Source organism: Microbacterium sp. Se5.02b, from assembly GCF_019464375.1.
Lineage (GTDB): Bacteria > Actinomycetota > Actinomycetes > Actinomycetales > Microbacteriaceae > Microbacterium.
This window is the reverse complement of sequence record NZ_CP080491.1, coordinates 281,224-336,708: the sequence shown is the minus strand read 5'-3', so window position 1 is coordinate 336,708 and position 55,485 is coordinate 281,224. Positions and strand designations below refer to the sequence as shown.

General features: G+C 66.7%; 55 protein-coding genes and 2 pseudogenes (2 of these 57 cut by a window edge). 23 read left to right on the top strand and 34 right to left on the bottom strand.

Features of this window, described 5'->3' with window-relative positions; genetic code table 11:
* Positions 1-924, bottom strand: partial view of a thioredoxin-disulfide reductase gene (trxB, locus tag K1X59_RS01705; RefSeq protein WP_183151626.1) — the 5' portion only. The gene continues 54 nt to the left of window position 1, outside the view; 924 of the gene's 978 nt are visible here — the first part of the coding sequence; it begins with the start codon at positions 922-924; its stop codon lies off the left edge, out of view.
* 126 nt (positions 925-1,050) lie between these two features.
* Between trxB and K1X59_RS01700 the strand changes: the two genes are divergently transcribed.
* Positions 1,051-1,452 carry a low molecular weight phosphatase family protein gene (locus K1X59_RS01700; protein WP_183151625.1) on the top strand — a complete coding sequence of 134 codons (402 nt, stop codon included), beginning with the start codon at positions 1,051-1,053 and terminating at the stop codon, positions 1,450-1,452.
* Positions 1,453-1,503: 51 nt separating this feature from the next.
* Here the strand turns inward: K1X59_RS01700 and K1X59_RS01695 are convergent, their stop codons facing one another.
* Positions 1,504-2,805 carry an NAD(P)-binding domain-containing protein gene (locus tag K1X59_RS01695; protein ID WP_220173863.1) on the bottom strand — a complete coding sequence of 434 codons (1,302 nt, stop codon included), beginning with the start codon at positions 2,803-2,805 and terminating at the stop codon, positions 1,504-1,506.
* Between the two features lie 83 nt (positions 2,806-2,888).
* Here K1X59_RS01695 and K1X59_RS01690 point away from each other — a divergent pair, with 83 nt between their 5' ends.
* From K1X59_RS01690 to K1X59_RS01660, 7 genes are all read left to right on the top strand, one after another.
* On the top strand, positions 2,889-3,230 hold the full coding sequence (locus K1X59_RS01690) for an ArsR/SmtB family transcription factor (RefSeq protein WP_396652561.1): 342 nt from the start codon (positions 2,889-2,891) through the stop codon (positions 3,228-3,230).
* Complete coding sequence (locus tag K1X59_RS01685; RefSeq protein ID WP_244632318.1) at positions 3,227-4,402, top strand: MFS transporter; 1,176 nt, start codon at positions 3,227-3,229, stop codon at positions 4,400-4,402. Before K1X59_RS01690 ends, K1X59_RS01685 begins: the two co-directional genes overlap by 4 nt.
* A 146-nt stretch (positions 4,403-4,548) precedes the next feature.
* On the top strand, positions 4,549-5,526 hold the full coding sequence (locus K1X59_RS01680; RefSeq protein WP_183151623.1) for a PstS family phosphate ABC transporter substrate-binding protein: 978 nt from the start codon (positions 4,549-4,551) through the stop codon (positions 5,524-5,526).
* Positions 5,527-5,549: 23 nt separating this feature from the next.
* Positions 5,550-6,506, top strand: coding sequence for a phosphate ABC transporter permease subunit PstC (gene pstC / locus K1X59_RS01675; protein ID WP_183151622.1), 957 nt, complete (start codon positions 5,550-5,552; stop codon positions 6,504-6,506).
* On the top strand, positions 6,506-7,420 hold the full coding sequence (pstA, locus tag K1X59_RS01670) for a phosphate ABC transporter permease PstA (RefSeq protein ID WP_183151621.1): 915 nt from the start codon (positions 6,506-6,508) through the stop codon (positions 7,418-7,420). The genes pstC and pstA overlap by 1 nt, the downstream gene beginning before the upstream one ends.
* A 4-nt stretch (positions 7,421-7,424) precedes the next feature.
* Entirely contained in the window at positions 7,425-8,303 is an 879-nt protein-coding gene (gene pstB, locus K1X59_RS01665) for a phosphate ABC transporter ATP-binding protein PstB (RefSeq protein ID WP_345941141.1), read from the top strand.
* A 206-nt stretch (positions 8,304-8,509) separates the two neighbouring features.
* On the top strand, positions 8,510-8,986 hold the full coding sequence (locus K1X59_RS01660; RefSeq protein WP_183151620.1) for a winged helix-turn-helix domain-containing protein: 477 nt from the start codon (positions 8,510-8,512) through the stop codon (positions 8,984-8,986).
* On the opposite strand, the gene K1X59_RS01655 is transcribed toward K1X59_RS01660, so the two are convergent.
* The 3 genes from K1X59_RS01655 to K1X59_RS01645 all read right to left on the bottom strand — a co-directional run bounded on the left by K1X59_RS01655 (position 8,968) and on the right by K1X59_RS01645 (position 13,047).
* A complete protein-coding gene (locus tag K1X59_RS01655; RefSeq protein ID WP_183151619.1) occupies positions 8,968-9,924 on the bottom strand; it encodes a low molecular weight phosphatase family protein in 957 nt (318 codons plus the stop codon). The genes K1X59_RS01660 and K1X59_RS01655 overlap by 19 nt on opposite strands.
* Positions 9,921-10,238 carry a helix-turn-helix transcriptional regulator gene (locus tag K1X59_RS01650; RefSeq protein WP_183151618.1) on the bottom strand — a complete coding sequence of 106 codons (318 nt, stop codon included), beginning with the start codon at positions 10,236-10,238 and terminating at the stop codon, positions 9,921-9,923. Before K1X59_RS01650 ends, K1X59_RS01655 begins: the two co-directional genes overlap by 4 nt.
* A gap of 76 nt (positions 10,239-10,314) precedes the next feature.
* Positions 10,315-13,047 carry an NACHT domain-containing NTPase gene (locus tag K1X59_RS01645; protein ID WP_183151617.1) on the bottom strand — a complete coding sequence of 911 codons (2,733 nt, stop codon included), beginning with the start codon at positions 13,045-13,047 and terminating at the stop codon, positions 10,315-10,317.
* A gap of 280 nt (positions 13,048-13,327) precedes the next feature.
* Between K1X59_RS01645 and K1X59_RS01640 the strand changes: the two genes are divergently transcribed.
* Positions 13,328-13,978 carry a hypothetical protein gene (locus K1X59_RS01640; protein ID WP_183151616.1) on the top strand — a complete coding sequence of 217 codons (651 nt, stop codon included), beginning with the start codon at positions 13,328-13,330 and terminating at the stop codon, positions 13,976-13,978.
* Between the two features lie 51 nt (positions 13,979-14,029).
* On the opposite strand, the gene K1X59_RS01635 is transcribed toward K1X59_RS01640, so the two are convergent.
* Positions 14,030-17,731 (bottom strand): hypothetical protein, encoded by a 3,702-nt coding sequence (locus K1X59_RS01635; RefSeq protein ID WP_183151615.1) that lies wholly within the window; start codon positions 17,729-17,731, stop codon positions 14,030-14,032.
* 317 nt (positions 17,732-18,048) lie between these two features.
* On the opposite strand from K1X59_RS01635, the gene K1X59_RS01630 reads away from it, so the two are divergent.
* The gene (locus tag K1X59_RS01630) at positions 18,049-18,822 is read left to right on the top strand and encodes a hypothetical protein (protein ID WP_183151614.1); all 774 of its coding nucleotides are present in this window, start codon (positions 18,049-18,051) and stop codon (positions 18,820-18,822) included.
* The gene (locus tag K1X59_RS01625) at positions 18,738-19,457 is read left to right on the top strand and encodes an RES domain-containing protein (protein ID WP_244632317.1); all 720 of its coding nucleotides are present in this window, start codon (positions 18,738-18,740) and stop codon (positions 19,455-19,457) included. The genes K1X59_RS01630 and K1X59_RS01625 overlap by 85 nt, the downstream gene beginning before the upstream one ends.
* Before the next feature lie 220 nt (positions 19,458-19,677).
* On the opposite strand, the gene K1X59_RS01620 is transcribed toward K1X59_RS01625, so the two are convergent.
* Complete coding sequence (locus K1X59_RS01620; protein ID WP_183151612.1) at positions 19,678-20,268, bottom strand: TetR/AcrR family transcriptional regulator; 591 nt, start codon at positions 20,266-20,268, stop codon at positions 19,678-19,680.
* Positions 20,269-20,368: 100 nt separating this feature from the next.
* Here K1X59_RS01620 and K1X59_RS01615 point away from each other — a divergent pair, with 100 nt between their 5' ends.
* Positions 20,369-21,166 carry an NAD(P)H-dependent oxidoreductase gene (locus K1X59_RS01615; RefSeq protein WP_183151611.1) on the top strand — a complete coding sequence of 266 codons (798 nt, stop codon included), beginning with the start codon at positions 20,369-20,371 and terminating at the stop codon, positions 21,164-21,166.
* 49 nt (positions 21,167-21,215) lie between these two features.
* On the opposite strand, the gene K1X59_RS01610 is transcribed toward K1X59_RS01615, so the two are convergent.
* From K1X59_RS01610 to K1X59_RS01585, 6 genes are all read right to left on the bottom strand, one after another.
* A complete protein-coding gene (locus K1X59_RS01610) occupies positions 21,216-22,031 on the bottom strand; it encodes an IclR family transcriptional regulator (protein ID WP_183151610.1) in 816 nt (271 codons plus the stop codon).
* A gap of 52 nt (positions 22,032-22,083) precedes the next feature.
* Positions 22,084-23,244: an alanine--glyoxylate aminotransferase family protein gene (locus tag K1X59_RS01605; RefSeq protein ID WP_183151609.1), complete on the bottom strand. Its 1,161-nt coding sequence runs from the start codon at positions 23,242-23,244 to the stop codon at positions 22,084-22,086.
* Positions 23,245-23,276: 32 nt separating this feature from the next.
* Positions 23,277-24,212, bottom strand: coding sequence for an ABC transporter permease (locus tag K1X59_RS01600; protein WP_183151608.1), 936 nt, complete (start codon positions 24,210-24,212; stop codon positions 23,277-23,279).
* The gene (locus tag K1X59_RS01595) at positions 24,209-25,363 is read right to left on the bottom strand and encodes an ABC transporter permease (RefSeq protein WP_183151607.1); all 1,155 of its coding nucleotides are present in this window, start codon (positions 25,361-25,363) and stop codon (positions 24,209-24,211) included. The genes K1X59_RS01600 and K1X59_RS01595 overlap by 4 nt, the downstream gene beginning before the upstream one ends.
* On the bottom strand, positions 25,360-26,955 hold the full coding sequence (locus tag K1X59_RS01590) for an ABC transporter ATP-binding protein (RefSeq protein ID WP_183151606.1): 1,596 nt from the start codon (positions 26,953-26,955) through the stop codon (positions 25,360-25,362). The genes K1X59_RS01595 and K1X59_RS01590 overlap by 4 nt, the downstream gene beginning before the upstream one ends.
* Positions 26,956-27,037: 82 nt before the next feature.
* On the bottom strand, positions 27,038-28,129 hold the full coding sequence (locus tag K1X59_RS01585) for a BMP family protein (RefSeq protein ID WP_183151605.1): 1,092 nt from the start codon (positions 28,127-28,129) through the stop codon (positions 27,038-27,040).
* 179 nt (positions 28,130-28,308) lie between these two features.
* Here K1X59_RS01585 and K1X59_RS01580 point away from each other — a divergent pair, with 179 nt between their 5' ends.
* The 4 genes from K1X59_RS01580 (at position 28,309) to K1X59_RS01565 (ending at position 31,942) form a co-directional block, all read left to right on the top strand.
* The gene (locus K1X59_RS01580) at positions 28,309-28,704 is read left to right on the top strand and encodes a hypothetical protein (protein WP_183151604.1); all 396 of its coding nucleotides are present in this window, start codon (positions 28,309-28,311) and stop codon (positions 28,702-28,704) included.
* A 128-nt stretch (positions 28,705-28,832) separates the two neighbouring features.
* A complete protein-coding gene (locus K1X59_RS01575; protein WP_183151603.1) occupies positions 28,833-29,591 on the top strand; it encodes an N-acyl homoserine lactonase family protein in 759 nt (252 codons plus the stop codon).
* 67 nt (positions 29,592-29,658) lie between these two features.
* Entirely contained in the window at positions 29,659-30,393 is a 735-nt protein-coding gene (locus K1X59_RS01570; protein ID WP_183151602.1) for an SDR family NAD(P)-dependent oxidoreductase, read from the top strand.
* A gap of 4 nt (positions 30,394-30,397) precedes the next feature.
* Positions 30,398-31,942 carry a GMC family oxidoreductase gene (locus K1X59_RS01565; RefSeq protein ID WP_220173862.1) on the top strand — a complete coding sequence of 515 codons (1,545 nt, stop codon included), beginning with the start codon at positions 30,398-30,400 and terminating at the stop codon, positions 31,940-31,942.
* A 69-nt stretch (positions 31,943-32,011) separates the two neighbouring features.
* Here K1X59_RS01565 and K1X59_RS01560 read toward each other — a convergent pair whose 3' ends face one another.
* Genes K1X59_RS01560 through K1X59_RS01525 form a run of 8 tightly spaced genes read right to left on the bottom strand, consistent with a single transcriptional unit; the run spans position 32,012 to position 37,550 of the window.
* Positions 32,012-32,731, bottom strand: a complete 720-nt coding sequence (locus tag K1X59_RS01560; RefSeq protein WP_183151601.1) for an amidohydrolase family protein — start codon at positions 32,729-32,731, stop codon at positions 32,012-32,014.
* 10 nt (positions 32,732-32,741) lie between these two features.
* Positions 32,742-33,200 carry a YbhB/YbcL family Raf kinase inhibitor-like protein gene (locus tag K1X59_RS01555; RefSeq protein WP_183151600.1) on the bottom strand — a complete coding sequence of 153 codons (459 nt, stop codon included), beginning with the start codon at positions 33,198-33,200 and terminating at the stop codon, positions 32,742-32,744.
* Between the two features lie 13 nt (positions 33,201-33,213).
* Positions 33,214-33,453 (bottom strand): alpha/beta fold hydrolase, encoded by a 240-nt coding sequence (locus K1X59_RS01550; protein WP_220173861.1) that lies wholly within the window; start codon positions 33,451-33,453, stop codon positions 33,214-33,216.
* Complete coding sequence (locus tag K1X59_RS01545) at positions 33,450-34,052, bottom strand: alpha/beta fold hydrolase (protein ID WP_220173860.1); 603 nt, start codon at positions 34,050-34,052, stop codon at positions 33,450-33,452. The genes K1X59_RS01550 and K1X59_RS01545 overlap by 4 nt, the downstream gene beginning before the upstream one ends.
* A complete protein-coding gene (locus K1X59_RS01540; RefSeq protein WP_183151598.1) occupies positions 34,052-34,987 on the bottom strand; it encodes a 3-hydroxyacyl-CoA dehydrogenase NAD-binding domain-containing protein in 936 nt (311 codons plus the stop codon). Before K1X59_RS01540 ends, K1X59_RS01545 begins: the two co-directional genes overlap by 1 nt.
* A gap of 29 nt (positions 34,988-35,016) precedes the next feature.
* Positions 35,017-35,796 (bottom strand): class II aldolase/adducin family protein, encoded by a 780-nt coding sequence (locus tag K1X59_RS01535; RefSeq protein ID WP_183151597.1) that lies wholly within the window; start codon positions 35,794-35,796, stop codon positions 35,017-35,019.
* Between the two features lie 42 nt (positions 35,797-35,838).
* Positions 35,839-36,420 (bottom strand): amino acid synthesis family protein, encoded by a 582-nt coding sequence (locus tag K1X59_RS01530; protein WP_183151596.1) that lies wholly within the window; start codon positions 36,418-36,420, stop codon positions 35,839-35,841.
* A complete protein-coding gene (locus K1X59_RS01525) occupies positions 36,417-37,550 on the bottom strand; it encodes an NAD(P)/FAD-dependent oxidoreductase (RefSeq protein ID WP_183151595.1) in 1,134 nt (377 codons plus the stop codon). The genes K1X59_RS01530 and K1X59_RS01525 overlap by 4 nt, the downstream gene beginning before the upstream one ends.
* Before the next feature lie 307 nt (positions 37,551-37,857).
* Here K1X59_RS01525 and K1X59_RS01520 point away from each other — a divergent pair, with 307 nt between their 5' ends.
* On the top strand, positions 37,858-38,610 hold the full coding sequence (locus tag K1X59_RS01520; RefSeq protein WP_183151594.1) for an SDR family NAD(P)-dependent oxidoreductase: 753 nt from the start codon (positions 37,858-37,860) through the stop codon (positions 38,608-38,610).
* A 183-nt stretch (positions 38,611-38,793) separates the two neighbouring features.
* On the opposite strand, the gene K1X59_RS01515 is transcribed toward K1X59_RS01520, so the two are convergent.
* Positions 38,794-39,117: a hypothetical protein gene (locus tag K1X59_RS01515; RefSeq protein ID WP_183151593.1), complete on the bottom strand. Its 324-nt coding sequence runs from the start codon at positions 39,115-39,117 to the stop codon at positions 38,794-38,796.
* 69 nt (positions 39,118-39,186) lie between these two features.
* Complete coding sequence (locus tag K1X59_RS01510; protein ID WP_183151592.1) at positions 39,187-39,630, bottom strand: MarR family winged helix-turn-helix transcriptional regulator; 444 nt, start codon at positions 39,628-39,630, stop codon at positions 39,187-39,189.
* A 129-nt stretch (positions 39,631-39,759) separates the two neighbouring features.
* On the opposite strand from K1X59_RS01510, the gene K1X59_RS01505 reads away from it, so the two are divergent.
* Entirely contained in the window at positions 39,760-39,999 is a 240-nt protein-coding gene (locus K1X59_RS01505; protein ID WP_183151591.1) for a hypothetical protein, read from the top strand.
* On the top strand, positions 39,999-40,553 hold the full coding sequence (locus K1X59_RS01500; protein ID WP_183151590.1) for a MarR family winged helix-turn-helix transcriptional regulator: 555 nt from the start codon (positions 39,999-40,001) through the stop codon (positions 40,551-40,553). The genes K1X59_RS01505 and K1X59_RS01500 overlap by 1 nt, the downstream gene beginning before the upstream one ends.
* Before the next feature lie 10 nt (positions 40,554-40,563).
* On the opposite strand, the gene K1X59_RS01495 is transcribed toward K1X59_RS01500, so the two are convergent.
* The 3 genes from K1X59_RS01495 to K1X59_RS01485 all read right to left on the bottom strand — a co-directional run bounded on the left by K1X59_RS01495 (position 40,564) and on the right by K1X59_RS01485 (position 42,733).
* Positions 40,564-40,881 (bottom strand): metalloregulator ArsR/SmtB family transcription factor, encoded by a 318-nt coding sequence (locus K1X59_RS01495; protein ID WP_183151589.1) that lies wholly within the window; start codon positions 40,879-40,881, stop codon positions 40,564-40,566.
* Positions 40,878-41,360 (bottom strand): SRPBCC family protein, encoded by a 483-nt coding sequence (locus tag K1X59_RS01490; protein WP_183151588.1) that lies wholly within the window; start codon positions 41,358-41,360, stop codon positions 40,878-40,880. The genes K1X59_RS01495 and K1X59_RS01490 overlap by 4 nt, the downstream gene beginning before the upstream one ends.
* Positions 41,361-41,512: 152 nt before the next feature.
* Positions 41,513-42,733, bottom strand: a complete 1,221-nt coding sequence (locus K1X59_RS01485; protein WP_220173859.1) for an MFS transporter — start codon at positions 42,731-42,733, stop codon at positions 41,513-41,515.
* Positions 42,734-42,848: 115 nt separating this feature from the next.
* Between K1X59_RS01485 and K1X59_RS01480 the strand changes: the two are divergent.
* Positions 42,849-44,460 (top strand): annotated as a pseudogene (locus K1X59_RS01480) (SDR family oxidoreductase).
* A gap of 7 nt (positions 44,461-44,467) precedes the next feature.
* Here the strand turns inward: K1X59_RS01480 and K1X59_RS01475 are convergent.
* Genes K1X59_RS01475 through K1X59_RS01465 form a run of 3 tightly spaced genes read right to left on the bottom strand, consistent with a single transcriptional unit; the run spans position 44,468 to position 48,877 of the window.
* A complete protein-coding gene (locus K1X59_RS01475; RefSeq protein WP_183151587.1) occupies positions 44,468-46,456 on the bottom strand; it encodes a BCCT family transporter in 1,989 nt (662 codons plus the stop codon).
* A gap of 42 nt (positions 46,457-46,498) precedes the next feature.
* Entirely contained in the window at positions 46,499-48,199 is a 1,701-nt protein-coding gene (locus K1X59_RS01470; RefSeq protein ID WP_220173858.1) for an AarF/ABC1/UbiB kinase family protein, read from the bottom strand.
* 45 nt (positions 48,200-48,244) lie between these two features.
* Positions 48,245-48,877, bottom strand: a complete 633-nt coding sequence (locus K1X59_RS01465; protein ID WP_183151586.1) for a PadR family transcriptional regulator — start codon at positions 48,875-48,877, stop codon at positions 48,245-48,247.
* A gap of 129 nt (positions 48,878-49,006) precedes the next feature.
* Here K1X59_RS01465 and K1X59_RS01460 point away from each other — a divergent pair, with 129 nt between their 5' ends.
* From K1X59_RS01460 to K1X59_RS01450, 3 genes are all read left to right on the top strand, one after another.
* Positions 49,007-50,632: a glycosyltransferase gene (locus tag K1X59_RS01460; RefSeq protein ID WP_220173857.1), complete on the top strand. Its 1,626-nt coding sequence runs from the start codon at positions 49,007-49,009 to the stop codon at positions 50,630-50,632.
* A gap of 175 nt (positions 50,633-50,807) precedes the next feature.
* Positions 50,808-51,296, top strand: a complete 489-nt coding sequence (locus K1X59_RS01455; RefSeq protein ID WP_183151584.1) for a DUF2975 domain-containing protein — start codon at positions 50,808-50,810, stop codon at positions 51,294-51,296.
* A complete protein-coding gene (locus K1X59_RS01450) occupies positions 51,296-51,505 on the top strand; it encodes a helix-turn-helix transcriptional regulator (RefSeq protein WP_183151583.1) in 210 nt (69 codons plus the stop codon). Before K1X59_RS01455 ends, K1X59_RS01450 begins: the two co-directional genes overlap by 1 nt.
* A gap of 53 nt (positions 51,506-51,558) precedes the next feature.
* Here K1X59_RS01450 and K1X59_RS01445 read toward each other — a convergent pair whose 3' ends face one another.
* From K1X59_RS01445 to K1X59_RS01425, 5 genes and pseudogenes are all read right to left on the bottom strand, one after another.
* On the bottom strand, positions 51,559-52,887 hold the full coding sequence (locus K1X59_RS01445) for an HNH endonuclease signature motif containing protein (protein ID WP_244632316.1): 1,329 nt from the start codon (positions 52,885-52,887) through the stop codon (positions 51,559-51,561).
* 126 nt (positions 52,888-53,013) lie between these two features.
* Positions 53,014-53,897: pseudogene (gene panB, locus K1X59_RS01440) on the bottom strand (3-methyl-2-oxobutanoate hydroxymethyltransferase).
* Positions 53,894-54,286 carry an aspartate 1-decarboxylase gene (gene panD / locus K1X59_RS01435; protein WP_183151582.1) on the bottom strand — a complete coding sequence of 131 codons (393 nt, stop codon included), beginning with the start codon at positions 54,284-54,286 and terminating at the stop codon, positions 53,894-53,896. The pseudogene panB and the gene panD overlap by 4 nt, the downstream one beginning before the upstream one ends.
* The gene (panC, locus tag K1X59_RS01430; RefSeq protein WP_220173856.1) at positions 54,286-55,263 is read right to left on the bottom strand and encodes a pantoate--beta-alanine ligase; all 978 of its coding nucleotides are present in this window, start codon (positions 55,261-55,263) and stop codon (positions 54,286-54,288) included. Before panC ends, panD begins: the two co-directional genes overlap by 1 nt.
* A protein-coding gene (locus K1X59_RS01425) for a Rossmann-like and DUF2520 domain-containing protein (protein ID WP_183151581.1) crosses the window boundary here: on the bottom strand, positions 55,260-55,485 show its end. It continues 629 nt past the right edge of the window; the window shows 226 of its 855 coding nt (coding positions 630-855); its start codon lies beyond the right edge, outside the window; its stop codon occupies positions 55,260-55,262. Before K1X59_RS01425 ends, panC begins: the two co-directional genes overlap by 4 nt.

The window sequence follows — 55,485 nt, the reverse complement described above, 5'->3', positions numbered from 1 at the left end:
CGCGAGGTAGTGCTGGGCGTCTTGTGCTGCGGCGCATCCGGTGCCTGCGGCGGTGATCGCCTGACGGTAGGTGTGGTCGACCAGGTCGCCCGCGGCGAAGACTCCCGCGAGGTTCGTGCGGGTGGAGGGGTGCTCGACGAGCACATAGCCGTCAGCATCCGTGTCTACGAGGCCGGTGACGATCTCGGAGCGCGGGTCATGGCCGATGGCGACGAAGACTCCCGTGGCCGAGATCGTCCGCTCGGCACCTGTGACGGTATCGCGGAGCGTTACGGCTTCGACCTTCTCGGCGCCCACGAGGCCGGCGACCTCGCTGTTCCAGGCGACCTCGATCTTGGGATGGTCGAGCACGCGCTGCGCCATGATCTTCGAGGCCCGGAACTCGTCGCGGCGGTGCACGACGGTGACCTTCGACGCGAAGCGGGTGAGGAACAGTGCTTCTTCCATCGCGGAGTCTCCGCCGCCGACGACGACGATCTCCTGCTCACGGAAGAAGAAGCCGTCACAGGTGGCGCACCAGGAGACGCCGTGACCGGTGAGTCGATCCTCGTCCGGCAAGCCGAGTTTGCGATAGGCAGAGCCCATTGTGAGGATGACGGCACGGGCGAGGAAGGTCTCCCCTGCTCCGGTCTCGACCGTTTTGATGGTCCCGTCGAGGTCGACGCGGACGGCGTCGTCAAGGAGGATTCGGGCACCGAAGCGCTCAGCCTGAGCGCGCATCGACTCCATCAGGTCGGGCCCCTGCACGCCGTCGACGAAACCGGGGAAGTTCTCGACCTCGGTCGTGGTCATCAGCGCGCCGCCCGCCGTCACAGAACCGGCGAGGACCACAGGAGCAAGGCCTGCACGCGCGGCGTAGACCGCGGCGGTGTAGCCCGCAGGCCCGGACCCGATGATGACCAGCTCAACCTCTTGAATCGACATGTGTCTATATTGACATCTGTCGATACCGAATGCAACTGTTATTGCCGGAGTTCACTTGCTCTTCACCTGGCGAACAGATCATGCAGGTGGAGCATTCGAGACAGTCAAGAGATCAGAGGACCACAGATGACCCACCCCAAGACGGTTCTGTTCATATGCAAGCACAATGCGGGGCGCTCCCAACTGGGCGCTCATCTTCTCGGACACATCGGCGATGGGCGACTTGTCGCGACGAGTGCGGGAATCACTCCAGCCGAGACGATCAACCCGGCCGTCGCCGCATCGCTGCACGAGCTCGGAATCGACACGTCAGCGGCGAGGCCTCGGGCCGTGACAGTGGATGATCTCAACGCGTCCGATGTCGTGGTCTTGATGAAACCGGGCCTCCCGCTGCCGGGCGCGGTGCGCGGAGAGCTGGTCGAGTGGTCATTTCCGGATCCCTCGAACTGGGAGGCCGACGGCGTCCGCGAACTCCGCGACGCCATCGACGCGAAGGTGCGTGGTTTGGCGGCTCGGCTCGTCAGCTAAGTGCTGAGAGGTGGGGCTCGGTTCGGGAGCCCCACCCCTCATGAGTTGCAATCAGCCGACAGTGACAGGCCGCGCGCCGATCTGCAGGGTCTGGGGAGCTGCGCAGCAGCTACCTACATTGTCATCGAAGGCACCGGATCCACCGCACACACCAGTGTCAGGGAGAGAGAGTTCGTTGCGTGCGGCCGCCTCGTGGTCGCCAGCGAGGTGAGCTGCGACACTACGGACCTGCTCGAAGCCAGTCAACGCGAGGAACGTTGGGGCTCGCCCGTAGGACTTCACTCCGACGATGAAGAACCCTTGCTCCGGCTGCGCCAGTTCTCTCGCTCCCGTCGCCGACACCGACCCGCAGGAGTGGATGTTCGGGTCAATCTCGGAGGCAATGCCTGCGACCGCCTCGAGAGTGGGATCGAGGTCGATCCTGAGCTCTCGCAGCATCCCGGTGTCAGGGCGGAAGCCCGTGAGTGCGAATACGCGCCCGACATTCGTCACCTCGCGCCCATCTTCGGCGACGAGTGTCAGACCATCGCCTCCGTGCTGGAACTCGGCGACGCGGAAGCCTGTCACGAGGTCGACGACCCCCTCGTCGATCACCTTGCGGGCGCGGGAACCAAGCGCGGCACGCTCCGGCAGCTCGTCCCCGATTCCGCCGCCGAAGACGTTGGCGGCGCTCCCTCGGCGTAGCAGCCACGTCACGCGCGTTCCCGGCGACCGGCGGGCCAACTCACTCAGACGCAGCACGGCATGCGTGGCTGAGTGCCCCGCACCGACCACTACGACGTGCGAACCGGCGAGGTCCGACACATCGGAAGGGATGCGGTACGAAATCAGATCGGACGCGGCGGCTTCGCCGAGGGCCGGGAACCCATCCGCCCCAGCGGGATTCGGGAGGCCCCAGGTGCCGCTGGCATCGATGACCGCGCGGGCGAGGAGGCGGGATTCGTTGCCCGCGGCATCGACGGTGTGGACGACGAACGGCTGGCTCCGGCGGCCTGCGTCGACGACTTTGTCGCGGCCCTGGCGGGCGACTCCGGTGACGGTCGTCGCGTAGCGGATCCGGTCGCCCAGGACATCCGCGAGTGGCGTCAGGTAGTCGCTGACCCACTGCGCGCCGGTCGGATACCCCGAGGCGGGTGCGCTCCACCCCGTGGGCTCGAGCAGGCGGCGCGCCGCGGCGTCCGTAAGTTCTGGCCACGCCGAGAACAAGCGCACGTGTCCCCACTCGGAGACTGCAGCTGCAGGGCCGTGCCCGCGCTCGACGACGAGGACATTCTCGTCGCGCTCGACCAAATGCGCCGCTGCGGCGAGGCCCTGCGGCCCTGCTCCGATGACGACGACAGGAAGCTCAGACATCACATCTCCTCAAATCGAAAAACTTCAATATGAAGACTGTCGTCTATCTATCGAAGATTGTCAATACGTGCCAGACTAGTCCGGTGAGCTTGCCAACGACAATCGAATCGACCAGCTGCTGCGTCCCGCCAATCACCCCCTCCATGACCGTCGCGGATGCCGAGCGGGTTGCACGCGTGTTCAAGGCGCTTGGCGATCCAACGCGGGTGAGGCTGCTGTCTCTCATCGCCGCCGGGGCTGGCGGTGAGGCGTGCATTTGCGATCTGACCGAGCCCGTGGGGCTTTCGCAGGGCACGGTGTCGCACCACATGAAGCTCCTCGCCGACGCCGGCCTCGTCACGCGTGAACAGCGCGGCAAGTGGGCGTACTTCGCTCTCAACAGCGACGCGATGGATGCCGCTGCCGACTCTCTCCGCGCGGTGTGACCTCAGCGAGTGCCCCTCCGCCACACCTGGGCGGCCGGCTAGCCGCGCTGTCGGCGGGGCAGGTCATCAGTTGGGGAATCCTGTTCTATGCACTGATCGTCGCCTCTCCCGCGGTCGCGGATGACACCGGGTGGCCGGTGGCCCTGGTCACGCTGTCGTTCTCGTCGGGCCTGGTCGCCTCCGCCGTCGCCGGCGTATTCGTCGGAAAGTGGCTCGACGAGCGGGGGCCGCGCCTCATCATGACTGTTGGCAGCGTCGTCGGCCCGCTCGGCGTCGTGCTCGTCGCTCTCGCACCGAACCTTGCAGTCTTCACCGTGGGGTGGGTCATCGCGGGACTCGCACAATCGGCAGTGCTCTACCAAGCGGCGTTCACTGTCATCGCTCGCCGGTACGGCGCTCGACGCCGCGGGGCGATGACGATCTTGACCTTGGCCGGCGGGCTCGCATCGACGATCTTCGCCCCGATTGTCGCCGGACTCCTGGGGATAACCGACTGGCGGACCATGTTCCTGATACTCGCCGGCTTCCTGCTTCTCACCACCGCGCCGCTGCACTGGTTCAGCCTGGAGCGCACCTGGTCACCCGTTCGCCACGACGACGCCGCAGAGGTTCACACGGTGAGCACGGTCGTGCGCACCCGACGATTCTGGATGCTCGAGCTTTCCATGTTCGCCCTCGCCGCTGCGCTCTTCAGCGTGACCCTCGCGCTCATCCCGCTCTTCACCGAGAAGGGCATGAGCTATGAACTCGCCGCGTGGGCCCTCGGACTCCTCGGCGCCGGTCAGGTGATCGGGCGACTCCTCTACGTCGCCGTCCCGCACACTGCCCCACCATGGGTTCCCCTCACGGTGACCGCCGGCCTCAGCGTCATCTCTCTCACCTTGCTGTCCCTGATTCCCGGGCCTCCGTGGCTCCTGATCTCCATAGGTATCGCTGCGGGTGCCGTGCGAGGCGCTCAGACACTTGTCCAGGGTTCCGCCGTCGCGGATCGCTGGGGCACCCAGAACTACGGCGCCATCAACGGGATCTTCGCTGCTCCGATCACGCTCGTCGGGGCGTTCGGCCCGGCACTCGGTCCGCTTCTCGCAGTAGCCACCGGTTCGTACTCCGCCATGGCCCTCATCGCCGTCGGGCTCGCGGCGATCTCGCTCGCCTTCGCTCGGTTCTCCTAGGCGGTCAACCGAGCGATTGCCTGCGACCCGCGGGAGTTCTTCCGAGTCCGTTAACCTCACGTTCACATAGATGACCTTCTATCAATACGTCGAATAGATCACCATCTATTCGAGGCGGTCTATCGGCCGCCTGTCACGAGTCTGAGATGAAGGAAGCAATCGTGCGAAAGACCACAGCAAAGATCTTCGCCTCCACAGCATTGGTCATCGGCGTTCTTGCGCTGAGCGCCTGTGGTGGGCAGCCGAGCGCAGGCGAATCCGCCGGCTCCGGTGAAGGATCGGGCGGACTGACCGGTTCGGTGAACACCGATGGGTCGTCGACAGTCGCCCCTCTCACGGAAGCCGCAGCCGACTTGTTCCGCGATGAGGAGTCCGGAGTGAACGTCTCCGTCGCCACCTCGGGCACCGGTGGCGGCTTCAAGACCTTCTGCGCGGGCGAGACGGACATCTCCAACGCCTCCCGCGCCATCAAGGACGAAGAAGCCGCCGAGTGCGAGGCCGCCGGCATCGAGTACACCGAGATCATCGCGGCCAACGACGGCCTGTCCGTCGTCGTCAATCCCGAGAACGACTGGGCTGAAGACCTCACGGTCGAGCAGCTGAACAAGATCTGGGGTCCCGAGGCCGAGGGCGAGATCACGAACTGGAACCAGGTGGACTCGAGCTTCCCCGACCAGGCGATCACGCTGTTCGGTGCAGGCACCGACTCGGGAACGTTCGACTACTTCACCGACGCCATCAACGGTGAGGAGGGCGCGATTCGCACCGACTACAGCCCTTCGGAAGACGACAACATCACCATCCAGGGGGTCGCAGGTGACGTCGGTGCCATCGGGTTCCTCGGGCTCAGCTACGTCGAAGAGAACGAGGGCGTCATCAAGGCTGTCGCGGTCGACGGCGTCATGCCGAGCACCGAGACCGTCCAGGACGGCACCTACACTCCGCTCGGGCGCCCCCTGTTCATCTACGTGAACAACGCCTCGTACGTCGACAAGGAGCCGGTGAAGGCGTTCGTCGACTTCTACGTTGCCAACTCGCTCGACATCGCCGAGCGCGCCCTGTTCGTGCCGCTCACCGAGGAGCAGGTCACCACTGCCTCGGACGAGCTCGCGTCCCTCGGCTGAACCCGTCGCTCAGGACGCCACCCATGACCACCGTCACTGAGCGGCCCGGGGGCCCGGCTACCGGCCGGGCCCCCGCCCCCTCCTCCTCTTTCGCAGGCCGCCGCCGGCCCGGTGAGTTCCTCATCAAACTCTGCCTGCGCCTTGCCGCAGCCATCACGGTCATCACGACCGTGGGCATCGTCATCGCGCTCCTGGTCCCGTCCCTGAGCTTCTTCGCAGAGGTCTCACCGTTCGAGTTCCTCTTCGGGACACGCTGGGCCCCACGATTCGCGGACGCCTCCTTCGGCGTCCTCCCCCTGGTCACCGCCACCCTGTGGACCACGGTCATCGCGCTCCTCGTTGCCGTTCCTTTCGGCCTCGGTGCGGCGATCCTCCTCGCGGAGTATGCGAAACCGCGAGTGCGGAAGGTACTTAAGCCCCTGCTGGAGATCCTCGCGGGTATCCCGACTGTGGTCTACGGGTTCTTCGCGCTCCAGTTCGTTCAGGGCACCGTCCTCCGCGATTGGCTGCAGCTCCCCACCGGGGCGTTCAGCGTTCTCGCCGCCGGCCTCGTCATGGGAGTCATGATCATCCCGACCATCGCATCCATCGCCGAGGACGCGATGTCTGCTGTCCCCAGCGCGCTCCGTCAGGGAAGTGCCGCTCTTGGCGCAAACCGGATGCAGACCACTCTCCGCGTGGTCTTTCCGGCCGCGCTGTCTGGCATCGTCGCCGCCGTCGTTCTCGGAATCTCCCGAGCAGTCGGAGAAACGATGATTGTCGCAATCGCTGCGGGTAGTCAGGCGCAGCTCGTGAGCAATCCGCTGCAGCAGGGGCAGACGATGACCGGCTTCATCGCGAACGCCGCTCTCGGGGACTCCCGCGTCGGAAGCCTCGAGTACAACACTCTCTTCGCTGTCGGATTGCTGTTGTTCCTCATCACGCTGCTCATCAACTTCATCAGCATCCGCTTCGTTCGCCGATTCCGGGAGGCCTACTGATGTCCGCGCCCGCCATTCCCGAGTCCCGTGTGCTTAACGCGACCCGGCCGCTGAATACCGGCCGAAACGGCGAACTGCGTCCCACTGCGCTGATCTTCCTCGTACTTCTGTGGCTGTCGCTCTTCGTCGCGTTCGCTGTGCTCGTCACTCTGCTGATCACGATCTTCATCACCGGGCAGAACAAGCTCACCTGGAACCTGGTGACGAACTTCCCCTCCGCAGACCCGGAGGAAGCCGGAGCTCGTCCAGCCATCCTCGGATCGGTCTGGGCAATTGGTGCCACCGCCGTGATGACCCTCCCCCTCGGAATCGCCGCTGCCGTGCACCTCGAGGAGTTCGCCGACCGGAAGCGCTGGTTCAACCGGTTCGTCGAGCTCAACGTCCAGAACCTTGCCGCTGTCCCCTCAATCGTCTACGGTCTCCTCGCTCTCGCCTTCCTGTCGATGCTCGGAGTCACCAACAAGAACATCGTCATCGGTGGAGCATTCGCGCTGACGCTCCTCATCCTCCCGGTCATCATCATCGCCACCAGGGAGGCGCTGCGCGCCGTACCCCGGGAGATCCGCGACGGCTCGCTCGCGCTGGGGGCCACCCAATGGCAGACGACGTGGAGGCAGGTGCTTCCCGCGTCGGTCCCCGGTATCGCGACAGGCTCGATCCTCGCGCTGTCCCGAGCTCTCGGCGAAGCAGCCCCACTGCTCGTCCTCGGTGCACTCGTCTACATCACGTTCGATCCGAACGGTCTGCTCAGCGGCTACACCACGCTCCCCATCCAGATTTTCAACTGGACCGGGCGCCCGCAGGAGGGATTCCACGAGCTCGCCGGCGCCACAAGCCTCCTCCTGCTCGCCGTTCTCATCCTGATGAACGCCCTCGCCATCTTCATCCGCAACAAGTTCCAGAAACGGTGGTAAACCCATGAGCACCTCCACGAGCACCTCGACGAGCGCAGCGGCGCCGACGGCGGCACACACCCACTTCCAGGCCGCAGACTCACGGCGGGTTGCCGAAACCCCCAGCGGACTCATCCGTTGCGAAGACGTCAATGTGTACTACGGGGACTTCCGGGCCGTCACAGGCGTCAACCTCGAGTTCGGACGCAACGAGATCACCGCGCTCATCGGCCCCTCCGGTTGCGGCAAATCCACGCTCCTGCGCTCCCTGAACCGCATGAACGACCTCGTCGACGGTGCCCGCGTCGAAGGAAACGTCATCTTTCAAGAGGAAGACATCTACGCGAAGGGCGTCGACCCCATCGAGGTCCGACGACGCATCGGGATGGTCTTCCAAAAGCCGAACCCGTTCCCGAAGTCGATCTACGACAACATCGCCTACGGCCCTCGCGTCACAGGGATGAAGGTCGACAACATGGACGACCTCGTCGAGGAGGCACTCACACGCTCAGCACTCTGGGGCGAGGTGAAAGACAAGCTCAAGCAGTCCGCGTTCGGACTCTCCGGCGGCCAGCAGCAGCGCCTATGCATCGCGCGCACCATCGCGGTGCAGCCCGACGTGATCCTGATGGATGAGCCGTGCTCGGCCCTCGATCCCATCGCCACCTCGCGGATCGAAGACCTCATGCACGAGCTGCGCCAGGACTACACAATCATCATCGTCACCCACAACATGCAGCAGGCTGCACGAGTCGCCGACCGCACGGCATTCTTCACCGCCCTGGCCGACGAGACCACCGGAGACCGCACAGGAGTCCTGGTGGAATACGACCTCACCAAGAACATCTTCGAGCAGCCGCAGGACCAGCGCACGGAGGACTACATCAGCGGACGATTCGGATGACCTCCCTGTCTGGTGGTGATCCGCGGTTCGTTCTGCACGGGCGCAGTTCGGAGATCCTTCGTGGGAGCTTCGCCGAGTTCAGACATGCAGGCGTCCCGATAACGGTGCACGCTGAGATCGTCGATGCGCTGGCAGACTTGGCCCACGACTACGAGGCCTCGCTCGTCCTCGCCGGCGGGGAGTCGGTCGACCGGCTCGCGGCCATCGTGCAGATCGCCGAGCCGGTGTGCGGAGGACCGATCTTCTTCGGGGTGAGCGAAGACACGGAGACGTCGATGATCGAAGCTGCGATGCGAGCAGGAATGCGTGGCACCATCCGCCTCCCCATCACCCCCGACCGATTGCGTGAATTGGCGCGCCTCCACCCACGGACAGGCCCGCTTGACCGCACCCTCCGATTCGGGGAACTGACCCTCGACATCACGCACCGCAGCCTCCGCTGGCAGAAGCATGCGCTGTTGCTTCCCCCGCGCGAATTCGAACTTCTGCATCAGATCATGCGCGCGTACCCGGAGAGCGTGAGCATTGACACACTCGCCCTCGCGTTCGGCTCCGATCTCGAGGATCCGCACGCTTCTGTTCGCGTCGCCATGACAAAACTGCGGGCCCGGCTGGCGACTTTTGCCCCCGCACAAGCCCTCATCGAGACGGTGCGAGTGGCCGGCTACCGACTCGCGTCCTGAGGCTCCACTTTGAGCTCGACCAGGAGCTGAAGCACCCGGGCGCGAATGTCGTCTCTAACGCCACGAAGACCGTCTTCATCGAGTTCCAACGGATCCGGCAGATCCCACTCCATGTAACGGCGCCCAGGGAAGACGGGGCACGCATCCCCACACCCCATCGTGATGACGTAGTCGGCGGCACGCACCACTTCGTCGGTCAGCGGTTTCGGGAACTCGCCCCAGAGCTCCACGCCCACTTCCTCCAGTGCCGCGGCAACACGAGGGTGTGCGCCCTCCGCCGGTGAGGATCCAGCCGTGCGCACGTGCACCCGGCCGCCAGACAGATGGCGGAGTAAGGCTCCAGCCATCTGCGACCTCCCCGCATTCTGCACGCACACAAACAGGACCTCAGGAGTATCACGCAAAACCAAACCCTGACTCGTTGCCAGCGCATCCAGGCGGTCGGCCGCGTACCGGGCGGTCATAGTCAACAGGTGCTCGCGCACTCGCGTCCGCTGGCTCAGAAGGAGGTAACTCTGAGCGACATAACCCGCCACTGTCTCGCGGCTGAACGTCGAGCTGAATCGGTACGAGAGGTCGTCAACGATGGTGGACACAGCGCGCGGCAGAGCCGTGACGGAAGCCTCGGGGGTTGTCGGCTCAATCGACTCACTCGACAGCAATCTCCCGAACCGGACCCAGGCGTCGGCTGTCGGCACCCAGACATCGCCATCGCTACGGATGAGATCAACGAGCTCCAGCGAGTGAATTGCCTGCTCGACGACCGATAGATCGGCGTTCAGAACAACAGCTATCTCCGTGGCCTTGATTCCGGAGGCAAGCGCACTGAGAACCCGGAGCGTATCGGGGTTGCCGAGAACTGACACTTGACCGGCCCGTTCCCGGGCAGCCTGCTCCCCGAGGGGGCTCCCCACTCGGTGCGGCGGCTCCTCGTTCATCGGAGGAAGTCCTCGACGGCGCTACGGCGCGTCGGGTGCACGGAGAGCCAGCCGAGCTTGCCGTCCTGCTCGCGTGCCAGGAATCCGTCGTCCAACAGAATGCGGACGTGATGGGTCACTGTCGGCTGACGCAACCCCAACGCCTCCGCTAGTTGGCCAACTGTCGCTCGCTCGTCAGCCGAACCCAGAATGATGCTCAAGATCTGCAACCGAGTCGGATCAGCGACCGCCCTCAACGTCCGCGCCAGCTCCTCAGCAGCACCACGATTGAGCGCAGCTCCGACCCGAGGCTTCGGTGCGGGCTGAGCGGTCATGCGAGGATTCTAGTTGCCGAACCTTGCGAGCCCCTCAGACGTGCCGGTGCTCGAAACGTGCGGGACTGGGGCGTGACTACTTCGCAAACATGTCGCCGCGAAGCTTCGATGCGGCGTGCAAACGGAGGAGCTCTATGCTGAGAGCCGCGCTTGCCGGGCTGCTTTGAGACAAGCTCTTCGCGGCAACTGCGAGGGCGGGACGAGCGGCGTTTCGGTCGAGAGCGATCAGCATGTCGACCGAGACTCCGAGGGAACGTCCTCGCCAGACAGCACCAGGTGTCTGCAGTTGCTCCACAAGGAGTAGGACCTCCGCCGCCGGGCTGGAGGCCCGGGCTAGTGCATGTGCGAGGATCGCCGCGTCGGCGTGAATCGGTCCGGGTTCGGGCCTTATGTATTTCCGTCCCTCGGTCAACGTCGTTCGTGCCTGCTTAGCAAGATGAGACATACCCGCGCTATTGTCGCTCAATGCGCGGGTGGCGAGATTCGATTGATTCTCGCGGCTGAGCTCGTGCAGTGCCTCAAGAACGAGGGCTTGCTCGCGACCGCCTTGCTCCAAACCAGTGGCCAGAAGACTGGCAACGTTGGCCGGCATGCCATCGGCGAGATCTGCGAACTGGCTCACAGCAGCGCTGAGGAGTTTGCGTCGTGTCGCCGGGAACTCGATCCCGAAGTTGTCGAGGTAGAGGTCGCCGGCGAGGCTCGCGCCGAGGGCGGTAATCGGTGACTCGGCACATTGGGTGTCGTACTGAACGACGATGTCGATGAGGTCATCGATGAGGTGCTCGCGACGCTTCAGCAGACGGCCCGCCGCGAGCAGCCACGTGTTGCGCCAGTGACTCGATGGCACGAGTTCGCGTAGGTTCTGCAAGACAACCTGTTCGTCGCCATCGGTGATCGCGCGTGCCGCCATGTACTCCTGCAACGATCGAACTTCGAACTCGTACTTCGATGCCTTCGGAGAGACGAGCATGACCAGTCGCTCCGTCGAAAGCTTCAGAAGGGTCGTCGCGATCGACTCCGATTCGCTCTCCTCAAATCCAGCCGAGCTGAGCCGACGGCGAAGGATGCGGGAGATCTCGGACTTCGTGAGGATGGCATCCGAGTTCCCTGGTCTCTCAGTACGCGCCTGCAACTTGAGCCCAGCCTGCTCGTGAAGATGATCGATGTGCGGACGCAGCGACTTGAGCTCCGTGAACGCTTCACTTTTCGCCAGTTCCCGGTCGTAGACGACGCGATAGTACCGATCGAACAACTCGAATCGATCGGTCGGCAGATCGACTGCTTCTTCGGCGAGAGCAGTCATGATCGTCACCTGCAAGGGAGTTGTCATCAGTCGTTGCGTGACTCGTTCGTGGACCGCCGTGATGAGCCTTTGTGCAACCTGCTCGGCGAGGTCCGGATCGTCGACTGCCCGCAACGCGGTGAGTGCTTCCGAGTAGCTGATCGCTTCCGTTTCGGTGAGTTCCGACAGGGCGATCTGCGTGCAGGGAAACGCATCGTCGAACTCCCGTCGATATCCCTGTGGACGTGTTGTGGCGACGAAGAGCACGTCCGCCTTTTCAGAGCTGAGCTCGCTCACCAGCGCTGTGACCGCCTCGATTAGCCGGCTGCGGATCTTCGCGTCAGGCACCTCATCAAGGCCGTCGAGCACGAGGCATGACGGCCAGGTGCGAAACCAATCCAGCAGCGCACCTGGGTCTGACTTTTTCCCCCGAATCAGGATGGAGTCTGCGATGTAGGTCAGCAACGAAAACGTCGACGGGGAGGATGCGATCGCGGCCCCCGCCTTCGCCAGCTCGATCACAAACGGCCATCGACGTTTCTGCGGGTTCGGGATACCAGCCTTTCTGAGCCGTGAGTTGAGGCCATCGAAGGCGGATTGTGCTCTCTCGCCGTAAGCCCCGATATTCGTGTCGGCGAGGAAGGCGACACGATACGTGTGGGCGATCACCTGGGCGATCGTGCTCTTGCCCTGGCCTGGGCCCCCGACGATGACCACTCCACGGGGTCCCCGCCCGGCGACGGTCGACAAGGGGAGGTCACCGATCTGCACCGTCTCTGCCGCAGTCATCATCCGCCGCTGGCCCTCCCCGCCCGCGGTCGCCCCGGCAGTGAACGGCAGATCAATAGCGATGTCCGCGAGCCGCACCTTCGACGCATCGTTGTACCCCGCATCGCCCGTTCGAACCCATTGCCTGTTGATCAGCTCGGCAACTGCGTGCCCAGCAAGGCGATCTACCTCCAGCGCCGTCTTCTCGGGGAGCAGCTCGGCGACTTGCGCAAGAAAGTCTCCGGTAACGATCTGCTCCAAGTACCGCTGCCGAATAGAGGTATGGGTGTCGAGCAGTACGCGAATCTCGTCGTAGTCCCAGACGTACCAGCCACGCAGACCCAAGTCTTCTGCGTTGGCCGCGAGGAGCTCATCAAACTGATCACGACCGCCAACGCCTTTGGTCCCGGTCAGCACGACGTTCGTGGCGAACAACAGGTACTCCGGGGTCTTCTCACCGACTCTCCTTTTTACGAGCCAGCCACGCAACTCTGAGCGAACCTCATCAAGAAACCACCGCCAGTCAGCTGTCGTCGAGACCGGCTTTTCGTTGTACTTCATTTGAATGACGCCGTAACCGTCCCACTTCGCGCCCGCGCCAATCGGGAAGTCGACTCGGCCGTCGAAGGTTGCGTCGCGCTGTGCGTCGCGACCTGATCCAAACGGTCTGACGCCATTCCCCAGCTCAGCCTTCGCGAGCGCCTGGAGCATGTGCTCGAACTGCTGCCAGCCCATTCGGTTGAGGTTGTAGTGGCCCATAGAGTCCCTCCGGGTCAACGTCGACGCCTATGAGGCGCATTAGAGACATTCTGTACCAGTGCTGCTGCCTATCCGGCTGAACCGGCGAGCGAACGCGTTCGACCGTACGGGGTTCTCCCGGCGACGAGAAACGATCCCAATCCGATCACCAGCGCGCACATTTGAGCCGAGTAGGGCGAGGCCTGAGCTCCGCCCGCCTGCCATTGAACCGATCGGATCCTCGACGTCAATGCCCAGGGAAACCTCCCCTTCCGGTGAAGGCTCATCTACGCTGTCGCACATGGATGAAACCGATGGCCAGCCACGGCCCCGCCCTTGGCAAGCACAGCCATCCACCGATGTGATCGCGGCGTTCACTGACGCCGTCGCTCGATTGAACGCCGACGGGGACTTCATCGTTCGAGCGCTGACTGACCAGCTGCTCGCAGAGCGACCGATCGCGGACCAAGAAGAGCTGACGCCGCAGGAGATCAGCTATCTCACCCGGTCCAAGGCCTTCACGCCCGAGTCGTTCGAGAAGACATCGACTCGGGTTGCTCGCGGCGGTCTTCTGGCGAGCGAAGCGAGCACCCTTCTGACGGGCGTGCTTCAAACCATGTCCGCGTCCGCAGCCGCTGCCTTCTTGAGTATGGACGAGGACTCGCTCTTCGCCGCCGCCGATCGTGGCGAGTTGTACGCCGTCGATGTTGCCCACTCCAGACGGTTTCCGTCGTGGCAGTTCAGTCTCTCGTCGCCAGGAAAAATCCTGCCGCACCTGACCGAGATCATCGACATTGTGAAAGACAAAGGATGGGTGTCGGTATCGGCTCTCATGGCGACGCCCCAGTCGATCATGGTCACCGACGGGCAGCAGAGCCCTGTGGAATGGTTCAGGCGCGGCGGCGACGCGGAGACCCTGGCTCGGATCATCGAGGCCCAGAAGTGGCGATAGAGCTCCTGCTGGGGACGCGAATTCATGCGCGCCGCCGCTCTCGCATGTCGCCTACGGCGTTTGGCCTCGAGCTGCGAGAAACTCCGTCGCCGTCTCAACCCGATACCGCTCGTCGACGTAGTTTGCCGGAGTGAGATTTCGGGTTACGAAGAGCGTGCTCAGGCGAAACTGCTCGCCTTCAGGCGGGTCCCCGAGTCCGAGGCGCGTCGCAATGCTCGCGACGTGGAGCGCTAGTTCGCTCTCCTTGCGGGCTAGCTGCGTGGCGTAGCAGGGCTTGGTCCCGCGGTCTCCTACCTGGTCCCGGAAGAAGGCGCGCAGTTGGCGCGCCGTCTCGGCGAATCCGTGAACCGATGCGGGGTCTTTCGCCTCAATCAGCCACACGGTGCTATCGCCAGGGCGTCCGCACACGAGGTCAACTTCGGTTGTGAGAGTCGGCACCCCGAGTCGCGCTTGGTCGTTGGGTTTCACGCGGGCGACCGTGGTGTATCCGAGTTCCTCTAGCCGATCTTGAAGGAACCTTTCGAACCGAATGTTGCGGCGCGCACGGCGGCCCGCAAGCGCGTTGCTGACAGGCTGAGGAACGTCCCCCGCCCAGGGAAGAACTCCTTGGAGGAGGTGGCGGTAGTAGACCTGAAAGGACGTCAGTAGATACTGGGGGCTGACAATAAGTCGTCCGTCCGAGTCTTGCACCAGCGGTTGCACGAGGAGCCGGTGACGCCGTGTGCGCGTTTGCCAGGGCTTCCACTCCACGGCTTGTATCTGGACGGGCGTGCTGGTGAGCATCCGGATAGCGGCTTCGACACGCGTTCTCTGCGACTCATCCGCGCCCTGGCCCAGCGCATCACAGACCCATGCTGTTGCCTCGGCCACGGTGACGTGCGCGGTCGTCCTGCCCGGCTCGAAGGTCTCCCACTTTGCGAGTGCGGCGAGGGTGGAGAGCATGTCCTGCGACGTCGCTCCCCATGCCTGCTGGAACGCGCCCTCGACGTCGTCTCCTTCGTTCGCCTGTTGCAGCGAGTCGTCATCTTGAGTGCCATGCAGCCGAACGCTTGCAGCCGCGCGGCTCAGTTCGTCGTTTCGCAGGCCCCACGCCGATGCGTCGGGATGCGGATCTTCGTCGACGGCGAGCTCGTACATTGGGCTGAGGCTGATGACTGCGGGCGCGACTTGGTGATACATCCGCTCGCTCAGTGTGGTCGCGGTGAGGTACGCATCTGCGGCGGCAAGAAGACCGCTCCACGCCTGAGGAGTGATCGGCTTCGCTTCCGTCGGCTTGTCCAGGATGCGTAAGGCAGCTTCCACCACGATCTCGTTACATTGACGAAGCTGAAGTGTCTCCGCCGAGAGCTCGGCGGTGCGGGTGAGCGGGTCCCATTCGGTAGAGAAGTTCGCGGCGACTCGGGACAGATCGTCTTGCTGATGAATAGCGCTGTCCATCACTCTCGCCAGCTGCTCCATCCCCGTCAACACCACCTCGCTCACGTCGTGTCTCTTGATTCCTTCCATCAGAGTTTCGAGAGCAACCGGCGCAAGATGCTCGCGGATAAGTCGATTCGCGTCGTCCGCTCGGTACTCTCCCGGTTCGACGCCGGCACCGTGGAGTCGTCGCCCCAAAGCCGCAACCATGCGGCTCTCGTCAGAGGGTCGTAGACGCCACGGATCAGGCAGGTGATTGAGAGTGGTCCGCGCCTGCTTCATCTCCAAGATGAGAAAGGGCTTCGCTGTGCGCCACTGGTCGCGGAGCGCCGCCGCCGCTTCGACATCCACGCCTCCCGCGCGGAGCAGATCGAACACTGCGTCCCCTGTTAGGAGATTCGCCGCGTACGGATCTCCATTCGCCGAATCTGCGAATCCCTCGACATCGATGCGCCACAAAAAGTTGACTGGTTCATCGACGGCACGCGCGTGCGGGTCGAGATACGGCGTGACCACGCCGGATGATTCACCCGAGACCGCTTCCGATGTGTGGAGATAGAGGACGTATCCGGGCACATCGATCGCCTGGTGCGCGGAACGCCATCGATCACCAAGCGCAGCAAAGCCGTAGATCAGCCCGCCGCACAAGTCAAAGACGAACCGTCGGTAGTCGGCGGACAGGTCCTCCGAGCTCGCCCGTGCCACAGCGACGGGGGGTTCGGTAAGCGCGAGGGACCAACCGACGACATCCGGCGCGGTATTGACGCCGCGGTCGACGTCGTAGGTGGCGTCACCTTCGAGCGCCGCGACATTGGCGACCGGCCCCGGAGCAACCTCCGCTGCTCGCAGGTCACGAAGCGGAGGGAGCCCGACTCTGAGGAGCGACGCTTCGAGATCCGATAGCTCTACCGCGCGATCCCACTCGGCCTCGCCCGCGTGGGCTTCAAAGTAGATGGCGGTGGGTACCATGCCACCCTTGAAGAACGACTTGCCATTGGCCTTCCATGGCTCCCAGTAGTTGATCGCCTCCCACCCGAAACTCTCGGGGAAATCGGGAGCGCTCAGATCCCGCGCGAATGCGTAGAGATCATCGCGGGACGTGGCCGTTTCTGAGATCCAAGTCAGGTCTTCGAGCGCGAGGTTTGCTTCGCCGAAAGCTTGCGGCACAGCGATGTGACCGGCCGCGGCGAAAACCGTCAGCGGAATGACCTCCGCGCCCGGCCTGATGGTTCCTTGTCGTCCGCCCGCCATGCGCACCGACAGTGGACCGGCGTGCGACCTCATCTGTTTCGCCAGCTCCACTGAGCCGATGCGCGGCGGTGGGGTGGACCCCAGGTCGGGAACATAAATGACCGAGACAGCTATGCATGTGGATGGGTTCACCGGCACCAGCCACTGAACGTCGATCCCTCGAAGCGGGGAATCGACACTTTCGCTGCTGGGAGGGGATTCGATCAAGCTGTTGGAAAAGCGCCATAGGGCCCGGCGGATCTGGTTCAGACAAGAAACCCTGAGGGCTCGTCGCGCATGCCCGTCTCGATCGAGCGCGGATGCCAGTTCTTGTACGGCATGAGCCATGATCTCTGGGATGAAGAGTGGCGGCACCCATCGGAATCCGCCCGCTGAGTCAGCAAAGCGAAGGAACCTCCCGAACGGACTGGACGGACTCTCAGCATCGAATGCGGCCTCACTTGCGGAGATCGTCATCCATTCCAACGCTCGCTTGTCAGCCTCACCGAGTTCGATGTGGTCGAGAGGGCCCAGATTGAGGAAGGCCCGCGTCGCTTCGAACTCAACGTCCGGCAATGAAACCTCATCGTTGAGCTCGAGATCCGGGGCTGGCACCCACGCGTCCGCAAGGTGGCGGACGCAGTAGTCGCCGTACCTCATCGCCACGTTCACCACGTTCGCAATACCGAATCGAAATCGCCTGCGGAGCCGACCGTCTACCGCTTCCGCCATTCTGAGCGCACGCGTGAGGTCGGCTACCGGCCGTTCGGTGAGGCCAGGAACTGCACGCAGCGACTCCGAGCCGACTGCGAGGAAGGCTGTTCGGGTCGGGTCGGTCGGGATGAAGTCCTCACGCGCCGGGCCGATCCCATAGGTGGTAGCCGCTAGATCGGACAGTGCTTGGATCGACGGCAACGGGTGGTAATCGTCTGATGCCGGAGCGGCGGAGGCTCGTAGTGCTGCCGCGAAGCTGCTTCCCAAAGTCACCGATCGATGCCTGTTGCCCGGGGAAGTGGCGGCGGCGAATATCAACGTCCAGAGCTCGTCCGGCTCGTACGCTGAAAAGGCCTGTTCGAGTGCGTCTGGCTCCCGTTGCGTGGCGCTCACCGCGCGCGGTTGAGATCGAGGCCGCTTGTTTCTACGAGAATTTTTGCTCTTCCCCACGCAAGCATTCAAGCGTAGGCCAACGACATCCTCGCTGATTGCTGCGCGTTGAAGACGTTGCCCGCAGGGGAGGAAGGTGGCCAACGGGTGGGGTGCCGCCTTGAATGCGCGGACGATATGCCTCCTTCAGCGCCACCGCTCCCGCGCCAGGGAGCGCTTGACCGTCCGCACCTTGACACCTTCCTCGGATGCATACACGCAAAAGCGCGCGTAAGATAATGCGTGTACGCGCTAACCAGATGACGACGCGAGGAGGCCAGATGGCCGTGAAGAAAAGTCGCACCCGTGCCGCCTCGGCTCGCGTCGCCGGTCACGAGATCGCTGTGAGCCGCGGCACTGTGACAGGTCGATTCCTCGACGGGAAACCAAAGCTCGTCGGGGCGACCAAGGCCCCAGCAAAGACCGACGTACAAGCCGGTGTCGAGCGCCTTGCGCAGGTGGCGAAGACGTCAAACGTCGACGTGTCCGTGTTCAACGCACTCATCGACGAGCTCGCCGATGCGATGACCGACCGTCAATCGACCGAACTGGGCCTCACAGAGCAGGAAGCCAACTTCCTGATCGAGTCCGGCGATTTCACTCCGGAGGAGCTCGCCGAGGCAGCCGCATTCGTCACCAGCGGTGGGCTCGCCAAGCTCGAGCGCGAGACCCACGTGCGAGCCCTAACCAACACGTACACTGCATCCGAAGTCGCAGCGCTACTCGGCATCGATGCCTCCAGTGTGCGTCACCGCCAGAGCAAGAACACCCTGTACAGCTTCCGGGCCGGAAGGATCCGCCTCTACCCTCGATGGCAGTTCATTCCCGGCGCCAAAGTCTCGACGATCCCCCACCTCCCCCTGCTCGTCCGAGCGATCCCATCCGACTGGGATCCGGCCGACGTCGAAGGCTTCATGACGACACCTCAAGACGACTTGCGGTCGACCGATGAGTCTGTCGACCCCAAGGAATGGATGACGCCGATCGAGTGGCTGGCTGCCGCGAAGGACCCTGCACTCGTAGTGGACATCCTCGAAGACGCCGACATCACGTGAGCCCGTCGAACGCGAAGGTCCCCGCAACGCCCCCGGCGTCGCTCACATTCGACGCCGGCGAGCACCTGAGACCCTACGATGGGCTGCTCTGGCGGGTCTTCGCTACAAGGGGTGCTCACCCACAGGCGTGGAATGAGTTGCGGCACTTCGGGCCGATCAGAACCATGCGCTTTGACCCGCATCCCGAGCCGCAGCAGCATCATCCCGACTGTGGCGTGATGTACGCAGCTGCTGGATCTGCAACAGCTCTCGGCGAGGTGTTTCAGAAGGGCCGGCTAATCAATCGGCGCGCTCGCGGAAACACCCTCGCGGCCTGGCGTCCGACGCGGGAGCTTCAGTTGCTGGACCTCACCAGCAACTGGCCTGTGATCAACGGCACGACCTCTTCGATTCAGATGGGGCCCAAGCGATACACCCGGAACTGGGCGAATGCGATTCATGACCAGCTTGGGTCGAGCATCGACGGGCTCTACCATGTGTCGTCGATCGACTTCGGCCCGATGGTGACACTGTTCTCGCCCGCCGAGGACTCGTTCCCGCAGCTGCCGTCGGTGCACACCCGCCTGGACTCATCCAGTGCGAACGTTTACCTAGCGAAAGCCGTGAAGAAACTCGGCTACCGCGTCGAGAAGTAGGCGCCAACCGTCGGTCTCGAGGGGGCGCCGTCCCCGGCGACTGTCGGACCCTATCCGTATGATCTCTTCAGCGGAAGTTCTCGAATGCAGAGAAGTCGCGAACCCGCTTTACACCGGACTTAGTCCGATTTCATCGCGATTCTGACACGACTATCTTCTGCCGGGGACCCGGCAACGCTGAGGCGATCCGCGGGCGATGAGCCAGTCCGCCGCGTCTCGGCTACTTCCCGATCGAGGCGAGAAGGATCCGCACGAGCGTGTCGTGCGCGTCGGCCTCGTCGATGCGCGAGGCGAGCACTGCGCCCGCGAGCACGTCTGCCGAGGCGAACGCCGCCTCCAGGGCGATCGGATCGATGTTCTCGGCGCCGACGACGCGGGCGAGCGCGGCGCGACAGCGCTCCACATACGACGCCACCGACTCGTGACGCATCCGCGCGAGCACCGGCGTGCCCTGGAGAGCGGCGACAACGCCCGCCATCTCCACGCCTTCCGCGCGGGCGCAGGCGATATAGCTCGCCGCGATGACGTCGACGACCCCCTCGGCGTCGGGCCGGGCACTCGCCAGTGCGGTCTCGAGGGACGCATCCTGGCGCTCGTCGAACTGACGGTACAACGCGGCGAAGAGCCCCGGTCGGTCACCGAAGTGCTCGTAGGCGACGGGTTTCGTGATCCCGGCCCGGTCGGCGAGCGCGCCGAGGGTCAGTGCGTCTGCCCCCTCCGCGCGGATCATCTCGCGCGCGACGCTCAGCAGCTGCGCGCGACGGTCGGCCTTCGACAGTCGCGGTCGCGCGCCCTCTCTCGCCTTCGTCATCTCACCCCTTGCGACCCAAAGCTACCATCAGTAAGTTACGGTTGGTAGGTTCCAATACTATCCCGAGCACTACCGCTGCATCCACGATCCGAGGAGAGACATGACCGCCGACCTCCGGCCCACCGCGCACTGGATCTACGCGCATCCGCAGTCGGGATCCCTGAACCGACACCTCTTCGACGCCGGGATCGAGGCGCTCACGCCGCGCTACGACGTGCAGACCTCGGATCTGTATGCCCAGGGCTTCGACCCGGTGCTGGCGCAGCACGACGTCGGCGGACGCGAGGGGAGCATCGTCGACCTGATGGGCGAGGTCCACGAGAAGGGGCTCGCTCCGCACGACGTGCGCAGCGAACAGCGAAAGCTGGAGGCCGCCGAACTGCTCGTGTTCCAGTTCCCCCTCTGGTGGTACGGCGCACCCGCCATCCTCAAGGGCTGGTTCGACCGGGTGTTCACCAACGGCTTCGCCTACGGCGGGGTCGACACGGAAACAGGACTGCCGCTCCGCTACGGCGACGGCGGCCTGAAGGGCAAGCGCGCGCTCCTGGTCGTGACGGCGGGCGAGGATGCGCGGAGCATCGGCGCACGGGGCGTCAGCGGAGACCTCGATTCACTGCTGTTCCCGATCACGCACGGCACGCTCTGGTACACCGGGATCGAATCCCTCGACCTCCACGTCATCCACGATGCCGACGCCCTCGATGCCGCAGCCGTCGCTTCGGAGCGCGACCGGCTCACCACGAGGCTCGCGGGCATTCACGAGGAGGCGCCGTCTCAGCCGTACCGCGCTCTGCGCGACGGCGAGTACCGGGGCACACGGGCCCTACGTGCCGACATCCTTCCCGGACGAACCGATCTCGACATCCACCGCATCGGTATCGTGAACGGCTCCCGCTAGTTGGTGGTGGACGTACCGCCGCTCACCTCCCGGGTCTTGACGGGAGGATTCACCCGAATCGCGCGGCGAGCGAGCTCTCCAACTCGGTCGCCGCGGAACGGACCGCTTCGGTGATCTCCGCCCGATGCTCCTCCGACAGTCGATACGCGGGTGCGACCACCGTGATCGCTCCGATCACCGAGCCCTCGGAGTGGATGCCGGCGGCACTGGCCCACACGCCCTGATCGACCTCGCCGGCACTCTCGGCGTACCCCGACGCGCGGATCTCGTCGAGCTCGTGCTCCAAGCGCTGCCGCACCGGCTTGGTCAGCGTGGAACCGACACGCTGCAGATACTGATTGAGCTTCGCGGGCGGGAGCGAACTGAGCAGCAGCTTTGCAGCGGCACCGCTGTGCAGGGGCATGAGGTGCCCGGGCTGGAATGAGATCGAGATCGGGTGGTCGGACTCGGCGATCGCGAGGCACACCGCGGAGTCGTTGACGCGCCGCAGGTACAACGCCGTCTCCCCGGTGGTCGCGGCCAGCCGGTTCAGGATCGGCTGCGCCTGAGCCCGATAGTCGAAGGTCGCCTCAGCCGCGCGCGCGAGTCGCAGGACCTGCGGCGAAAGCACGAACCGCCCTTTCTCGCGTTCCTCGATCAAGTCCATCTCGCGCAGGAGCGAGATGTAGCGATAGGCGCTCGGCACGGAGATGTCGTGATCCTCGAGCAGGTTCTCGAGCGTCAGCTCAGGCGCGGACTCCGTGAACTGCAGCAGGATCTGCAGTGCACGGCGGGCGCTGTCGACGCCCTTCGTGCGCTGCGGGTGCGCGTCAGCGGGCTTCTCGCCGCCCGCTCGCTCCGCAGGTCCCTGTGCCTCATTCACCATCGGAAGCCTTTCCGTCGCTCTCGTCACGGCTGATGATCATCATCGCCGCATGTCAGACCCGGCGTGCGCTCAACACGGCGAGTGCGGCATCCATGCCGTCTCCGATGTCCACCGGAACCCCGAGATCCGCGAGCGTCCGGCCCAGCGCGGCCAGTCCGATGAGGGAGTGGAGACCTCCCGCCGTGGGTCCCATGTGGGAGAGACGCACGAGGTTGCCCGCCCCCTGGCCGTGCGACAACATCACACCATACACGTCCCGCGCGTGGTCGCGGACGACCGCGTTGTCGATCGAATCGGGCAGTCGGATCGAGGTGACGCACGCCGACATGATCTCCTCGCGGACGGCCCAGAACTCGAGGCCCATCGCCCGCGCACCCGCCCGCGTGACCTGGGCTGCAGCTTCGTGGCGGCCGACCACCGCGTCGATCCCCTCCTCCAGCGCCTGGTCGAGCGCGGACTCGAGTCCGTACATGTCACTCACCGATGGCGTATAGGGGAATCGGCCGTCTCCAAGCCACTTCTCCTTCCAGTCGATCAGCGACAGGTAGGAATCGCGCGGAGCCGCGGGGTTGGCGTAGATGCTCTCCCACGCCCGCGCGCTCACCGAGACGAGGGCGACTCCTGCGGGTCCGCCCAGGCACTTCTGCCCGCCGGCCACACAGATGTCCAACCCCCATGCGTCCGTCTCCCACGGCATCCCCAGCACACCGGAGACCGTGTCGATGTAGGTGAGGATGCCGCGGTCCCGGCACATCGGTCCGATCGCCGCGACGTCGGTGACGGTCCCCGACGGCGTCTCGGAGGCGACGAGGCAGACCATCTGGATCTCGGGATGCGCATCCAGGTACTCCTCGACGCGGGCAGGGTCGACGGCGTCGTCATAACCCACCTGGATCTCGTGGAGAACGGCGCCGAAGCCGGTGATCCAATAGCCGGTCCCCTTGCCGAACACTCCCTGCACCAGATTCAGCACGTGCATCCCGGGCGTGATGAGCGAACGCAGGGCCCCTTCGAGGGCGACGATCGCCTCGCCCTGCATCAGGATGATGTCGTTGCGGGTGCGGAAGATCTCGCCGACCTTCTGCTCCGTCCGGCGGAAGCCCGCCTGGAACTCGGGGTCGTAGTGGTACAGGATCGGGCGGCCGAGCGCCGCCTGGGTCCGCGGGGTGACCGTGACCGGCCCTGCGGAGAGCGTGAAATCGGGAAGTGCCATGGAAGGGTTCCTCTCGGAGTGGACGACGCGCGTCAGCGCGCGCCGCGTGTGTAGGCGGCGCCCAGCGCAGGGGGGACGACCGAGCTGCGGGCGAAGACGATCAGTGTGATCATGACGACCACGAACGGGAGCATCTTGATGAAGTCCGCGGGGACGTTGAACCCGATGACCTGCAGCGCGGGACCGATCGCGACGGCGAGACCGTAGATCAACGAGGTGATGATCACGAGCGACATCCGGCCCCGCGAGAGCATCGTGATCACGATCGCGATGAAGCCCAGGCCGTTCGTGATCATGGGGGTGAAGGTCGAGGTGGTGAGGATCGCGAGATAGGCGCCGCCTAGGCCGACGAACACCCCGTTGAGGATCACCGCCTGCGACCGGGTCTTCATGACGCTGCCGCCCGCGGCGTCGAGAGAGGAGGGTTTCTGGCCCGCCGCCCGCGTCGACAGACCCCAGTTCGTGCGCGTGAGCAGGAAGCCCATCGCGATCACCAGGAGCAGCATGATCCAGAAGACCTCCGACTGCCGGAACACCGCAGGACCGATCACCGGGATCTCCGACAGTCCCGGGATCGCGAGAGCCGGGGGCTTGCCCAGACCCGTCGTGGTCTTGGCGTAGTTCTGGAGATAGAGCACGCTCGTGAGGCCCTCGCCCACCAGCGTCACCGCGAGGCCGATCACGATCTGATTGAGCCCGAGCCAGACGTTCAGGATCAGCATCGCCAGGTTCGCGACGACTCCGCCCACTGCGCCGGCGAGCATACCGAGCCAGAAGTTGCCTGTGACGAGGGTCGCCACGAATCCGGCGTATGCCCCGATCAGCATCACTCCCTCGATACCGAGGTTGAGCACGCCCGCCTGCTCGCCGATGGTCTCACCGGTGGCGGCGAGGATCAGAGGCATCGCCTGAGCGAGGACGGTGACGAGGAACACCGTCACGAACGTCGCAGAGACCAGGTCGGTCATGAGGTCGTCCTTCCGTCGCGGGCGAAGGGGCGCGTGAGGGTGCGGCGCAACCCGGCCGGCAGGTAGCTCTGACCGAGACGGCGTCGGTCGCCGATGTACTCGGTGATGGTCATGAAGATCAGGATGAGTCCGACGATCACGAGCAGGAAGTCGACGTTGAGTCCGGCCTGCTGGGTCGCCAGCGTGCCACCCGTCGCGAGGACCGCATAGAACGCCACCAGCGGAATCGACCCCACCGGACTCAGACGAGCGAGGAACACGAACGGGAGGATCGCGGCGCCGTAGGCCGGGTTCCAGTTCGCGCGCTGATAGCTGTACTGCCCCAGGATGTCGATGGCCCCGGCGAAGGCGATGATGCCGCTCGAGAGCGCGAAGATGAGGATGACCATCCACGTGGAGTTGATGCCCACGTGGCGGGCCGCCTTGGGGCTGGCGCCGAAGACATCGAGGCGCAGCCCGAACGACGTGCGGCTCAGGACGAACTGAGCCAGCACGGCCAGCAGCAGAGCGATGATGAACCCGACATGTATCTCGGTTCCCGGGATGTACGGAAGCAGTTGATCATCCGGGATCACCCGGGTCTGCGGCATCGGGGTATTCGGATCCTTGAGCGGGCCCTTGATCGCCAGGTTGACGACGCCGATCGCGATGAACGACATCACGAGCGAGGTGATGATCTCGTTCGTCCCATAACGCGCCTTCAGGATCGCGGGGATCAGCGACCACACCGCTCCCAGCGCGACGGCGGCGACGAAGATGATGAGCGTCGCGAGCCATGCGGGCATGACGGCGAACAGCACGGGGCCGCTGCCCGAGGCGACCAGGGCTCCGAGGAGGTACTGCCCGTTGTAGCCGAGGTTCCACAGCTGCCCGCGGAAGGCGACGATCAGACCGAGCGCGACGATGAGCAGCGGCGCCATCAGCACGAGGCTGCGTTGCCAGTTGTCGCCCGTGATGCCATAGGTCCACACCCCGACGAAGAAGTCGACGGGGCTGGTGCCCATGGCGAGCATGATCAACCCCGACGTGAGGAGGGCGAGCACCACCGGCAGCACGGAGCGGGCGAGGTCTCCTCCGATGCGTCGCGCACGGCTCGGAGGCACGACCGCCATCGTGGCTGTGGTCGTCGGTCCGGGAGCAGTGGTCGTCATGCGCTCACTCCCTCGATCGCACCGGTCATGTACTGACCCACTTTCTCGGCTGTGCCTGGTCCGTCGTTGGCGACGCTGCCGACGAGACGGCCGCGCGAGATCACTTCGATGCGGTGGGAGAGTTCGACGAGTTCGTCGAGATCCGTGGAGAGGAGCAGCACCGATCCCCCGTTCGCGGCGAAGTCGATCAGGAGCTCGCGCACGAGTCGCACGGTCTTGAGATCGAGTCCGTACGTGGGCTTGTTCACGATCACGAGCCGCGCGCCGTGCGTGAGTTCGCGGGCGAGCAGGATCTTCTGGATGTTGCCGCCCGAGAGCGTGCCGGCGCGCGTGGACGGCGAGGGGGTGCGGATGCCGTACTCCTCGATCAGGCGCTCCGCCTCGGCTTCCACGACCTTGTCCTGGATCTGCCCCCACTTCCAGAACGGACGCTGTCCGATGCGCTTGATCACGAGGTTGAGCGAGACCGCCATCGAACCGACCGTCCCCTCGTGCAGTCGATCGTCCGTCACGTAGCGAAGGCCCAGCTGCTGGCGCCCGCGCACGCCGAGTCGTGTGACGTCCTGGCCGTCGAAGACCACGGTGCCCTGCGAGGCGGGACGCTGCCCGGCGACGACCTCGGCGAGCGCTCCCTGCCCGTGCCCGTCGATTCCCGCGATGCCGAGGATCTCGCCCTCATGCACCTGAAGCGCGGCATCCTCGACTTCGACGTCGCGGCCGATGCCGTGGCTGGACACGCCGACGAGCGACAGGCGCACCGGGCTCTCGCGCCGATCGATCCGAGCGGTCTCCCTGGTGGTCTCGGTCGCCCCGGCGAGCTCGGCCGCGTCGTCCACCTTCGCGAGGTCGTCGCCGAACATCGCATGCAGGATCGCGTCCTGCGCCTGGGTCTCGGAGAAGACGGCGAGTTCGTCGACCGAGATGTGTCCGACGTTGCGTCCCCCGCGCAGAACAGTGACGCAGTCTCCCATCGCGTACGCCTCTCGCAGCTTGTGAGTGATGAAGACGACCGCCAGCCCCTGCGCCTTGACCCGCTCGATGCTCTCCCCGAGGTGCTCGATCGCCTGCGGCGTGAGCATCGACGTCGGTTCGTCGAGGATGAGCAGGCGGCTGCCCTTCCACATCGCCTTCGCGATCTCGACCTGCTGCTGCTGCCCGAGTCCGAGATCGGCGGCGAGCGCGTGCGGCTCGATGCGCGCGCCGAGCAGTTCGGACAGCTCCTCCAGGCGCTGGAGCGCGGACGCCCGGTCGAGGAGGAAGCCGTTCTCGCCCAGCATCAGGTTCTCCAGCACCGTGAACGCCGGCACCAACGTCGAGTGCTGGTGCACGACCCCGATCCCGTGTTCGACCGCCGCCCGCGGCGAGTTGATCGGCGTGAGCGCGCCGTCGATCGAGATCGTTCCGGAGTCCGGCTGCTGCATTCCCGCCAGGATGCTGATGAGCGTGGACTTGCCTGCGCCGTTCTCGCCGAGAAGGCAATGGACCTGACCACTCACGATGTCGAGCGAGATCCGGTCGTTCGCCACGACCCCGGGGAAGGCCTTGGTGATCTCGTGGAGCGAGATCACGCTCGGCTCTGTGGGTGATGTCACGTGCGTCTCCTTGCGGTGGGTGTGTACGCCGGGGCATCGGTGCCGGAACCCGCGCCCCGGCACCGATGGTTGCAACGCGAGGTCAGTCGCCCTTGGCGGCGATGACCTCGTTCACCTGAGCGGCGTTCTCCGCCGCAGTGGGAACGATCGATCCGTCGGCGATGCCCGCCTTCGCGGTCTCGATGGCCGCCTGGATCTCCGCCGTCAGGTTGTCGGTCTCCTGCAGCGAGAGTCCGCCGTTGTCGACGGTGAGGGCGTATCCCTGCTCTCCGAAGGTTCCGGCCTCGACGTCTTCGATGGCCTGCTCGTACGTGGATGCGTAGTTCCACAGCACCGAGGTGAGCAGAACGTCGGTGTTGCTCAGGCCGGCGGTCACGTCGCCGATGTCGGCGATGTACTTGACGCCGTCCGCCGCCTCGACGGCCTGAAGGTAGCCGTGCGTCGCCCCGTCTCCCATTCCGAAGATGACGTCCGCACCAGAGGCGATCAGCTGCTCGGCGGCGGTCTTCCCTCCGGCGGCATCCGCGTATGCCGCCGGGCCGACGGAGGTGTACAGCACGGAGATCGTCGGGTCGACGCTGTACACGCCCTGGGCGAATCCGGATGACATCTTGAACCAGTTGAGGTCGTCGGCCGAGACGACGATGCCGACGGTCTTGCTGGTCGTCGACATGGCGGCGGCGATGCCCGCGAGGTAGCCGCCTTCCTGGGCCTCGGTCTTGGTGACGGCGATCTTGCCCGGGATGTTCTCACCGGCGTCCTGGATCAGGATCGGCACGTCCTTGGCCTGGGCGACGCTGGTGGCGGCGACTCCGTAACCGGAAGCATGGGCGATGATGAACTGCGCTCCGCTGTCGGCCACCTGCCCGAGAACGGTCTCGGTGTTGTCCCAGCCGGCGTCGGGGACGAGCGTGACCTCGATGCCGAGCGACTCCGAGGCGGCGGTCGCGCCGTCGAGACCCGCTTGGTTCCATCCGAAGTCCGACTCGTTCTCGGGGGCGACGAGCGCGAACTGCTCGACGGTCGCTCCCGCTTCGCCGCTCGGTTCGCTCGTGGATGCGTCTCCTCCTCGGCCGCCCGAGCAGGCGGCGAGACCGAGCGCGATGATCGCGATCGTCGCGGCGGTGGCTGTACGTGCACTACGGCGCTGTGGGCCGCTCAGGGTATAAGGCATTGCCGAAGATCCTCTCAGTCGGAAAGTCCCGATCCTCGTCACCGTGCCAGGGCAATCTTTCTCACAATGTGTCGGGATAGCGATACAGTATGAGAAACGCAGCGGCGCGTCAACGGTGAGATCCAGGATTTACACCGCAGAAACACGAACCCTCGATGATGAGGGTGGAGGTTACCCCCATGACCAGGAAGACCCCGAGCGCGTGCATCGCGCTGGCTTTCATTCTCGCGTTGTCCGGCTGTGCAGCACAGCCCGCGCTCTCCGAGCGCGACGCCGCCGCCCTCGCGCAACTGGATGCGATCGCAGGACCCACTTCGGGCGTAGCCGCCGAGGTGACCACCGGCACCGAGTGCTGGCTTCCTTCCGCGCACGCCCTGGAGGAGGGCGTCGACTCCGACACCGCCTGGCGGGTGCTCTGCCGTGTGCATTACACGTCACCGACGGGCGATCGCTACCAGGACACCACCTGCATCGGGGACTTCGCGAGCGACCCCATGCTCGACCATTGCTATCGCTGGACCCACTACGACTTCGCCGAGGTCTTCGAAGACCACCCGGGGGTGAGCACCGGCTGAACGACGAGAGCGCACCGGTGTTTCGACCGTGTGAATCTCGCTCGGAACCTCTTGACACCCTTCCATTGTTCTCATAACTTGAACGTCAATTACCGCAATATGAGAATCTATGGAAGGTGAGGTCAGCGATGACGGACCCGAAGGTCTATCTCCTCGACGGGGGAACCCTCGTCATCGACGAGTCGGACGTGCACTGGCACATCAATGCGGGCAACCCCGTGCGCTTTCCGGTCTACAGCGTGCTCATCGAGCACTCCGACGCCCTCATCCTCTATGACACCGGCTTCGATCTCGACCATGTCAACCGCGTCCTCCCCTTCGAACTGCCGGAGCAGACCGCGGAGCAGACCATCCCGGCGCAGCTCGCGAAGATCGGATACGCGCCGGAAGACGTGGACATCGTCGTCAACTCCCACTTCCACTTCGACCACGTCGGCGGGAACCGATTCCTGACGGAGGCGACGACACTCGTGCACAAGGAGGAGCTCCGCCACGCCAAAGTCCCCGAACCGTTCGAGCGCCTCGGCTACTCCGACCTCTCATTCGACCACGAGACCGTGACATACAAGCCCATCTCTGGTGACTACGAAGTGGTGCCGGGAGTCTGGCTGTTCGAGACGCCCGGTCACACGATCGGGCACTACTCCCTGCTCGTGGAGCTCCAGAACGAGAAGAGCATGCTGTTCTGCGGCGACGCGGCCTACACACGCACGACGCTCGAGAAGGAGTGGATCGCCGGCTTCCACCTCGATCCCACCAAGTCCGTCGAAGCGATCCGCCGCCTGAACTATCTCGCACGCACGAAGAACGCCGATGTGTACCCGTCGCATGAGCTCGAACCATTTTCGACCTGGAAGCTCGCGCCCGAGTACTACGGCGGCAACTGACCTCGAACCCGCGGCCGACCGGCCGCCCCGACTCACCCGACAGCAGGAACAGAAGGAGCAAAACGACATGGCCGAGAAAGAGCAGCGCGTCGCGATCGTCACCGGAGCCGCACAGGGCATCGGCGCGGCGATCGCCGAAGAACTCGCCGCGGACGGCGTGAAGGTCGTCGTCACCGACATCAATGCGGCAGGCGCTGAAGCGGTCGCCGACCGGATCGGAGGGCTGGCGAAAGCCCTCGATGTGAGCGACCCCGAGGCTGTGGCCGCCGTGGTCGCGGAAGTCGCCGACGAACTCGGTCGCATCGACATCCTCGTCAACAACGCCGCACTCGTGCCGCTCACCGCGTGGGAGGACATCACGTTCGAGGAATGGCGCCGCGTCATGTCGGTGAACCTCGACGGCGTGTACCTCATCACCCATGCCGTCACCGAGGTCATGGGACGCGCAGGCTACGGCCGCATCGTCAACATCGCCTCGAACACCTTCGTCGCCGGCACCCCGAACTGCGCGCACTACGTCGCCACGAAGGGCGCCTCGATCGGCCTGGTGCGCGGGTTGGCCGGCGAACTCGGCAAGAACGGGATCACCATCAACGCGGTGGCTCCCGGCATCATCGCGAGCGAGGGCGTGCTCGCCGGACCGCATGTGAACGGATTCGACTTCGTCGTTCCGATGCAGGCGTTCGACCGTCGAGGGCTTCCCCAGGACGTCGCACCGGCCGTCGCGTTCCTGGCGTCCGAGAAAGCGGGCTGGATCACGGGCCAGACGCTCGTGGTCGATGCCGGACACACGCGCAACTGATCCCATGCACGCCGACATCCTCATCATCGGAGCCGGCTCGGCGGGCAGTGTTCTGGCGAACCGCCTGAGCGCCGACCCGTCGCGCCAGGTCGTCGTTCTGGAGGCCGGCGGGCGGGTCGACGATCCCGACATGCGCCGACCCGAGCTGTGGCCGTTCATCCACGGACGCGCGTACGACTGGGGCTACCGGACGACGCCCCAGCCGGGTCTCGGCGGCCGCCGCCTCGACTGGGCGCGGGGCAAGGGCCTCGGCGGATCGAGCCTCGTGCACGCGATGGCCCACATGCGAGGGTGCCGTGCGGACTACGACCGGTGGGTCGAGGCGACCGGCGACGATCGGTGGTCGTGGGACTCGCTCCTTCCCTTCTTCCGCCGGATGGAGACCTTCTCCGGTGGCGCGGACGATATGCACGGCGACACCGGCCCCCTGCCCGTCCTCCTCCCCGGCCCCGAGCTCTCCAGCCCTCTCGTGACGGACTACCTCTCGGCATGGGAGGCACTCGGCGTTCCGCGCATCGCCGACCACAACCGCGGCGAGATGCTCGGCGCCACCCCGAACTCCCTCACCGTCCGCGACGGCGAACGCGTCACGGTCTCGGATGTCTACCTCGACCCGGTCCGCGAGCGCCCGAACCTGCACGTCCTCGTGGGAACGACCGTGCACCGACTCGTGATCGATCACGGTCGGGTCACCGGTGCACAGGTGACCCGCGACGGGCACGACGAGGTGATCGAGGCCGACGAGGTCATACTCGCCGGAGGTTCCATCGGCGACCCGCTGCTGCTCATGCGCTCCGGCGTCGGCGACCCCGACGTGCTCGCGGCGGCCGGAGTCGACACCGCGATCGAGTCCCGCGGAGTGGGGTCGAACCTGCACGACCACCTGCTCGGGGCGGGCAACGTCTATCGGTCGCGACGTGCCGTGCCGCCGACGCGCCTGCAGCTCTCGGAATCGATGACCTACTTGTCGCTGGCGGGGCTGTCTCAGACCGAGGGTGCCGCTGACATCGTCGTTGGGTGCGTGGTCGGACCGAGCATCTCGGACGCGTTCCCCCCATCGGAACGCGCGCGTGCCGTGCCCGGCGAGGCCTACACGCTCCTGTTCGGGGTGACGAACCCCAGCAGTCGCGGTTCTCTGCGCATCTCCGGCCCGGACATCGACGACGCACCCGTGATCGACCCCCGGTACCTCGACACCGCGCATGACAGAGCCGCTTTCCGTGCAGCGCTCGCGCACGCCCGGCTCGTCGGCGCGTCCGCCGAGCTTGACGGATGGCGTGACGAGGAATTGCTTCCGGGGGGCGACGCGATGAGCGACACGGAGGCAGATGCCTTCATCGCACGGGCAGCGATCACCCACCATCACCCCGTCGGCACCCTCCGCATGGGTTCGGAAGACCACGCTCCCGTCACTCCCGACCTGCGTCTGCGCGGACTGGAGGGCGTGCACGTCGTCGACGCCTCCGTGATCCCCTCGATCACCGCCGGGCCTGTGCACGCGGCCGTGCTGGCGATCGCAGAGTCGTTCGCCGACACCTACCCGGCATAGCCGGACGCGACGAGAGAGCCCGGACGCGACCAGATGGTCGCTTCCGGGCTCTCTCCTCTCGGATGCCGTTCAGACGTCGACACCGAGGAACAGGCGTTGTGCCGTCCGGTGCATGACGTCTTCGAGGTCGTCGGCGTCGAGACCCGCGAGCTGCACCTTCAGCTGCTCGACCTTCGGCTCATGCCACGGACCGTCGGAACCGTACATGACCCTGTCGGACCCGACCTTCTGCACGGCTTCGAGGATCTTGACGCTCATCGGCATCCCACTGGTCTCGAGCCAGACGTTCGGATGCCTCTGGGCGACGCCGATCGACGCGTCGATGTAGATGATGTTGCCGTGACCCATGTGACCGAGGATGATCTTCGCGTCCTCGTAACGGGCGATGAGTTCCTCGATGCTCCAGGGCAACGAGAAGATCGGGTGGCCGCAGTGGATCAGCGCCGGCAGGTCGCGCTCGATCAGCAGTTCGATGATCGGCCAGACCATGGGGTCGTCCGGATGGAAGCCGTCCATCAAGGGGTGCAGCTTCACGCCGCGGAACTTCGGATCGTCGAGGTAGTCCTTGAGCTCGGGGATCGGGTCCCCCAGCTTGGGGTTGGCCCAGTAGAGGCCGTACGCGCCGGGGATGTCCTGGATGACCCGGCGCACCATCGCGTTGTCCTGGTGGAACACCAGCCCCGTGTCGATGTCGTTCTTCGCCAGATACTCGGCGAGGTGGTCCTCGTCGAGCTTCACGCCGAACGTCGGGAAGTCCCCGACGTGCATGTGGGCGTCGGTGATCGGCATGACCGGATCCTCAGTCGCGGGAGAATGTGCCGACGTAACGGGCCTGCTCGATGATCGAGTCGGCGTACGAGTCGAGGAACTCCTCGCGCGTCGGCGTGCCCTCGACCCTCGTGCTCAGCGCATAGACCCAGAAGTAGTAGTGATGCACGCCGTGGCCGACGGGCGGCTGCGGCCCCGACCACGCGCTCTGCGTCGTGCTGTTGGGCGCTTCACGTACACCGTCGGCAGCGAGGTCGAGCGTCGCGGCGTCGGCGGGGATGCCGTAGACCACCCAGTGAGTGAATCCCTGTGCGAGCGGTGCATCGGGGTCGTGCACGATCACAGCCAGTTCGACGGTCCCCTCGGGCGCTCCGGAGAGCGTCAGCGTCGGCAGTTCGTTGCCTGCGTCGGCGGTGAGCCGGTCGGGGATCCGAGCGAGGCTGTCGAAGTCCGGACTGGAGATGGCGAGCTTGTCGATGAAGAGAGGCATGGCTTCCTTTCGGTCAGAAACCGAGAACGCGGGCGATCTCGGCGGCGACGAGGAGCGGATGCTCCTCGGGGATGTAGTGGTCTGCATCGTCGACGACGACCCAGCGGTCATCCGGACGGTCGGCGATCGCGCGACGCCACGCGGCCTCGCTCACGATGCTGCTGTCGACACCGCGCAGGTGCGTCATGGTCGTCGGCACCGCACGGAATTCGGCGTCCCACGGGGTGCGGAACCCCTCGATGAGCTGCCTCATGGCCCGCTCGTCCGCGCGGGGATCCAGCGGCCATCGGCCGCTCGCAGGTATCCCCACCGCGCGCGACGTTCGATCGCGCCCGGCAGTATCGCGGGGTATCGCCCACGGAGGTAGTCCTCGATCTCGAGGACGCCGTCGAACGAGCGGAAGCCGGCCGCGACGCGGATGTCGAGCTCGTCGAGGACCGCGGCCTCGACGTAGGGCGTGTAGTCGACCACGACGGCTCCCGACACCCGATCCGGATGCCGGGCAGCGGTGACCCACGCGTTGCGCCCGCCGAGGGAGTGTCCGGCGATCACGGCATCCGCGACGCCCAGGGCATCCAGCACCGTGATCACGTCGTCCGCGAAGTCGAGGGCGGCGTAGCCGGCGACCGGCTTGTCGCTGCGTCCGTGCCCGCGCTGATCGAGGGCGATCACCGTAGCCCGGTCGGCGAGGGCGTCGCCGACCGGTTCCCACACGGCGTGGTTCGCCGATGTGCCGTGCAGGAGCACGACGGCGGGCCCCTCCCCCCGCACGCGGAACGCGATATCGACATCGGCGCCCCGTGTGCGGAAGAGTCCGTCCTCGATGCGCTCGACGGCTGCCGTGGCTGTCATCACACCTCAGGGATGGACGACAGCGTCTTGCGCGCCGCGATGAGGCCCGTGATGATCTCCTTGCGCTTGGCGTCGACGTCGCCGGGGCCGTACTCGTACATCCCGCTGCCGGACTTGAAGCCGAGCTTCCCTTCGGCGATCTTGTCGAGGATCAGCTTCGGCGTCTCGGTGCTCGCATCGAGCTCCTTGTTGAGGTAGCCGGAGACCGCCTGGTAGATGTCGAGTCCTGCCATGTCGAGCAGGCGGGTGGGGCCGACGACCGACAGCTTGTAGCCGATGCCCCACTTGACGCACGCGTCCAGCCCCTCGGGAGTCACGACGCCTTCGTCCAACAGCGCCATGCATTCGCGGAGGATCGCGTACAGGACGCGGTTCTCGACGAATCCGGGGATCTCCTTCTCGAGGACGGGCACGTAGTCGAACGCCTTGACGATCCCGATGAGTTCGTCGACGAGTGCGGGATCGGTGTCCTCGCCGGGAATGACCTCGATCATCGGGATCAGGTGCGGCGGGTTCGACCAGTGCATTCCGATCAGTCGCCCAGGACGGGTCATGGTCTTGCCCATCGTGGTGATCGGGATGCCGGAGGTGTTGGTGGCGATGATGACGTCGTCGCCGATGCGCGCCTCGAGGTCGGCGAGGACCTTCTGCTTGAGATCGAGGCGCTCGGGTACGGCCTCGATGATCAGCTCCGTCCCTTCGAGCGCCACGTCGAGGTCGGTACCGAACGCGACGGATCCGCCGGGCGCGGATGGGGAGTCGACGGCCGCGAGAACGCCCTGCACGACGCCGTAGGCCGCTTCGGCCCGCTCGATGGCCTCGGTGGAGATGTCATACAGGCGCACGGTCACGCCCGCACGGGCGAGAGTGGCGGCGATGCCGGGACCCATGGTTCCGGAACCCACGACGGTGGCGATGCGGGGAAGGCTGCTCATGATCGTTGCTCTCTTTCGGTTGGTGCGGGTCAGATGGCGGGCGGGAGGGCGATGGGGGAGATTCCGATGCCGTAGGCGGCTTCGACCCGCTCGAGGCGGCGATTGAAATAGGTCCAGAAGTTGTGCTGGGCCTTCGCGGGGTAGATCCGGTCGAACTTCTCCTTCGTCTCTTCCGGAGTGGGCTCGATCGGGGTGAAGCCGGCTGCGCCGAGGTCGACCTGGAAGCGCGCCGCCTTCTCGAGGAAGATCCCCGTGAGCGTGACCTCGGCGACCGTCGATCCGACGAACGCGATGCCGTGGTTGGCGAGGAGCAGCGCCTGGGCGTCACCGAGCGCTGCGGCGGCTGCCACGCCGAGCGGGACCGTGGTGATGATGTGGCTCGTCTCGGCGAAGCGCGGTACGCCTTCGTACGCGAACCACACGCCGTGGTTGTTGTAGGGCTTGAGCTGCTCCTGCGAGGCGCCGAGCAGGGTGGAGAAGTGGGCATGAGAGTGCCCCACGAAGTTGACGTCGGGTCGCGCCTTCATGATCTCCGCATGCAACGGCCATTCCAGGTGCCGCAGGCCGGTCCCCTCGAGCACCGCACCGTCGAAGTCGATCAGGATGAAGTCGTCTCCCTCGACCTCGCTCAACGCGAGATTGCCGCGCTTGAGCCACAGTCCTCGCCCGAACGGGTCTCGAAACGAGAGGTGTCCCATCGACATGTCGCCGTGGCCCTCCAGCTCGAGGATGCGGTGGGCGCGCGCGACATCCGCGAGCACGCTGGCGATGGACTGGTCCTCGTAGTACTGCGAATGCGTGTACGTCACGCTGTCTCCTCGGGGGTAGGGGTGCCCGTGCGGGCGCTGTTCTCAGTGTCGGGCAAGGACTTCGGCGGCGGTGATACCTCCGACGCGGGCGTTCGGGCGCCCTCCGGTTGCGACCGCCGCGATGATGACGAGCTCATCGGGACGGGGCGCATCGGGGAGCGTCAGCGTGATCGCGTCGTAGTGCGACCGCACATAGACCTCATCCTTGTACGCGAGGGGGATGTCGATCGAGCTTCCTGCCGCAGCCGACTTGGTGGCGGAGGAGATCCAGGCCTCTCCCCCTCCAATCGCATCTCGGAACGCGTTCCCGAACACGGTGGTGACGCACGCCACGACGTGCTCCTGCTCGCCGTCGAGTCCCGCGATCCCGCCCTTGCCGTAGCTCTCGGCGGGTCGGCCGCCGAGGAGGGCGAGCGCACGTGCCCCCAGTTCGGTGCCGAGGCTCGCACTGTGATCGATGAGCGGGGTGAGATCTTCGACCCACCGTCCGGCATACGGGTTCTTGATGACGACGGCGACCGCGGCCTTGACGAGCGGCTGCGCGGGTGCCGGTCCGACATCGTGCAGCGTCTCCTGCACGAAGGAGTGGAAGGCGCGGACCTGGTAGTGCGGATCGATGCTCATGCGGGGACCTCGTGTCGGTGCGGATCGGTGGGGTTGTACAGGGCGGTGGTCACGGAGTCGCCCTGGAACTGATTGCCCTTGGCCATCTCACGGGTGTCGGCGTACCACTGGGAGCGGTCCTGGGCGAGGTCCGTCAGTGGACGTTCGAGCCGCTCCCACTCCTGCAGCGCCTCGGGAATCGATGCTCCGTCGGTCGCTGCGACGGCCAGTGTCCAGGCGTTCTGCATCGCGCATCCGGCGCCCTGCGCGAGCGCGGGGCACATGGCGTGTGCGGCGTCGCCGATCAGTGCGACCTTGCCCTCGGTCCAATGATCCAGGCGTGTGGTCTGGTACCCGTAGTAGCGCCCGGGGATCTTCGCCGCGTCCGCGAGCACGGGTGCCAGCTGCGGAAACACCGACGTCCACAGATCGAGATCGATCGGCACACGCGAGCCCTGCGAGTCTGCGGCGGGGGCCATGAGGGCGATGTAGAGCTCCCGGTCGTTCGCGGGCGTGTAGAGGACCCGCAGCACCCGGGGTTCGAGATTCCAGAAGTCGATGACGTTGTCCCACTCCGTATCGGGCTCGAGCGCCTGCAGTTCTTCTTTGCGGCGCGGGACGAGGAACCGCGTGATCCCGTCGCGCGACCGTTCGCGTTTGAGAGGGATGCCGAGCGAGTCGCGAACGGCCGAGCCCACACCATCGGCTCCGACGATGAGGTCGGCCTCGGCCGTCTCGCCGTTCGCGAAAGAGATCGTGCCGTCCGCGGTGGCCCCGGTCACCTCGGATCCGGCCAGTATCTCTACTCCGGCCTCACGGGCGGCGAACAGGAGCGTCTGGTGAAGGTGCGGACGGGTGAGCGTGCGCCAACGGATGCCGGGGAGTTCTTCCTGCGACTGGATGACGTTGTTCATGCGCGTCTCGTACGCCGGCGGCGTCATGGAGTTCGACATCAGGTCGGGCCCGGCTTTGATCTTGTCGAGCACCTGAAGACTGTTGTTCCACAGCACGATCCCCGCGCCCTCCGAGCTCAGCTCAGGGCGACGCTCGTGCAGTCGCACACTCCACCCCATCTGTGCGAGGGCGGTGGCTGCGGTGAGACCCGCGAAGCCGCCGCCCGAAACCTCGGCGTGGCGTGGGCGTTCGGTCATGTCGATCTCTCTTCCTGTCGGTCGCGCGTCGGCGCCGTGACAGCGGATCACCGACCGCAGAATTATTACATTCTGAACGGTGATTCTCGCAATGGTAGAGATTCTGCCCTGTGAATCCTCTTTCGCGCAAGAGCGCCCTCCGGAGGAGCCGAACGTTTTACGCAGCCGTAACGCGGCGACCGACGCGTCGACGCACGATATCCATTCACATGAATCCATCGCCTCGAATCGGGCGTAGGGTGGAAGGAAGGACGGACCGTCCGAGAAGATCTCCCGGCACCGCGCCCGCCCGGAAGTGGAGTCTCTCGTGGCTCAGTACGACGTCTCGAACCGCTCGGCGATCGTGACGGGAGCGGGCAGCGGGATCGGACGATCGACCGCCCTCCTGCTGGCGAAGAACGGTGCATCGGTCGTGGTCAACGACCTGAACGCCGAGCATGCGAATGCGGTCGTCGAGGAGATCCGCGCCGCCGGCGGCACCGCCGAAGCGTCGGTCGGCGATGCGACGGACGCCGCATGGATCGCGTCGTCGGTCGAGCTCGCCAACACGCTCGCGCCGCTGCGCATCGGCGTCAACAACGCCGGCATCGGCGGCGCCACCGCGCCGACGGCGGAGTACGAGGACGACGCATGGGACAAGGTCATCGCGATCAACCTCAACGCGGTGTTCCGCAACATGAAGGCGCAGATCCCGTCGATCCTCGCGAACGGGGGCGGCTCGGTGGTCAACATCGCATCGATCCTGGGCAGCGTCGGCTTCGCCGGCTCCCCCGCGTATGTCACCGCCAAGCACGGCGTCGTCGGCATGACGAAGTCGGCCGCTCTCGAGTACTCGGCGCAGGGCGTCCGGGTCAACTCGGTCGGCCCCGGCTTCATCGACACCCCGCTGCTGGCGAGCATGGACGCCGCGGCCAAGGACTTCCTCGTGTCGAAGCACCCGATCGGACGCCTGGGTCAGGCCGACGAGGTCGCGAACCTCGTCGCGTTCCTCGCCAGCGATGCGGCCAGCTTCATCACCGGCAGCTACCACCTGGTCGACGGCGGCTACACGGCGCTCTGATCCAGGAGCATCCGGAGCTCACAGGCATCCGGTTTTCACAGACATCCGGCCAGCGGGAACCCGAATCCCGGTGGCCGGATGTCGTGTGCGGTGACGCGATCACCCCCCGGCTGCGTCACCTCTCGCCTCGCCGCACGGTCGCACTGCTTTGCCCGAGAGCACGACCGACGGAGGGGCGGGTCTTCAGGCGACCGCGGGCATCCGCGGCGCCATGATCGACGGAGCGAGCTCCATGTCGGTGAGATCGAGGCCGTTCGACGAACTCGCCGCGGCCATCATCTTGACCAGCAGCGGACGCTTGAGCTCGATGTCGTCGCGGACCTCGAAGCGGATCGGGATCGAGGCGTGGATCCACAGCGTCTCGGATGTCGCGCCGTCCGTCGGAACGGTGAGCGGGAACGACTCCCCCCGGCGCAGCTTCGTGACGGTGACCAATCGGAGATGCGCGAGCACCTCGTCGTCGAGTTCGAACCGCTGCGCCTCACCTGCGTAGCTGAGCTTTCCCATGACCCCTCCTCGTGAAAGAGATGTTATGGAAGATAGATTACTAGTTTAGCTAGCTAAATGGAAGTCGGCTCATCCGGCGTCGGCGAGCTCTTCGGTCAGGCGCCGAAGGAACCGGGAGATGACCCGCACCTGCTCCGGCGAGAACTCGCTCTCGAGTCGTTCGATGCGCCGGGAGATGTCATCCGCCGGAGAGTGCAGGTCACGCAGCGACGGTCGCACGACCTTGGATCGCGCATCGCCGGGATGCGGGGCGACGACGATCATCCCGCGGTCGGCCAGGCGGCGGATGACAGAGGTGACAGCCGCCGTGCTCACACCCAGGTGGGTCGCGAGATCGCCGGGAGTGACCGGTTGATCCGTGGGTGCGGCCGCGATGCAGCGCATGGCGGCGCGATCGGTCTCATTCGGCTGCCGCTGCGCCACGAGACGTCGCGTCAGCTGCGCGTCGATGCGACGCAGTTCATCCACACTCCGCACGAGCTCCGACGTCGCGGTCTCCAGGGTCCTCCCCATGTCACCTCTCCCCATACCCGCCGCGCCCATGGTACCTCGCTCAACTGGTTACTGGGCTGTCTAGCAAAATACCGAGAGATCAGGCCGTCTGCGGGATGAGAGGATGGGAATCCGCGGCGAAAGGAAGCCATGTTCGAGCGAGTCAACCTCGAAGACGCGAGGTACATCGACTACTCCGAGCTGCTCGACCATCTCCACGAACAGTTCCCCGCGGTTCCCCGGCATCGGATCGAGAGCATCATCGTCGCGGAGAACGACGCGATCACGGGCGGGTTCCTCCGCATCGTCCCGGCGGAGGTCGCCACCGGAGCGGTGGAGATGCTGGAGCGGGAGCCGATGGCCGCGAGCGAAGACGGCGAGGTGGCATGATGTCCGAGTCCCAGGACTACGCACGCTCGGGCTATTGGTACCCCGATGGCGAGAGCATCAGCACGGTCGACGTGCTCAACATGCTGCGGCGCTATCGATCCGCCGAGACGGCCATGCGGGCGCGCACCCGCGCCTCCATGGGGATGAACGAGACCGACCTCATGGCCCTGCGCTTCCTGCTCCGCGAGCAGCGGGCGGGACGGATCGTCCGCCCCATCGACATCGCCCGGATGCTCGACATCTCCACGGCATCGACGACGACGCTCATCGACCGCCTCGAGAAGGGCGGCCATGTACGCCGCGAAGCACACCCGACGGACCGACGCGCCGGCGTGATCGTGCCGAGCGTCAGCAGCGACGAGGAGGTGCGCGCCACCCTGGGGGCGATGCACCGCAGGATGCTCACCCTCGTCGACGAGCTGTCCGACCAGGAGCGCGCCGTCGTGACGCGCTTCCTCGCGGGGATGACGGCGGCGATCGAAGAGGCCTCCGACCTCGACCAGGAGCTGCGCGACGTGATCCGCGACCACGAAGGCCCCGAGACGTCGGAGTGACCCCCGGACCTCAGAGTCCTTCGGCGATCTCCTTGATCGCAGCGAGACGACGGTCCCACTCGCGGCCGATCGCATCGAGCTTCTGCGCGGTGGCCGAAAGCTCCGCCCCCACGACACGGAAGCGCAGCTCGCGGCCGGCCCGCACGGGCTCGACGAGTCCGACCTCCTGCAGCACGGCGAGGTGCTTCGCGATCGCCTGCCTGCTCACCGGAAGGCGCCCGGCGAGGGCGGACGCCGAGGCATCCCCCTCGCCGAGAGCCGCCAGGATGCTCCAGCGCGTCTCGTCAGCGAGTGCCGCGAACATGGGCGTCAGGGTTCCTGCGGTCATGCTTCGCCTTCCACCAGTGCGACCATCTTGTCGAGCTCCAGGTCCCAGCCGGTGCGGTGCGACTCGAGGTTGGCTCGGGGCTCGGACGTGCGCTCGAATCCGCTCTCCACGACCGTGAGGCGCGTGCCGCCGTCGACCTCTTCGAGCGTGAAGGTGAAGACGGTCGAGGTCGACTCGTCGATGCTGTCGGGGAGCTTCCCGAGGGCGTCGTCGTTGTTCCACCGATACGTGATGCGGCGGGGCTCGTCGTACTCCTCGACGCGGAGCGGGATCACGTCGTAGTCGGGGAAGGTCATCGTCCCGGTGGCGCCGACGCCCGCGCCGTCGAGCACGGTGCGCCCGAACCAGCGCGAGATGTGCTCGGGCTCGGCCACGGCGCGCCAGACCTTGTCGACGGGCGCCGCGATCTGGATGCTGCGTCGCACCGAGAAGGTCTCCTCGTCGACGACGGATGCCTGGTTGCGGGTCATGTTCACCATGATGGGTCCTTTCGGGGTTTCCTGCACTTCTCGTCGATCGGTCGATCAACTGCAACTTCAGGGTTGCACTTGCCCCCTCGTAATGCAACCCCCAAGTTGCAGAGCCTGCGGCGAAGGTCCCGGCAGCGGCTCACGTGTCGGACGGATGCCGGCTAGTCGCGCGTGCGGCGTTTCTCGAGGAACCCGGCGAGGAGCACCGCGACGAGGGCGGCGGCGGGAGCGACGAAGAGCCCGGCTCGCAAGCTCTCGTTCTCGGCGATGTAGCCGACGAACGGCGGCGAGAGGAGGAAGCCGAGGCGCAGCAGCCACGACACGATCGTGAGCCCGACTCCTGCCCGCAGACCCGGCAGCTCGTCGGCGGCGTGCATGGCCGCGGGGATCAGCGTCGCGATGCCGAAACCGACCGCGGCGAACCCGAGGATCGTCCCTGGCACGCTGGGGAACGCCAGGGCGAGCGTCATGCCGACGGCCGCGATGATGCCGCCGACCCGCGCCACCCACCGCTGCCCGAAGCGATCGGTGAGGGGATCGCCGATCATGCGGCCGACGAACTGCGCCCCGACCAGGGCGATGAAGCCGAGCGGCGCGACGGCGGCCGCGGCCCCGAGCGAGTCGGCGAGGTACAGGGTCGCCCAGGAGTTCCCGGCGTCTTCGGCGACGGCGCCCGCCATCGCGATGAGCGTCAGGGCGATGATCGCGATCACGGTCCGAGGCGTCACTCCGCGGCGCACGGTGTCGGCGAGATCGGCCGGTTCGGCCGCGGCATCCGCCTCGGTCTCGTCGTCGCGGCCGGGGAGGCAGAACCGGAGGGCGACGAGGGCGACCGTCGCGAAGACGGCCGTCGAGATGCCCAGGTGCACGCCCAGGGGCAGCTGCAGCGCGATCGCGACAGCGGCCATCGCGCCGCCGAGCACGGCGCCGATCGACCAGATCGCGTGGAATCCGTTGATGATCGAGCGACCGAACCGGCGCTGCACGCGAAGCCCGTGCGCGTTCTGCGCGACGTCGGTGATGGCGTCCGAGGCGCCGCCGAGGAACAGCGCGACGGCGAAGAGCACGCCCGTCGGCGCGAGCGCGGCCGACAGCAGTCCGATGCTCGTGAGCACGGTGCCGATCACCGCGATGCGCGCCGACCCGAACCGGCGGATCAGCACCGCGGCGAGGAGTCCCGCGGCGATGGCGCCGGCAGGGAAGGCGGCGATCGCGATGCCGTAGCCGAGATTGTCGAGTCCGAGCCCCGCCTTGATCTCCGGGTACCGCGGCAGGATGTTCGCGAACAGGGCGCCGTTGGTCAGGAAGAGAGCGGAGACAGCGATGCGGGCGCGTCGCGAAGCCTGATCCGGAAGGGATCGAATCGATTCGATGGAGGGCATGCGTTCGATCGTACCGGGCGGCGAGCGGGTGCGTCGACCGTGCCGGGCGCTACTCAACGAGGCGGATCTCTGCAACCCCGTTCCTCGCCTCATCCGCCCGGCTTACGCTCAGGGCATGCCCGAACTCACCCAGCCCACCGGCCGCGAACAGGCCCTGCGTGCCCGCCCCCGCGACGACGGCTCCGAGCCCCGCGCGCTCGTGCTCGGGGCGACCGGCTACATCGGGGGCGCCTGACCCCGCGACTGCTGAACGCCGGTTACCGGGTGCGCGTGCTGGCGCGGGATGCGGCGCGCGCGGCGTCGTTCCCGTGGGGAGACGACTGCGAGATCGTCGAGGGCTCGGCCGACGATGCGGCTGCCGTGGCCGCGGCCATGGACGACGTCGACGTGGTCTACTACCTGATCCACTCCATGTCCGCTGGGAAAGGGTTCGAGGAGAGCGACGAGCGTGCGGCGACCACTGTGGCGGAGGCCGCGTCCGCGGCGGGCGTGCGGCGCATCGTCTACCTCGGCGGCCTGCATCCCGACGATGTCGCGCTGTCACCGCACCTGCGCTCACGGGTACGCGTGGGCGAGATCTTCCTGCACTCGGGGGTGCCTGCGCTGGTGCTGCAGGCCGGGGTGGTGATCGGGTCGGGGTCGGCGTCGTTCGAGATGATCCGGCATCTCACGGATGTGCTGCCCTACATGCCCGCGCCGAAGTGGGTGCGCAACCGCATCCAGCCGATCGCCGTGCGCGACGTGCTGCACTATCTGCTCGGCGCCGCCCGGGTCGACGCCGACGTGAACCGCGCGGTCGACATCGGCGGCCCCGACGTCCTCCGCTACGGCCAGATGATGAACGGCTACGCGGTCGAGGCGGGGCTGCCGCAGCGCGCGATCGCCGCCCTGCCCGTGCTCACGCCGGGACTCGCCTCGCACTGGGTCAACCTCGTGACGCCCGTGCCGCGGTCGATCGCCCGCCCGCTCGTGGCGTCGCTGCAGAACGAGTGCATCATGAAGGATCATGCGGTCGACGAGCTCATCCCCCGACCGGAAAGCGGCCTGACCCCGTACCGCCGCGCCGTGGACCTCGCCCTCGGCCGGGTCGACGCGGATGCCGTCGAGACGAGCTGGCAGGACTCCGAGGTCTCCGGGGCGCCCAGCGATCCGCTGCCGAGCGACCCCGACTGGGCGGGCCGCACCGTCTTCACCGACGCGCGCACCCTCGCCACGTCGGCATCCGTCGATCGGCTGTGGCCGGTGATCCTGGGCATCGGCGGGACGAACGGCTGGTACTCCTCCCGGTTCCTGTGGGCGGTGCGGGGACTGATGGATCGCGTGATGGGCGGGGTGGGCCTGCGCCGCGGCCGCCGCAGCCGGACGGTCGCCCGGGTGGGCGACGCGATCGACTTCTGGCGCGTCGAGACGGTCGAGGAGCCGGGTGCTGCGACGGGGTCGTCGGCGGCGAGCGGGGGCTGCTGCGCCTGCGCGCCGAGATGAAGGTGCCCGGCGAGGCCTGGCTCGAGCTGCGCGCCGTGCCCGACGACAGGGGCGCCCGCTACGAGCAGCGGGCGATCTTCTTCCCTCGCGGACTGACCGGCCGCCTGTACTGGCTCGCCGTGCTGCCCTTCCACGGCGCGATCTTCGCCGGCATGGCTGCCCGCATCACCGCGGCTGCCGAGCACCACGACGACGCAGCCTCCCTGGACGACGCCGCCTCCCCAGTATCCGCGAGCCCGCTATGACGCCGCGTCAGTCCGCGCGGGGTCGCTCCGCCGGGCCGTCGTCGAGCGCCGCGTCGACCACCGCATCCACGTCGGCCGGAGGGATGATGTCGATCGCCTCGGTCGCAGCCTCGTACACCTCGGCGAGGCTGTCATCGACGGTCGACTCGTCGATCCAGGCGAGGTCGTCCTCCGAATGGTCGTACTCGACCGGCACGAGCGCGAAGTCGTCGCCGTACTCCTCGAGCCCCGACATGACGCTGTGCCGGACGGCGGCTCGCGCGTAGCGGTCGCGCAGGATCATCGGGTCGCGCCGCAGGTCCTTCATGAACGCGATCATCATGAACGCCATGATCACGGCGAACGGCAGCGCGGCGATGATCGTCACGTTCTGCAGCGACTTCAGCCCGCTCCCCTCTTCGCCGGAAACGAGGAGCACGGCTGCGATCACACCGACGAGCGAACCCCAGACGATCGTCACCCAGCGCGTCGGCTCCGGGCGCCCCTGCTGCGACAGGGTGCCCATGACGAGCGACGACGAGTCGGCGCCCGTGATGAAGAAGATCGAGATCAGCAGGATGAGCAGGATGCTGGTGATGAGCGGGAACGGCAGGTTCTCGAGCACCCCGAACAGAACCTCCTCCGGCGGATCGACGATGAGGCCGGCGCCGTCCATCTGCTGCTGGATCGCCGTCGAGCCGAAGATCGCGAACCAGACGAGGGAGATGGCCGAGGGGACGAGGATCACGACCGACACGAACTGACGGAGCGTGCGGCCCCGCGAGATCTTCGCGATGAACATCCCCACGAACGGCGACCACGAGATCCACCACGCCCAGTAGAAGATCGTCCAGCCGGACAGGAAGGCCTGGGCCTCGTCGCCCTGCGAGGCGGAGCGCGCGACCATCTGCGGCAGATCACCCACGAACTGCACCGCAACGGACGGGATCACGTTGAGGATGAGCATCGTCGGCCCGACGAAAAACACGAAGAACGCGAGCACCAGGGCCATGACGGCGTTGATGTTCGACAGCGCGCGGATGCCCTTCGAGACGCCGGACACCGCGGAGGCGATGAAGCACGCGGTGAGGACGGCGATCACCGCGATCAAGACCCCGTTGCCGAGTTCGCCGATACCGCTGACGAGCTCGACGCCGTGCCCGATCTGCAGGGCACCCAGCCCCAGCGAGGCGGCCGTGCCGAAGAGGGTGACGATGATCGCGAAGACGTCGATCGTGCGGCCGAGCGGCCCTGCGGTGCGACCCTCGCCGAGCAGGGGAGCGAAGATCGAGGAGATCAACGGGGTGCGCCCTCGGCGGAAGGCGCCGTAGGCGATGGCACCGCCGACCAGCGCGTAGAACGACCACGCCTGCGGACCCCAGTGGTAGAGCACCTGCGCCTGAGCGGTGTGCATGGCCTCGAGGGTGTTCGCCTCGACCGTGCCGGGCGGCGGGGTCTCGAAGAACGTCAGCGGCTCGGCGGCGCCCCAGAACACGAGGCCGATACCCATCCCGGCGGCGAAGAGCATCGAGATCCACGAGAACATCGAGAACTGCGGCTCTTCGTCGTCGCGACCGAGGGGGATGCGCCCATACCGGCTGAAGCCGACGAACAGCATGAACACCAGGACGATCGTGGCGATCGTCGTGAAGAAGAACCCGAAGTACTCGACCACCCAGCCGAGGACGGCAGACGTGGTGCCCGAGAGGTTGTCGCCGGCGAGGACTCCCCACGCGATGAAGGCCACGACGAGTGTGAGCGCGATCCCGAACACGAGCGGGTCGGTGCGGTACGTGCGGCCGGTCTCTTCGACCGAGACGCCGGGCACGAGCGCCGGATGCACGCTGCGCGGGGGGACGGCCGCGATGTCGCGGACGATCTTCTTCGCGGCCTCGGTGGCTTTGGCCGGAAGGCGGTTCACGCCTGTTCGCGCGTCGGTCCCCACGGCATCCGTGCGGGGGCGCGGAGGGTTCTTTCCTGCGGAGCGTGCGTCGGGCTTCTCGTCAGGGGTCTCCATGGGAGACCATCCTGTCACGCGATATGCCGCAGCGTGCCGTGACTAGCGCGGGCGGCGGCCGACCCCCGCGAACAGCGAGTGCAGCAGGGGGAGCACCGACACGCAGATCAGGGTGATGCCCAGCGGCGGCAGGGAGGGGACGAGCAGCGCCCCGCCGATGAGCATCGCGGCGAACAGCACCCCCGAGGCGATGCGGCGGGCGATGCCCTCGAGCCGGTCGAGGCGGCGCTCCAGACGCGAGGTGTCGAACGAGACGTTCCCGTCGTCGATGCGCGTGATGATGTCGTCGATGCGGCCGGGCAGGCGCCAGGTCGTGTTCATGGTGCCCATCGCCTGACGGGTGAACGCCTGCACGATGGTGCCGCCCTCGTCGCGCAGCAGACGGCCGGCGTACGGCTCCGCGGCATCCCACACGTTGAACGTGGGGTCGAGTCCGCTGCACATCCCCGACGTCAACGACACCGCCCGGATGAGCAGCAGCATGTTCTCGGGCAGCTGCAGCGGGAGCGAGCGCACCATGTCGCCGAACTCCTCCGCGAAGTCGCGGAACTCGCGGGGGTCGACCTTGCTGAGCTCGGCGAAGCCCATGCCGCCGAACCGGGCGAAGAGCGTCGTCAGGGCGCGTTCGAGCTCGGCAGTGTCGGCGGAGGGCAGCAGCACACCGATCTCCTGCGCGGCCGCGACGAGGCCTCGGCTGTCGCGGCCGGCCACCGCGATCAGGAGTGTGCGCAGGCCGCCGCGCAGGCTGTCGGGGATCTCGGCCATCATGCCGAAGTCGATGAACGTGAGGCGGAAGTTCCGTCCTCCCCTGTCCGCGGGCGAGGGCGCCGGGGTCACGAAGATGTTCCCGGGATGCGGGTCGGCGTGCACGAAGCTGTGCGTGAACACCTGGTCGAACATGACCTCGGCGAACACCGCGGCGACCTCGGACGGATCGATGCCCGCCGCCCGCAACGCCTCGGTGTCGTTGATCTTGATGGCCGTGACGTCCGACAGGGTGAGCACCCGGCGGGTCGAGCGCTCCCACACGATCTCCGGGGTGTCCACGCGAGGGTCGTCGGCGAAGTTCTCGCGGAACCGCTCCGCGCTCGCGGCCTCGTGCAGGTAGTCGATCTCCTCGAGGCTGGTCGCGGCGAACTCCTCGACGAGCGCAGGAGCATCCACGCGGTCGGCCACGATCCGCACGCGGGTCAGCCACCGGGCGACACGGCGCAGCGCAGCGAGGTCGACCGCCACGATCTCGTCGATCCCCGGACGCTGCACCTTCACCACGACCTCGTCCAAGCCGGTGTCTGCGGCGTCGAGCGCGGAGAGCCTGGCCCGGTGCACCTGCCCGAGGGAGGCGGCCGCGACCGGAGTGTCGTCGAACCAGGCGTAGGCGCGTTCGAGCGGGATGCCGAGTTCGGCTTCGGCGAGCGCGCGGATCGCCGGGGTCGGCACGGCGGGGACCTCGTCCTGAAGCCCCTCGAGTTCCTTCGTGATCTCGGGCGGCAGCACGTCGAGGCGCGACGACATGAACTGTCCGACCTTGATCATGAGACCGCCGAGCTCGACGGCGAGGAGGTGGAAGCGACGCGCGAACCTCTGCATCCGCGGCCCGCGGGTGCGCTCGGAGATCCCGCTCATCCCGAAGCGCGGGAGGACGAGTTCGAACCACCAGATCTTGACGAACTCACGCCCCGCGAACGACAGGATGCGGCGGTACCTGGCGCGGTGCACGCCCTGTGCCGCAGCATCCGTCATCGCGTGGTCCTCTCGCAGACCCCCATCCGATGCCGCACTGCGCGGTCAGTCCTGCGCGAGGATCGAGTACAGCCTACGGCGGGCCTCGTCGAGGATCTCGATGGTCTGCTGCACCTGCTCGGGCGAACCGCTCCGACCGACCTGGGCCGCTGCCGCTGCGAGGTCGACGCCGGCCTTGGGGAGGGCGCTGAAGCGGGCGTTGTCACGGTTGCCGTCCTTGCCGGACGACTCCCAGGGCGCCGGCGCCTCGGTGGTCTCGTCGGCGACCGCGCGGCCGGCCTCGGTGAGCGAGTAGGTCTTGCGGCCGTTCTGCTCCTCGGCCTCGATGAGCCCTTCGTCGGCGAGCAGCTGCAGCGTCGGGTACACGGAGCCGGCGCTCGGCTTCCAGGTGCCGCCGCTGCGCTCGGCGATCTCGTTGATGATCTGGTAGCCGTGCATCGGCTTCTCGGCGAGCAGCGACAGCACGGCCGTGCGGACATCGCCGCGGGCCATGCGGGAGCCGCCGGAGGGGCGCGATTCGAACGACTTGCGCAGCTGGTCCATGGCCTCGAAGATCGCGGATGCCGGACCGCCGGGGCCTGTGCCGAACCCGGATCCGCCGAAGAGGCCGCCGGGGCCGCCGTTGCTCCCGGAGCCGCTGTTGCCGCCGAACGGGTTGGAGGGGAATGCGTTGTTCATGATGACCTCCCAGTCGCGAACGATACTCAACGATATATCGTTAACCCTGAGGGTGGGGTGGGAGTTTCACACGCCCGGGCGCAGCGCAAGCCCGATGGCACCCACAGGAAACAGTGTTTAGCTCGAGCGATGTCAGCTTCGGGGGAGAACAATGCGCTGCCGGCAGACGGCTTGCGAGTGAGCGTGGTCGTCCCGGTCTTCCGGCCCGGTCCGTCTTTCGATGCGTTGATCGCGTCGCTCGATCGTCAGAGCCTTGCACCCGCCGCGTTCGAGGTGCTGCTGTGCGATGACGGGTCGGGCGAGCCGACGGGCGCGCGTCTGGCAGAGGTCGCCCGCACGCGCCCGAACGTGCGGGTGCTGTCGCTTCCGCATTCCGGGTGGCCAGGGATGCCCCGCAACCACGGGGTCGACGCCGCCCGGGGGACGTACGTGCAGTTCGTCGACCAGGACGACTATCTGTTCGACACCGCGCTCGAGGCGCTGTGCGACTACGCGGATGCGAACGCGTCCGACGTCGTCGTCGGCAAGGAGGTCGGGATCGGTCGCCCCCTTCCGAGCCGCATCTTCCGCCACGACATCCCCGACGCGAAGCTCGGCACCGATCCGCTGCTCGAGATGCTCACGCCGCACAAGCTGTTCCGCACAGCCTTCCTCCGCGAGAACGGCATCCGCTTCCCTGAGGGACGAGTGCGGCTGGAGGATCACCTGTTCGTCATGCAGGCGTATTTCGCGGCGTCGACGATCTCGGTTCTCGCGAGCGTGCCCTGCTACGCGTGGGTCAAGGAGCCGGGCAGCGCGAGCTCTGCGCGCATCGACCCCGAGACGTACTTCCCGCACCTCGAGACGGTGCTCGATGTCGTCGAGGCGCACACGGAGCCTGGCCGGCTGCGCGACCGACTGCTCCGACACTGGTTCCGCGGGAAGATCTTGAAGCGGGTCGCGGGTCGGCGGATGGTGAAGTATCCCGACGACTATCGCGAACGGCTGCTCGACGTGGTCACACCGCTGGTGCAGAGGCGCTTCGGGCCCGGGGTCGACAGCGGTCTCGGTTTCCCGAACCGGATCCGTGCCGCGCTGCTCCGCGCGGATCGTCGAGCGGATCTCGTGGCCCTGGCGGGGTTCGAGGCGGGGCTGACCTGTCGGGCCGTGGTGACGGCGGCGCGCTGGTCGCGGGGCGGAGGCCTGTATCTGACACTGCGGGTCGACATCACGCACGACGGTCGGGAGGCCCTGGTGCTCGAGACGGTCGTCACCGACGCGTCGGGTACCGCTTCGAGCGCGAGCGGGCAGAAGAAGTCGACCCGCCTCACGTCGCTGCCGCTGTCGTCGGTCGACGGTCTGCCCGCAGACCTCCTGGTCGTCGATCGCGAGCTTCGCAACGATCGGGTGGACGTGTTCCTCCGGGAGGAGACCGGCGATGATCGCCACCTCGCCGGTCGTCGACCCCGCGACCTCGCCGCGGTGGCCGTATCGATCGACCCGCTGAAGGTGTTCGACGCGCAGGACGACTCCCGCGGCGGTCGCCTCATCGTGAAAGTGCGTCGTGCGGGCTGGACGTTCGAGGTTCCGCTCCACGCCGAACCCGCGACTCTCGCACGTCTCGGTCGCTCTCCGATGCTGGCCGGGCGCCCGTGCGCGCTCGTGGCGGCGGACGATGGCGTCGTGGAACTGCGCCGGGAGTGGCCGAGTGGTCGGATGAAGGATGCTGCCGGCCGTGCCATCCGTCGACTGCGCAAGGCCGTCCGCCGACGCTGACCGCGGCGCCTCCTCGGCACTCCAGCGGCGCCTCCCCGGCACTTCGGCGGCACTCCAGCGGCACTCCAGCGGCATTTCGGCGGCATTTCGGCGGCGTCGAGATCGCGTGTCCTCCGCTTGCCTGATCGAACGATTAACGATAGATTCCTGCTGTTCTTCGACGAAAGGCGGGGTCATGAGCAGAGTGACGATCGTGGTGCTGCGGATCGTGATCGCGGTCGCGCTGCTGGGGTCGCTGGTGGTGCAGGCGCTCATCGTGCCGCTGCTGTGGCTGGATCTCGCTCAGGAGGAGCTGTGGGGCCGGATCGCGCTGGTGTCGATCGTCGTGCTCGGGGTCGGCACGCTGCAGGTGTTCGGGGTCTGTGTGTGGCTGCTGCTGACGAAGGTGCGGCGGGGATCGATCTTCTCCGAGTCGTCGTTCCGGTACGTCGATGTGATCATCGGGGCGATCCTCGTGGCGGCGGCACTCACCTGGATCCTCGCGGCACTGCTCGCTCCGGGTTCGGCCGCGCCGGGTCTCGTCGCATTGATCGGCGGCGCGGGGGTCGTGCTCGCCGGGGTGGCGCTGCTCGTCGTCGTGATGAAGGCCCTGCTGCGTCAGGCGATCGACCGCGATGCCGAGGCGCGGTCGCTTCGCTCCGAGCTCGACGATGAGGTGATCTGATGCCGGTCGTGGTCGACATCGACGTGATGATGGCGCGGAGGAAGATGAGCGTCGGCGAGCTGGCCGACCGGATCGGCATCACGCCGACCAATCTCGCCGTCTTGAAGAACGGCCGAGCGAAGGCGGTGCGGTTCACGACTCTCGACGCGCTGTGCGCCGTGCTGGAGTGTCAACCGGGTGATCTGTTGCGGTGGGAGCCCGACGCCTGAGGCTCGGCCGCACGGAGCGCCGAGCATCACCCACCGACCCCCGACAGCGGTCGTCAGGCCGCGATGTCGAAGCGTGCGCGACCACCGAGCCGTGGCTTCTGCGCGGGGTCGACGTATCGGGGCGGCACGAACCACACCCGCGGCCCTTCGATCCGGATGTCCCACCCGTTGTCGTGGATCCGGTGATGACAGGTCTCGCAGAGAAGCACTCCGTTCGAGAGATCGGTCGGCCCGTGATCTCGTCTCCACCAGCGGACGTGATGCGCTTTCGTCATCTCGGGCGGTAGACCGCACATGGCGCAGCCACCGTCTCTCTCGACCAGAGCGAGGCGTTGAGCTCGCGTGAAGAGCCGCTTCTCCCGACCCCAGTCGAGGATCTCGCTCGCCCCTCCGAGTACGCACGGGATCACTCCGCCCCCGGCTGCCATCCGTCGTGCCGCTCCCACGCTCACCGGCTGGTCGAGGCCGTCGACCGTGGCCGACCCGTGGCCTGACTCCAGTTCCTCCATCCGGATCCGCACGACCACCGTGGCGCCCGCCAGAGGAACGCGCTGCTCGCAGCCGAGCACGTGTCCGCAGAAGACGGCCAGAGCATCCGCCTGGATCATGGGCACGGAGCGCCGGTCGGCATCGGGTGATGCACCGTCGGGGGCGTCCTGGCGCGCGGCGAAGGCTGCCGTGACGTATCCGCGAATCGCGGTCACGATCGGAGCCGCGGTCTCCGCGTCGAGCTGTGCGTTCAGGTGCACCATCCCGTCGCGTTCGAAGAGCGTGAGGGAACGGCGTGCGCGCTGCTCTTCCGATCTCGGCTCGACACCGTCGGGGTCGAGCCACGCCTCGGCGCGGACGATGAGTTTGCGGACGTCGTCGAGCGCCAATCCTTCCGCGGCCTCGGTGAGCATCCGCTCCCCCGCGGCGATGCGCTCGGCTCCGGCCGCGATGCGACACCTCTCGAGCAGAGCGATGATGAGGGCCGCCGCCTGTGCACTGAGCACACCCGCGCCGAGCGCCTCTCGAACGACGGGGTAGCGCGCAGGGAGGCGTGATCCGATCAGGTCGGTGCGCGGCGCCGTGGCCTCGCCCACCTTCACCAACCGGAGAGCGTCGCCGGTCGACACTCCGGTCGTCGCGGCGATGAGCTTGGCAGGGGTGCGGAACCCCTGCTGCTTGGCCAGGCTCTCCGGGCCGAGCTCGGGGCGCGATTCATGGGTGATGCCCGCAGCCACGTCGACGTGCACCGCATCGAGCCGACGCTGCAGCGCGCCGATCGCATCGTTGACGGCGATCAGCTGCTCACGAGAGAGATCGGTCGCCTCATCGGCGCCGGCCCAGGCCGCGTCGAGGTGAGCCATCGCCTCGTGCAACCCGGTCAGTGTGGACATGCTTCATGGTATCGCGGCGGCACCTCAGTATAGAAACTTTCTTCGAATCAAATACCGAGATTCCGCACGAATAGGCCTGGCGTGCTCGGAAAGCTCCCTGCACAATTTCACACAGATTCGAAGTTATCAACGACTCTGGGAGTCGCCGACAGCCAACAGCTCCCGCAGCCGGTCGGACTCCCCTGCCGCCATCGCATAGCCGTGCTCAGGAGCCGGGTACACACCCTCACGGACCTCGGTCGCATATGCCTCGACGCCCGCGACCGCTGCCGCGCGCAGTTCGGCGTAGCGCTTCACGAACTTGGCCGCTCCCCGTCGTAGAGCCCGAGCAGGTCGTGGAACACGAGCACCTGCCCGTCGGCATCCGCTCCGGCGCCGATGCCGATCACCGGGATGTCGAGGCGCGACACCAGGACCTCCGTCACTTCGGAGGGGATCGCCTCGACGACGAGCATCGAGCACCCGGCCTCCTGCAGGGCGACGGCGTCGTCGATCACGGCGAGCGCGGCGTCAGCGGTGCGGCCCTGCGCCCGGTAGCCGCCGAGCGCCGTGGCCGTCTGCGGGGTGAGGCCCACGTGTCCGACCACGGGGATGCCGGCCTGCACCAGGGCCCGCGCCCGGTCGACGGTCGTGCCGCCGCGCTCGATCTTCACGAGATCGCAGCCCGCCTCCTTGACGAAGCGCTGCGCCGTCGCGATGGCCAGCTCGTCCGACGCCTCGTACGATCCGAACGGCAGGTCGCCGACGAGCAGCGGCCTCGTCAGCCCACGCCGCACCGCCCTGGTGAGCATGAGCATCTCGTCGATCGTTACCGGCACGGTGCTCTCATACCCCAGCACGGTCATGGCGGCCGAGTCGCCCACCAGCACGACGTCGACGCCAGCCGCCTCGACGATCTGCGCGCCGGGGTGATCGTACGCGGTGACCATGACGATGGGCTCGCCGGCGTCTTTCTTCGCGGCGAGCGCGGCGAGTGTCACGCGCTTCGCCGTGGTGGCATGGGCGCTCATGCGCGGGCCTCCGTCAACAGGCGATCGACGGCGTCGTCGACCTGGATGATCGCGTTGCCGCGGTCCACGTGCACGACGACAGGCTCGTAGCTCGCGAGGTCGTCGCGCGAGTAGTCGGCGTACGAGATGACGATGATCGTGTCTCCGGTGTGGACGAGGCGTGCGGCGGCGCCGTTGACCTGGACGACACCGGAGCCCCGCTCGCCGACGAGCGTGTACGTCTCGAAGCGGGCGCCGTTGTCGACGTCGACGACGTGCACCTGCTCGTGCGGGAGGATGTCGGCGGCCTCGAGCAGGATGGGGTCGATCGTGATCGAGCCGACGTAGTTCAGGTCGCTGTCGGTGATGGTCGCGCGGTGGATCTTCGACTTGAGCATGGTGCGTCGCATCAGGCATCGCCCTCCGGGTCGGTGGCTCTCGGGTCGGTGGCTCTCGGGTCGGTGGCTCTCGGGTCGGTGGCGCTCGGGTCGGTGGCTCTCGGGCTTGCGATGTCACTCGGCTCGGAGGTGGACGCTGTGTCGACAGGGGAGAGGAGGTGGTTGTCGATCAGGCGCGCAGCTCCGACGTGCGCCGCGACGGCGAGCAGTGCATCACTGTCGACACGGGCGAGCGGCCGCAGCGTCTCGGCATCCCGCAGCTCGAGGTACTCGGGGTCGATCCCCGCCTCCCCCAGCACCCGGCGGGCGGCCGAGAGGATGCTGCCGGCATCCCGCGCGCCTGCCGCGAACACGTCGGTGGCGGCGTCGAGGGCGCGGTTGAGAGCCGTGGCCTGCGCGCGCGCGTCCTGGTCGAGGTAGACGTTCCGCGAACTCATGGCGAGCCCGTCGGTCTCGCGCACGATCGGGCAGGCGACGATCCGCACGTCGAGGTCGAGGTCGCGCACGGCGCGGCGGACCACGAGCACCTGCTGCGCATCCTTCTGCCCGAAGTACGCCGCATCCGGACGGACGATCCCCAACAGCTTCGTGACGACCGTGGCGACCCCGTCGAAGTGGTGCGCGCCGCGGCTCGCACCGTCGAGCACGTCGGTCAGCCCCGCGACGTGGATGGTGGTGGCGAACCCGTCGGGGTACATCTCGGATGCCGTGGGCGCGAAGAGGATGTCGACACCCGCGGCCGCGGCGAGCCTGGCGTCGCGGTCTTCATCACGCGGGTAGGAGCCGAGGTCCTCGTTCGCACCGAACTGGGTCGGGTTGACGAAGAGCGAGACGACCACGAGGTCGGATGCGGCGCGCGCCTCGCGCATCAGGGAGAGGTGCCCGTCGTGGAACGCGCCCATCGTGGGGACGAGGCCGACGGCCGCGCCCTCACGCCGGGCGTGACCGACGGCCGCTCGCATCTCGGGGATCGTGCGGAGGATTCTCATGCCGGGGACTCCTTCGACTCCGCGGTCGTCGTGTCGGGAGAAGGGACGGATGTCGGTTCGAACGGAGGGGTTTCTCCCGGCATCCGCGCGTCCTCCCGACGTCCGTGCCCGGTCTTCGGCGTGCGGGAGGCGATCGTCCGTGTGGTGGCGGCGAGGGCGTCGAACGGGTCCTGCAGCCCGAGTTCTGCGGCGGCCGACCTCTGGCGGGCGACCGTCTGCGCG

Bases quoted from the DNA above. Each gene is read 5' to 3' on its own strand.
- K1X59_RS01700 (WP_183151625.1), top strand. From the start codon at position 1,051: ATGACCCACCCCAAGACGGTTCTGTTCATATGCAAGCACAATGCGGGG.
- K1X59_RS01695 (WP_220173863.1), bottom strand. From the start codon at position 2,805: ATGTCTGAGCTTCCTGTCGTCGTCATCGGAGCAGGGCCGCAGGGCCTC.
- K1X59_RS01680 (WP_183151623.1), top strand. From the start codon at position 4,549: ATGAAGGAAGCAATCGTGCGAAAGACCACAGCAAAGATCTTCGCCTCC.
- pstC (WP_183151622.1), top strand. From the start codon at position 5,550: ATGACCACCGTCACTGAGCGGCCCGGGGGCCCGGCTACCGGCCGGGCC.
- pstA (WP_183151621.1), top strand. From the start codon at position 6,506: ATGTCCGCGCCCGCCATTCCCGAGTCCCGTGTGCTTAACGCGACCCGG.
- pstB (WP_345941141.1), top strand. From the start codon at position 7,425: ATGAGCACCTCCACGAGCACCTCGACGAGCGCAGCGGCGCCGACGGCG.
- K1X59_RS01655 (WP_183151619.1), bottom strand. From the start codon at position 9,924: ATGAACGAGGAGCCGCCGCACCGAGTGGGGAGCCCCCTCGGGGAGCAG.
- K1X59_RS01650 (WP_183151618.1), bottom strand. From the start codon at position 10,238: ATGACCGCTCAGCCCGCACCGAAGCCTCGGGTCGGAGCTGCGCTCAAT.
- K1X59_RS01645 (WP_183151617.1), bottom strand. From the start codon at position 13,047: ATGGGCCACTACAACCTCAACCGAATGGGCTGGCAGCAGTTCGAGCAC.
- K1X59_RS01640 (WP_183151616.1), top strand. From the start codon at position 13,328: ATGGATGAAACCGATGGCCAGCCACGGCCCCGCCCTTGGCAAGCACAG.
- K1X59_RS01630 (WP_183151614.1), top strand. From the start codon at position 18,049: ATGGCCGTGAAGAAAAGTCGCACCCGTGCCGCCTCGGCTCGCGTCGCC.
- K1X59_RS01625 (WP_244632317.1), top strand. From the start codon at position 18,738: ATGGATGACGCCGATCGAGTGGCTGGCTGCCGCGAAGGACCCTGCACT.
- K1X59_RS01620 (WP_183151612.1), bottom strand. From the start codon at position 20,268: ATGACGAAGGCGAGAGAGGGCGCGCGACCGCGACTGTCGAAGGCCGAC.
- K1X59_RS01615 (WP_183151611.1), top strand. From the start codon at position 20,369: ATGACCGCCGACCTCCGGCCCACCGCGCACTGGATCTACGCGCATCCG.
- K1X59_RS01610 (WP_183151610.1), bottom strand. From the start codon at position 22,031: ATGGTGAATGAGGCACAGGGACCTGCGGAGCGAGCGGGCGGCGAGAAG.
- K1X59_RS01605 (WP_183151609.1), bottom strand. From the start codon at position 23,244: ATGGCACTTCCCGATTTCACGCTCTCCGCAGGGCCGGTCACGGTCACC.
- K1X59_RS01600 (WP_183151608.1), bottom strand. From the start codon at position 24,212: ATGACCGACCTGGTCTCTGCGACGTTCGTGACGGTGTTCCTCGTCACC.
- K1X59_RS01595 (WP_183151607.1), bottom strand. From the start codon at position 25,363: ATGACGACCACTGCTCCCGGACCGACGACCACAGCCACGATGGCGGTC.
- K1X59_RS01585 (WP_183151605.1), bottom strand. From the start codon at position 28,129: ATGCCTTATACCCTGAGCGGCCCACAGCGCCGTAGTGCACGTACAGCC.
- K1X59_RS01580 (WP_183151604.1), top strand. From the start codon at position 28,309: ATGACCAGGAAGACCCCGAGCGCGTGCATCGCGCTGGCTTTCATTCTC.
- K1X59_RS01575 (WP_183151603.1), top strand. From the start codon at position 28,833: ATGACGGACCCGAAGGTCTATCTCCTCGACGGGGGAACCCTCGTCATC.
- K1X59_RS01570 (WP_183151602.1), top strand. From the start codon at position 29,659: ATGGCCGAGAAAGAGCAGCGCGTCGCGATCGTCACCGGAGCCGCACAG.
- K1X59_RS01565 (WP_220173862.1), top strand. From the start codon at position 30,398: ATGCACGCCGACATCCTCATCATCGGAGCCGGCTCGGCGGGCAGTGTT.
- K1X59_RS01560 (WP_183151601.1), bottom strand. From the start codon at position 32,731: ATGCCGATCACCGACGCCCACATGCACGTCGGGGACTTCCCGACGTTC.
- K1X59_RS01555 (WP_183151600.1), bottom strand. From the start codon at position 33,200: ATGCCTCTCTTCATCGACAAGCTCGCCATCTCCAGTCCGGACTTCGAC.
- K1X59_RS01550 (WP_220173861.1), bottom strand. From the start codon at position 33,453: ATGAGGCAGCTCATCGAGGGGTTCCGCACCCCGTGGGACGCCGAATTC.
- K1X59_RS01545 (WP_220173860.1), bottom strand. From the start codon at position 34,052: ATGACAGCCACGGCAGCCGTCGAGCGCATCGAGGACGGACTCTTCCGC.
- K1X59_RS01540 (WP_183151598.1), bottom strand. From the start codon at position 34,987: ATGAGCAGCCTTCCCCGCATCGCCACCGTCGTGGGTTCCGGAACCATG.
- K1X59_RS01530 (WP_183151596.1), bottom strand. From the start codon at position 36,420: ATGAGCATCGATCCGCACTACCAGGTCCGCGCCTTCCACTCCTTCGTG.
- K1X59_RS01525 (WP_183151595.1), bottom strand. From the start codon at position 37,550: ATGACCGAACGCCCACGCCACGCCGAGGTTTCGGGCGGCGGCTTCGCG.
- K1X59_RS01515 (WP_183151593.1), bottom strand. From the start codon at position 39,117: ATGGGAAAGCTCAGCTACGCAGGTGAGGCGCAGCGGTTCGAACTCGAC.
- K1X59_RS01510 (WP_183151592.1), bottom strand. From the start codon at position 39,630: ATGGGGAGGACCCTGGAGACCGCGACGTCGGAGCTCGTGCGGAGTGTG.
- K1X59_RS01505 (WP_183151591.1), top strand. From the start codon at position 39,760: ATGTTCGAGCGAGTCAACCTCGAAGACGCGAGGTACATCGACTACTCC.
- K1X59_RS01500 (WP_183151590.1), top strand. From the start codon at position 39,999: ATGTCCGAGTCCCAGGACTACGCACGCTCGGGCTATTGGTACCCCGAT.
- K1X59_RS01495 (WP_183151589.1), bottom strand. From the start codon at position 40,881: ATGACCGCAGGAACCCTGACGCCCATGTTCGCGGCACTCGCTGACGAG.
- K1X59_RS01490 (WP_183151588.1), bottom strand. From the start codon at position 41,360: ATGGTGAACATGACCCGCAACCAGGCATCCGTCGTCGACGAGGAGACC.
- K1X59_RS01485 (WP_220173859.1), bottom strand. From the start codon at position 42,733: ATGCCCTCCATCGAATCGATTCGATCCCTTCCGGATCAGGCTTCGCGA.
- K1X59_RS01475 (WP_183151587.1), bottom strand. From the start codon at position 46,456: ATGGAGACCCCTGACGAGAAGCCCGACGCACGCTCCGCAGGAAAGAAC.
- K1X59_RS01470 (WP_220173858.1), bottom strand. From the start codon at position 48,199: ATGACGGATGCTGCGGCACAGGGCGTGCACCGCGCCAGGTACCGCCGC.
- K1X59_RS01465 (WP_183151586.1), bottom strand. From the start codon at position 48,877: ATGAACAACGCATTCCCCTCCAACCCGTTCGGCGGCAACAGCGGCTCC.
- K1X59_RS01460 (WP_220173857.1), top strand. From the start codon at position 49,007: ATGTCAGCTTCGGGGGAGAACAATGCGCTGCCGGCAGACGGCTTGCGA.
- K1X59_RS01455 (WP_183151584.1), top strand. From the start codon at position 50,808: ATGAGCAGAGTGACGATCGTGGTGCTGCGGATCGTGATCGCGGTCGCG.
- K1X59_RS01450 (WP_183151583.1), top strand. From the start codon at position 51,296: ATGCCGGTCGTGGTCGACATCGACGTGATGATGGCGCGGAGGAAGATG.
- K1X59_RS01445 (WP_244632316.1), bottom strand. From the start codon at position 52,887: ATGTCCACACTGACCGGGTTGCACGAGGCGATGGCTCACCTCGACGCG.
- panD (WP_183151582.1), bottom strand. From the start codon at position 54,286: ATGCGACGCACCATGCTCAAGTCGAAGATCCACCGCGCGACCATCACC.
- panC (WP_220173856.1), bottom strand. From the start codon at position 55,263: ATGAGAATCCTCCGCACGATCCCCGAGATGCGAGCGGCCGTCGGTCAC.